Below are 56678 nucleotides of genomic sequence, written 5' to 3' on the forward strand. Positions count from 1 at the left end.
CGGGCGCCTCGCGCCGCAGCTCGGCGAGCATGCGATCGATCCGGTCCTGGGACATCGTGTGAATCTGTTCCGCCAGGCGGTTGGCGAGTTCCGTCGCCTCCGGCGTCAGCCCGGCGGTGTCCACGGTGACCCGCGGATGCGAAAGCGCCGCCAGGCGCGCCAGTTTGTCCGCCTCATCCCGCTGGACCCCGAGCACGCGGCACACCTGCTGGACGAAGCGACGGTTCGGCCGGCCGCGATGGCCGTGCTCCAGCGCCGAGAGATACGCCGGCGAAACGCCGATCTCCGTCGCCATCGCCTTGAGGGTCAGTCCGTGCTGGGCACGAAGGGCTCGCAACCGCCGACCGAAGGGAGTCATGCCAGTCTCCTGAAAAGCCTCGCCAAGTTCACGGTAAACTCTACCTTAACGATCCGAAACAATCTACCGGTCCAAAGGTATGCCCTCCGGCGAAGGCCGTGCGGCACGATCGCACGGTTCCGCGTGGCGGTTTACGCCCGCCGGCGGCGGAGCAGCACGTAAAAGGCCCCGGCGCCGCCGTCGCGCTGCTGGGCGGGCACGCAAGCCAGCACGTGCGGGCGGACCGCCGCGTGGTTGAGCCAGCGCGGCACCTCGTTGCGCAGAACGGACTCGCCCGTGGCGCGCCCCTTGCCCGTGATGACCAGGACGCAGCGCTGGCCGCGGTCGGCGGCGCGGTTGAGGAAACCCAGCAGGGCGTCGCCGGCGGCCTGGCGGGTCATGCCGTGCAGGTCGATGCTCGCTTCGATGGGGATGCGCCCGCGGCGCAGGCGCTCGGCGGTGCGGCGGTCGATGCCGGCGACGCTGCCCACGCGCACGGGCGCGGGCTCCGGCTTGGCCGCGGCCGCCGCCGCCTGCTTGCGCGCCTGTTTGCGCGACGGCGGGCCGGCCGGGCTGGGCGATTGCTGGCGCTCGGCGATGCTGTCGTCCTGCCCCGGCTCGGCCGGCGCGGTCGTTTCACCCACCTGGAGCGTGTCGTCGCGGTGCAGCGGCGTGACGTCGCGCATCATCTCGCGCCAGAGCTCCTGCTCGGCGGACGTGGGGCGCCGGCCGCCCTTGGCGCGGTCGCGCGTGTCAGCCATCGCCATCGGCCACCAGAAGGATGTGCAGCGCGCGCGGGCCGTGCGCGCCCAGTTGCAGGGTTTGTTCGATGTCCGCCGTGCGCGACGGCCCGGTGATCATGTTCACCGTGCGCGGCACCCAGCCCGCGCCGTCGGCGCGCAGGCGCGCCCACGCGTCCTCGTAAACGCCCACGAGGTCGCGCGTCGAGAGCGCGACGATGTGGATTTCCGGCAGGAAGTTGAGCGTCGTCGGTCCGTGCGGGTCGGAGTGCAGGAAGAGCGTCCCGGTTTCGGCGACGCCGGTGTGAGCGCGCGCGATCCCGACGGCCGTGTCGCCGGCCGCCGGGCCCGTGCTCACCGTCAGCGTGGGCGCGTCCGCGGCCCAGTTCAGTCCGGTGAGATCCGGGTGCGGTGCCAGGCGCACCTCGCTCGGCGCGTTGCGGTCGCGCAGGTAGGCGGCGACGGCCGCGGGCACGTCGCTCCAGCCGTCCAGGGGCGCCACCGTGGCCGATGCGCCCTCCGCCATGCGGCGGAACAGCGCTGTGTGGTCCTGATCCGCCCGGCCCGGCACGGGCCCGCGCGGGTGCTCGCGCAGGCGGCGGTCGACAGCCTCGGCGTCCTCGCCGCTGAGCGGTCCACGCCGCAGCGCGCGGCGGATTCCACCCAGGATGCGCTCGCGTCCTTCGGTGTCGCGGCCCTCGGTCATGGATCGTCGTGTCCCTCCGCCGCCCAGCGGTCCACGAAGGTGCGCCCGGCCGGGGCCGGGAAGTCGCGGTGGTTCGTCCAGCCCGAAGCCAGCGGCAACCAACCGAAGCGCCCGCGCTTGCGCCCCAGCCAGCCGAGCGCGCGCAGCGGCCACCGCGCCCCCGTGCGGTAGAGCCTCGGGCGCGTGGCTGCGAACGCCCAGACGCGCAGGCCCGAGCGCACGGGCAGGGGTGTGAGGTGACGTTCGAACTCGCGCTCACGCCAGCGCCGCATCAGCCCCGGCAGCGGGATGCGCACGGGGCAGACTTCCTCGCAGCGCCCACAGAAGGTGGAGGCGTTGGGCAGGTGCCCGGCCTCGTCCACGCCCTGGAGCGCCGGGGTCAGAACCGCGCCCATGGGGCCCACGTAGGTGCTGCCGTAGGCGTGCCCGCCCACGGCGGCGTAGACCGGGCAGTGGTTCATGCAGGCGCCGCACTTGATACAGCGCAGCATCTCCTGGAACTCCGTGCCCAGCATCCCGGTGCGCCCGTTGTCCAGCAGGACGACGTGGAACTCGTCCGGCCCGTCGGGGTCGTCGGCGCGGCGCGGGCCGGCGGAGAAGGTGGTGTAGACCGTGACCTCCTGCCCCGTGGCCGAGCGCGCGAGCACGCGCAGAATGGTGCTCGCGTCCTCCAGGGTCGGCACCACCTTTTCCAGGCTGGCGATGACGATGTGGACGCGCGGCAGGTTCTGCGTCAGGTCGCCGTTGCCCTCGTTGGTGACGATGACGCTCTGCCCGGTTTCCGCCACCAGCAGGTTGGCGCCGGTGATGCCGACGTCGGCCTGCAGGTATTGCTGGCGCAGCACCCCGCGCGCCTCGTCCACCAGCGAACGCGCAGTATCCAGCGCCCGCTGCGGCGGGTAGGTGACGTGGGCGCGGCGGAAGTCGTCGGCGATCTGGTCGCGGTTCAGGTGGATGGCCGGGGCGATGATGTGGCTCGGCGGCTCGTGGCGGAGCTGGAGGATGTACTCGCCAAGGTCCGTCTCCACCGGCGTGATCCCGGCGCCTTCCAGGGCGTCGCCCAGGCCGATCTCCTCGGAGACCATGGACTTGCCCTTGGTGCAGCGCTCGGCGCCGACGCGCTTGCAGATGTCGAGCACGGCCCGGCGCGCGTCCGCGCCCGTCGGGCACCAATGGACGTGGCCGCCCTGCTCGCGAACGCGCGCTTCGTAGCGTTCCAGATAGGCGTCGAGGTGGTTGAGCGTGTGGTTCTTGATGTCGCGGGCGTGGTCGCGCAGGGCCTCGAACTCGGGCAGGTCGGCGGCGGCGCGTGCCCGCTTTTCCACGAAGCCGCGCTTGATGTTGCCGAGCGCCCGCTGAAGCTGGTCGTCCGCCAGGGCGCCGGGCACGTTCTCGGCGAAGGCGCTCGGCCGGTGCTCGCTCACGACAGCTCTCCCGCTTCCCCGATGGGCGGCGCTTCGGGCTCGCCCGCCAGCACCTCGGCGACGTGGCGGACGTGGACGGCGTGGCCGCGGCGCTGCAGCTTGCCCGCGATGTTCATCAGGCAGCCCAGATCTCCGGCCAGCAGGGTGTCCGCGCCCGTGGACACGATCGCCTCGACTTTATCGGAGACCATGTGGTTGGAAATCTCGGGATACTTGACGCAGAAGGTGCCGCCGAAGCCGCAGCACACCTCGCTGTCGGGCAGATCGCGCAACGCCAGCCCCTCGACGCTGTCGAGCAGCGTGCGCGCCTGCCCCTTCACGCCCAGTTCGCGCAAGCCGGCGCAGCTGTGGTGGTAGGTGGCCGTGCCCGCGTAATGCGCCGGCACCTCGGTCATGCCCATGATGTCGACGAGAAAGCTGACCAGCTCGTGCGTGCGCTCGGCCAGATCCGCCGCGCGCGCGGCCAGATCGGGATCGTCGGCGAACAGCCCCGGATAGTGTTTGGCGATCGTGCCGGCGCACGACCCCGAGGGGACGACGACGTAGTCCGCGCCCTCGAACGCTTCGATGACCTGAAGGGCGACGCGCTTGGCGTCCGCGCGGTCGCCGCTGTTGTAGGCGGGCTGGCCGCAGCAGGTCTGCGCCCGGGGCACGTAGACCCGGCAGCCGGCGGCGCGCAGCAGCTTCACCGCCGCGAAGCCGACGCTGGGCCGGAAGAGATCCACCAGGCACGTGGCGAAGAGGGCCACGCGCGGCGCGTCTGCCGCCATCCGCTCGCTCCTTTCATACGCGAACTTCACGATGGGTCGCGAGCCACGCGAAAGCAAGCCGGAAGGGCGTTAACCCGAGCGGGTCAGCCGCTTTGCGCCACGCGCGTTTGCTCGAGCGTCTTGGGAAGCAGCAGCCAGAGACGGCCCTGGCGCTTCATGCGCCCGGCCTTCGCCAGGGCATCGTCGCCCGTGCCGAAATAGATGTCCCCGCGCACGGTGCCCTGAATGGCCTTGCCGGTGTCCTGCGCCACCATCAGGCGCCGCAAGGGCGCATTCGCGGTGGGCTGCTTCGTGGCGACCCAGACGGGCGCGCCGAGCGGCAGACGGTCGGGGTCGACGGCGAGGCTGCGGCCGTCGGTCAGCGGCACGCCCTGGCTGCCGATGGGGCCGGGGCCGTCGAGCGGCTGGAAGAAGATGAAGCGCGCGTTCTCGTTCATCACCCGCTCTGCCTTGGCCGGGTGCGCCTTCAGCCATGTGCGGATGCCCTGCATCGATCCTTGCGAGGGCGGGATCATGTCGTTTTCCAGCAGGTAGCTGCCGATCCCGGTGAAGTCGTGGCCGTTGCTGGCGGCGTAGCCGACGCGCTGGCGCTCACCATTTGGCAGGCGCGCCACGCCCGAGCCCTGGATGTGAAGGAAGAAGACGTCGATGGGATCGTCGGCGTAGAGGAAGGCGAGGTCGCGGCCGGCCAGCGCGCCATTCTTGATGGCCGCGCGGTCGAAGTAGGGGACGAGCGCGCCGTCCTTCACGCGGCCGACGATGCGCTCGCCGTTCAGGTCGGCGCGAAAGCGGCCAAGGCGCGCGGTGATGAGGTCGTCCGGCTCGCGGTAGATGGGATGCTCGTAGGGCCCGCGCTTCTCGCGCGCGGCATCCAGCGTGGCCGAATAGTAGCCTGTGAAGGTGCCTTTGCGCCCCTCGCGCCCGCGCACGGCGTAGGCGGCGAAGTGCTCGCGCAGCACACGGCGCACCCCGGCGTGATCGCCCGCATCCACACCCGCGAGCGCCGCGCACGGCGCGCGCCAAGCCTTCACCGTGCCGGCGATGCCGTCGGGGCCGACGGCCTGAGTGTCGGGCTTGTTCAGCAGGGCGTCGCAGGACCGGCGCAGCGCGGGCAGGGCTTCGGCGACGCCGTCGTCCGTCCAACCGGGAAGCGCATCGACGGGCTTGCGCGCCAGCGCGATGCCGTCCTCGCCGACCGGCGCCTTCTCCGCCTCCTCGCGCTCGGTGCACGCCGCCAGGGCCAGCGTCCCGGCAAGGGCACACAACGCGGCAAGGCGAAGTCCCGGTCGCGGCATGGGGCGTCCGTCAGCTGTCGGCGTCGGGGCTGCGCGTGGCCACCAGCGTCCAGTTGGGATCGCTGCTGCGGGTGTTGCGGGCGAAGGTCCACACGTCGGTGATCTCGGTGACCTCCTCGGGGTCGCCCTCGACCACGTTGCCCTCGGCGTCGCGGACCACGTTGATCTGGTCGGAGACCAACTTCACCGTCACGAAGGCCGTGCGGCCCTCAAGCTCCGCGCCCACGATGTCGGCGTCGCGGATGCTCACCAGCGTGGTTTCCACCTGCTCGCCCGCCTGCTCGTGGCCGGCGATCGCGCGCTCGAAGTCCTGGTAGACGTCGCTGGCCAACAGCTGGCGCAGGGTGTCGCGGTCGCCGCCGGCGTAGGCGTTGACGATCATCTCGAACGCGCCGCGCGCGCCCTTGAGGAAGCCCTCCTCGTCGAAGTCGGGATCGGCCAGCTTGATCTGCGTCAGCCCCGCGGAGAGCGGCGTTTCCGCGCGCTCGGCCGCCTGGCGCAACTCGCTGTCGGTCACGCTGTCGCCGCGCTGGCCGCGCCCGGGCATGGGGATGACCTTGTCGCGGTCCTCGCCGCCGGGGGCGCCCTGCTTGGACTCGCGCTGGGTGGTGCTGAAGGGGTCGTGCTGGGGGCGCTCTCCGTGGCCCGTGCGCTTGCCGAGCACGCTGCGCAGGCGCAGCACGAGGAAGCCCGCGATGGCCGCGAACAGGATGATGTCGAGAAACTGAAAGCCGTCGCTCATGGGAGCTGATCCGTTGCTGTGCGCCGCGGGCGCCAGCCGGCGGTGGACCTGGAGCGGGGTTGTCGCCTATGACGGACGCTCTGGGTCGCCGCCGACCCCGGCTCCGTCGTGGATGGAGCCGCTCCGGTTACAAATAAGCCTTGCGGCTGGGTAGGACAAGCATGGGCCTGGCGCTGCTCCTCGCCTTCATCGGCGTGCCCATTATCGAAATCGCCGTGCTGATCCAGGTCGGTGGCCTCATCGGGCTGTGGCCGACCATCGGCCTGGTGGTGCTCAGCGCCGTCGTCGGCAGCATGGAACTGCGCCGGCAGGGGCTGAACACACTGTTCTCGCTGCGCCAGCAGCTCGACCGCGGCGAATTGCCGACGCAGACGCTGTTCGACGGCGTCTGCCTCCTTTTTGCCGGCGCGCTGCTGCTCACACCGGGCTTCGTCACCGACGTCTTCGGGTTGTCGCTCTTCCTGGCGCCGGTGCGCCGGCTGCTGCGCGTGACCGTGGGACGCCACCTCGCCAAGCGCATGGAAACCCGCGTCTACACCGCCGGCGGACCCGGTCGCGGGCCCGGCGGTCCCGGCGGCGGCGACGGCCCGATCGACGTGGACTACGAGGACGTCACCGAGCGCGACGCGCGCGAGGAGACGGACCGCGACCGGCGCATCGACTGACGGGGGCCTTAGCTTGCTGGGACCGGCCGGGCGTGGTAGCCCCGCGCCAGCCCGAACGGCGCACCTGCGTCCGCGCGGCGGCACGCGATTCCGGCGCGGATTTCAACAGGATGGGGCGTGACGCGCGGGGGCGGCCGGCGGATGCCCGGCGGCTTCCGCCCGCCCCGAACGCACGATCCCGGGGCATGATGAGGGCGGATCGAAATGATCCGGGCTTTGCATCATGCCGGGAACCAAAAGAGATTGAGCGCGATGAGGTTCGCCCGGCGAGCTGCGTCGTCTCATCGCGCTCGAACCCGAGCAACACAAGAGGGTGCCATGGCTGACGAAACGACCGCCGACGGCAGCGGCGACAACCGCAACGCCGTGCAGGACCAGGGAATCAACATCCACACGCAGTACATCAAGGATCTCTCGGTCGAGAACCCGAACAGCCCCGCCATCTTCATGGAGATGGAAGAGGGTCCCGAGGTGACCGTGAACCTCGACGTCGAGGCCGAGCGCCTGCAGGATCGCGTCTACGAGGTCGCCATCAACGCCAACATCGGCGCCAAGGTGAACGACAAGACCGCGTTCCAGGTGGAACTGAAGTACGCCGGCCTGATCTCCCTGGACGATCAGGTGGACGATCAGAAGCGCGACAACCTCGTGCTGATCGAGACGCCGCGCTACCTCTTCCCCTTCGCGCGCGACATCATCTCCAAGGCCTCGCGCGACGCCGGCTATCCGCCGCTGCTGATCAACCCCGTGGACTTCGCCAAGCTCTACGAGCAGCAGAAGGCGCGCCAGACGGCGAGCCAGGAGCAGCAATAACGCCGGTCCCAAAGGGCCGTTGCGTCACGCGCCGCCGCCGGTTCGCCCGGCGGCGGCTTTTTTGGTACGGGAACCTGAACGCCCGCATGCGGATCACTGCGTCCACAGCGGGTTCTTGAGCGTTTCGCACATCGCGGCGTGGGCGGCCCGCTCCGCCTCGCTGGGCGCGTGGGGGCGCGGTTCGCGCCGCGGGCGCTGGGCGATCTCGACGCGATCGCTGCCGCCGCCGGGGGTGTCGGTGAGCACGAGGCCCGGCTGCCGGCCGCCGCGAAGCTCCAGGTACACCTCGGCGAGCAGCTGGCAGTCGAGCAGCGCCCCGTGCCAGTCGCGCTGGGTGTTGTCGACGGCGAAGCGCTTGCACAGCGCGTCCAGGTTGACCTGCGCGCCCGGGAACCGCTGGCGGGCGAGGGCGAGCGTGTCCACGACGTTCTCGGTGGACAGCGCCGCGTGGCGCGCCCGGCGCAGCTCGTGGTTGAGGAAGCGCATGTCGAATTCGGCGTTGTGGATCACGAGGGTGTCGCCGCCGATGAAGGTCAGCAGCTCCGGCGCCACCTCGTGAAAGCGCGGGTACTGCGCCAGGAAGTCCCAGCCCAGGCCGTGGACCTTGTAGGCCTCCTCCGGCACCTCGCGGTCGGGGTTGATGTAGCGGTGGAAGGCGCGCCCCGTGGCGACGTGGTTCCACAGCTCCACGCACGCGACCTCGAGGATGCGGTGGCCCTGCTCCGGATCCAGGCCGGTCGTTTCCGTGTCCAGCACCAGTTCGCGCACGTTATCGCTCCCCTTGGCCGCATCGCCCCGCATGAACGGGGAGACGATGCAGGATGGCGCGAAGCTGCCGCAAGGCCTCGCCGTGGCCCAGGCCCGTCTCGATCACGTGGTCGGCGCGGGCGCGCTTGACGGGGTCGGGCAGCTGCTGGCGGCGGATTTCCTGCATGCGCGCCTGCGTCATCCCGGGCCGGCGCAGCACGCGCCGCGCCTGCACGAAGGGCGGGGCGGAGACGACGATCACCGCGTCGCACAGGCGCTCGCCGCGCGTTTCGAACAGCAGCGGGATATCGAGCACGACCACGGGCGTGCGGCGCAGGCGGTGGCGGCGGATGAAGCGTTCGGCCGCGCGGCGCACGCGCGGATGCAGAATGCGCTCCAGCCGGCGCAACGCCGCGCGGTTGGCGAAGACGCGGTTGCCGAGCGCGCGCCGGTCGATGCCCGTGCCCGTCATCACCTCGGGAAATTCGGCGGCCACCGCCGCCTCGGCCTCGCCGCCGGGCTGGAGCATGGCGTGCACGGCGGCGTCGGCGTCGTGGACCGGGATGCCGAGACGGCGCAGCATCGCGGCGGCCGTGGACTTGCCCATCCCGATCGAGCCGGTGAGCCCGAGGACGATCGGGCGTGTGCCGCCGCGCGCCTCAGCCGCCGAGGACGTGCGCACGCAGCGCCTCCGTCACCGTGGGCTCGACGCCGAACCAGGCGGCGAAGCCGGGCCGCGCCTGGTGCAGCAGCATGCCCAGGCCGTCCACCACGGGATTGCCGCGCGCCCGCGCGTCCGAGAGCAGCTGGGTTTCCAGCGGGCGGTAGACGATGTCGTTGACCACGGCCGAGGGCGGCAGCGCGTCAAGCTCGGCGGGCAGGGGCGGTTCGCCGGTCATGCCCAGGCTGGTGGTGTTGACCAGCAGCGCCGCGCCGTCGAGCGCGTCCGCCCAGCCATCCCAGGCGTGGACCGTGATGGGGCCGCCGAGCGTTTCGGCCAGGGTCTCCGCGCGCTCGCGCGTCCGGTTCATCAAGCGGATCTCCGGCACGCCCGCGTCCATCAGCGCGACGATCACCGCGCGCGCGGCGCCGCCCGCGCCGAGCACGACCGCCGGGCCGTCCGCCGGGGACCACCGCGGCGCGCCCTGGCGCAGGTTGTCCAGAAAGCCGACGCCGTCGGTGTTGCGGCCGTGGATGCCGGCCGCGTCGAAGATCAGGGTGTTCACCGCGCCCAGCCGGCGGGCGTGATCGTCCACGCTGTCGCAGATCTCCAGGGCGCGTTCCTTGTGCGGCACGGTGACGTTGGCGCCGCGGAAATGCAGATCGCGCAGGGCGGGGACGGCGGCGGCGAAGCGCTCCGGCGCGACGGCGAGCGGCACGTAGGCCCCGTCGATGCCGTGCTCTTCCAGCCAGTACCCGTGAACCTGCGGCGACTTGGAATGCGCCACGGGCCAGCCGAGCACGCCCGCGAGCGCGGCCTTGCCAGTGAGCATTAGCGCCTCGTCCTAGATGTTGTGATCATTGGCAGAACCGAAGGCATGGACGACACCCCTCCTTCTTGCGTGCTAGCAGTTTCAACGCCGTTGGCGTTTACCGGCCTGCCGGCCGCTTCACGCACGATCAAGCGGAATCAGCGAGCAGGCTGCGACGCGTGGGCGCAACATACGGAAAAGCTCCCGGCCGCATGGATAAATGCGATCGTCAGGAACCTGCTGGTTCCGCTTGCCGGCGATCCGCTAGCGCTTGACCACCTTGTGATTGCGGAGCTGTTCGAGCAGCGGCAGCAGCGGCAGGCCGAGCACGGTGAAGTAGTCGCCGCGCACCCGCGCGAAGAGCTGCGCGCCCAGGCCCTCCAGCTGGTAGCCGCCCACGGAGCCCAGGGCGGCGTCGCCCACGGCGTCCAGATAGCCGGCGATGAAATCCTCGGACAGCGGACGCACCATCAGCTCGGCGCTGTCCGTCTGGTGCCAGATGCGCGTGCCGTCCTTCACCAGCACGGCCGTGACGATCAGCCGGTGCGTGCGCCCCGAGAGCGCGCGCAGGTGCTCGCCCGCCTGCTCGCGCGAGCTGGGCTTGTCGTACCAGATGCCGTCGCATTCCAGCATCTGGTCGGCGCCCAGCACGAGCGCGCCGGGGTGATAGGGGCTGATGCGCTGGGCCTTCACCTCGGCCAGGGATTCCGCGACCTCCTCGGCGCTCGCGCCCGCGTGCCGCATCGATGCCTTGATCTCGTCCTCGTCCACGCCGGCGGCCTGGATGGTCACGGGCACGCCGGCGCTCACCAGCATGTCGCGGCGCGAGGGGCTCTTGGAGGCGAGGACGAGCGGCGGCGCCTCGGGGTCGGGTGCGCCGATGCGGGTCGCCGGTTCGTGGGCGGTGGAACGCGCGGTCATTGGGCCTCGGTGCGGTGCTGGGCGAAGTGGCTGAGGATGGTGGCGGCCGTTTCCTCGATGGAGCGGCGGGTGACGTCGATCACCGGCCAGTCGTGCTTGGCGAAGAGCTTGCGCGCTTCCGCGACCTCGCGGCGCACGCTGTTGAGGTCGACGTACTCGCTGTCCGCCATGCCGCCGGCTTCGGCGTTGACGCGCTGGCGGCGCACCTGCACGAGCTGCGCCGGGTCCTTCGTCAGCCCCACCACGAGGGCGCGTTTCACGTGGAACAGCTCGGTGGGCAGGGGAATGCCCGGCACGAAGGGCACGTTGGCGGCCTTGATGCCCCGGTTGGCCAGGTAGATGCAGGTCGGCGTCTTCGAGGTGCGCGAGACGCCGACGAGGATGACGTCGGCCTCCTTGAGCTGGCGCGCGGCCTGGCCGTCGTCGTGGCTGAGCGCATAGTTCATGGCGTCGATGCGCTCGAAGTAGTGGGAGTCCATCGCGTGCTGCAAGCCCGGCTGGCCCGTGATGGGCACGCCGAAGTGCGCGGCCAGCGCGTGCATCACCGGGTCCAGCACCGGGATGCAGGGCACGTTCATCTCCTGGCACGCCTCCACCAGCTTCGTGCGCAGGTCGTCGCGCATGACGGTGAAGAGCACCGGCCCCGGCGTGGCGCGGATGCCGTTGAGCACCTTGTCCATCTGCTTCGCCGAGCGGACCAGCGACCAGACGTGCTCGATGGGCTCGATGTCGCGGAACTGCACGAGGCAGGCCCGCGCGCAGGCGTTCACCGTCTCGCCGGTCGAGTCCGAAACCAGGTGAAGATGCACGGGGTCGGTCATCGCGCAGGTGCACAACCGGGGGAGGTGTTGGGGACGAACCCGGGACGGATCGTGCGCCGCGCGCCAGCCCCGCGAAGCGTCCCCGCAGAGGCCAACGCGCCGCACAGCAACGTGCCCAGGCGCCCGCAGCGTCCACGGGCGGTGGAGACAGTGGCAAACGGCTCCATCGGGAACAAGGTTTTCCGCGTTCTTCCACGCGGCCGCGCGACTCCTTGCGGACAAGCCGAGTCGGGGCCGCCGCCGGCGAGGATTCGTCCACAGGTGGGGATTTTGCGGGCCCACCTCGAACGGATCTGGGGACAACTTGGGGACGGCGTGGTGATCCCCATTGTCCACAGGCCCAACCGCCACTACCACCCTCTTTGATCAGAAAATATGGGGGTGTATGGGGGCGGTCCGTCATGTGGAGGAAAACCGTGGCCCAGCACCCGACCGCCAAGCCGTTGCTCGCCGCTTACCGTTTTGAACGACAGGAAACGCCGCCGATTTGGTTCATGCGCCAGGCCGGTCGCTACCTTCCCGAATACCGGGCCCTGCGCCAACGCGTGGGCAGCTTTCTGGAGCTGTGCCTGACCCCCGAACTGGCCAGCACGGTGACGTTGCAGCCCATCGAGCGCTTTCAGCTGGACGGCGCGATCATCTTCGCCGACATCCTGCTGGTGCCCTACGGCCTCGGGCAGGCACTCTGGTTCGAGGAGGGCGTGGGCCCGCAACTGGAGCCGCTGAAGGATCCCGGCGAGGTGGCCACCCGGCTGGACGGGACGCGCTTCCACGAAACGCTGGCGCCCATGTACGCGGCGCTGCGCGAGACGAAGGCGCAATTGCCCGCACAGACGGCGCTGATCGGCTTCGCCGGGGCCCCCTGGACGGTGGCCAGCTACATGATCGAAGGCCGCTCCAGCCGCGATTTTGCGCTTTCCAAGCAGTGGGCTTACGGCGACCCGGCGGGCTTCCAGCGCCTGATCGACCGCGTGGTCGAGACGACGATCGACTACCTCCTGGCCCAGATCGACGCCGGCGCCGAGGCGGTGCAGCTGTTCGATTCCTGGGCGGGGGCGCTGCCGGTCGCCGAGGCCGAGCGCTGGTCACTCGAACCGCTTCAGCGCATCGTCGCCGGCGTGAAGGCGCAGCACCCCGACGTCCCGGTGGTGGTCTTCCCGCGCGGCACGGGCGCCTTCTACGCCCGCATGGCGCGGGAGAGCGGCGCCGACGCCGTCAGCCTCGACACCGGCGTGCCGCTCGACTGGGCGCGCGGCGAGGTGCAGGCGCACGCCTGCGCGCAGGGCAATCTGGACCCGCAGCACGTGGTCGTGGGCGGCGAGTCCATGCGCGCCGCGGCGCGCGAGATTGTTGACGGGCTTGCCGGCGGTCCGTTCGTGTTCAACCTGGGCCACGGCATCGTGCCGCAAACACCGCCCGAGCACGTCGCGGATCTCGTGGCGTGCGTGCGCAGCAGGGGACGACAGGGGGATCCGACGTAATGGGTTGGCTTGGAGGCGCCTATCTGTGGGTGCAGGCGCTGCACGTGATTGCCGTCATCGCATGGATGGCGGGGATGCTCTACCTGCCGCGGCTGTACGTCTATCACGCCGGGGCGACGCCCGGCGGCGAGCTCTCGGAAACGCTGAAGGTGATGGAGCGCCGGCTGCTGCGCGCCATCGTCAATCCGGCGATGATCGCCAGCTGGGTGCTGGGCTTGGCGCTGTTCGTGCATCTGGGCGCCTGGGCCTTCGGCTGGATGCATGCCAAGCTGCTGCTGCTTGTGCTGCTTCAGGTCATGCACGCGGTCTTCGCGCGCTGGCGCAAGGACTTTGCGAACGACGCCAACAAGCACGACGCCAAGGTCTACCGCATCGCCAACGAGGTGCCGACGCTGCTGCTCATCGGCATCGTCATCCTGGTGATTGTGAAGCCGTTCTGACGCGGTCACGACGGGGCAGGGCACACGAAACGGGCCGGCGGAACGCTCCGCCGGCCCGGTCGTTTCGCCGGACGGTTTCACGGGAAACACCCGCGTCACGGCAGCAGGATGGTGGACCCCGTGGTGCGGCGGGCCTCCAGGTCGCGGTGGGCCTGGGCGGCTTCCGACAGGCTGTAGGTCTGGTTGATCTCCACGACCACGTCGCCGCGCTGGACCACCTCGAACAGCGCGTTGGCGCTGTCCAGCAGGTCCTGGCGGTCGGCCGTGTAGTCCATCAGCGTCGGCCGCGTCAGGAAGAGCGAGCCGCGCTTGGCCAGCTCGCCCGGGTTGAATTCCGTCACCGCGCCCGAGGCGTTGCCGAAGCTGACCATCATGCCGCGCCGGCGCAGGCAGGCCAGCGAGCCGTCCCAGGTGGCCGCGCCGACACCGTCGTAGACCACGGGCACGCCCTCGCCGCCGGTGATCTCGCGCACGCGCTCGGTGAAGTCTTCCTCGGTGTAGACGATGGGATGGTGGCAGCCGTGCGCGCGCGCCGTGTCCGCCTTGTCGCGGCTGCCCACCGTGCCGATCACCGTGGCGCCGATGGCGTTGAGCCACTGGCAGGCGATCAGCCCGACGCCCCCGGCGGCGGCGTGGAAGAGCACGGGCATGCCCGGCTGCACCGGGAAGACGCGGCGGATGAGGTATTCCACCGTCATGCCCTGGAGCATCATCGCCGCGGCCTGGCGGTCGCTGATGCCGGTTGGAAGCGGCACGACGCGGTCGGCGGGCATGATGCGCGCGTCGGCGTAGGCGCCCAGCGGCGGCGCGGCGTAGGCGACGCGGTCGCCGGGGCAGACGTCGGTGACGTCGGGGCCGACCGCGGCGACCGTGCCCGCGGCCTCCATGCCGAGCGTGCACGGCAGCCCGGGAACGGGGTAGAGGCCCGTGCGGTGGTAGACGTCGATGTAGTTCAGGCCCACGGCGGTCTGGGCGAGGCGGACCTCGCCGGCGCCGGGATCGGGCACGTCCACGGCCTCGTACGACAGAGCTTCCGGGCCGCCGTGCTGGTGGATGCGGACGGCGTGATGGGTCATGTCAGGTGCTGCCGCAGGAAATCGAGGGTGCGCTTGTTGGCGAGTTCGGCGGCCTGCGGATCGTAGTGCTCACCGCCCTCGCGCGCGAAGGCGTGGTCGTTGCCCTCGTAGACGTAGATCGTGACGAAGGGGTGGTCCTGCAGGTTGTCCAGCATGGTCTGCTGGGCGTCCTTCGGCACGAAGCGGTCCTCGGTGGCCATGTGCATCAACAGCGGCCGGTTGATGTTGCTCGCCTCGCCGACGAGCTGATCGATGCCGACGCCGTAGTAGGCGACGTTGCAGTCGGCATCCGAGCGCGTGGCCATGAGGTAGGCCAGCTTGCCGCCGAGGCAGTAGCCCACGCTCCCGGCCAGCGCGGAGCAGCTCTCCATCCCGCGCAGATGGTGCAGCGTCGTCTTGAGATCCTCGACGCCCTGGTCGACGTCGAAGCGGCCCATGAGGTCGAAGGCCTTCTGCCACTCCGCGTCCGTCTTATCGGTGATCTGAACGTCGGGCTCCAGGCGCCAGAAGAGGTCGGGACAGATGGCCACGTAGCCGCGCGCCGCGAACTGGTCGCAGAGATCGCGCATGACCTGGTTCACGCCGAAGATCTCCTGAATGACCAGCAGCCCGGGCGCGGGCGTGGCCTTGGGCTCGGCGACATACGCGCTGAACTGGCCGTCCGGGCCAGGCACCTTGATATCCGCCATGGATCCCCCGTTTGCGGTCGGTGGTGCGGTTCGCGGTCGGGTTGGTCCCGCGAACGATACCGAGCGGCCGGGGGCCTGTCATCCAGGCGCGAGTCGGTGACCCTTACCGCAACAATTGGCGCAGTGCCTCCGGGTCGCTCACGGGCTGCGAGCAGGTGGCGCCGTGGCAGACGTAGGCCGTGGGTCGGCCGTCCAGCTGCGCCTTGCCGGCGGCGGGGTGGCCGTCGGGCAGGGCGGCGTCCGGCGCCACCACCTGCAGCACGCGGTTGGGCAGGAGCGTCCGCTCCACGACGCGGATCAGGGCCTGGGTGTCGTCCCGCCCGCGGTCGCCGATGATCGCAATCTGCGTGGACGCGTTCAGCAACTCGACATTGGCGAGCAGCGTGCACAGCGGCACGAAGTTGCGCGACAGCTCCCCGGCGAAGGCGCGGGTGAGGGCGTGAGCGCGCTCGCGGTAGGCGGTGTTTCCCGTGAAACAGGCGAGGCGCGCGAGCACGCCGAGCGCCAGGCCGTTGCCCGAGGGCTGGGCGCTGTCGTGCGCGTGCTTGGGCCGCAGGATGACGTCGTCCACGTCGTCGGCTGTGATGAAGTAGCCGCCGTTCTCCGCGTCCCAGAAATGGCGGTCCAGGGTCGCCGCCCAGCGCTCGGCGTCGGCGAGGTAGGTCGGCTTGCCCGTGTGCTCGTGGAGGGTGAGGGCGGCGCGGGCCATGGCGGCGTAGTCGTCCAGCGTGCCGGCGTGCTGGGCCTGCCCGCGGCGCCAGGCGTGCAGCAAGCGGCCGTCGCGGTCCATGTTGTCGCGCACGAAGGAGAAGGCGCGCGCGGCGGCGTGCAGCCACGCGGTCTCGCCGAAGGCGGCGCCGGCCTCGGCGAGCGCGGCGATCGCCAGGCCGTTCCAGTCCGCCAGCACCTTGTCGTCCCACCCCGGGCGCACCCGGCGCTCGCGCACGGCGAAGAGGCGGGCGCGGCACGCCGCCAGCTTGGACTCCGCGCCCTCGCCGAGGCTGTTGGGCGCGTTGAGGCGGTTGAGGATGGTCTTGCCGTTCTCCCAGTTGCCTTCGCCCGAGACGTCGTAGACGCGCTTGAACAGCTCCGCGTCGCCGCCGAGCACGTGGTCGATCTCGGCTTCGGTCCAGACGTAGAACTTGCCTTCCTCGCCCTCGCTGTCGGCGTCGAGCGAGGCGGCGAACGCGCCCGTGGGCTCGCCGTTTGCATCCAGCGCGATCATTTCGCGCAGCAGCCAGCCCACGGTGTCGTGGACGCGGCGGTGGAAGAGGGCGTCCCCCGTTTCCTGCCACGCCCAGGTCAGCGCTTCCAGCAGCTGCGCGTTGTCGTAGAGCATCTTCTCGAAGTGCGGGACCAGCCAGCGCTCGTCCACGGAATAGCGCGCGAAGCCGCCGCCGAGATGGTCGTAGATGCCGCCCTGGCTCATGCGGCGTAGGGTGAGGAGCGCGCCCTCGCGCGCCTGTTCGGTGCCGCTGCGCACCCAGCCGCGGAAGAGCATGGCGAGGATGGCCGGCTGCGGGAACTTGGGCTGCGTGCCGATGCCGCCGTGCGTGGGATCGACGGACTGGGCGAGGCGGTTCGCGGCTTCGTCCAGCATTGCGGGGTCGACGTCGCCGCCGCCCTGTGGCTGCGCCATGCCCTGCAGCGCGTCGCGCAGGCGCGTGACGTTGGTTTGGACCTTGTCCGGCTCCTGGTTCCAGACGTTGGCGATCGTCTCCAGCACGCGGGGCAGGCCGGCCATGCCGTAGCGGTCAAAGCGCGGGAAATAGGTGCCGCCCCAGAAGGGCTCGCCGTCGGGCGTGAGGAACATCGTCAGCGGCCAGCCGCCGTGCTGGCCGAGCAGGGCGATGGCGTTCTGGTAGATGTGGTCGAGGTCCGGGCGCTCCTCGCGGTCCACCTTGATGTTGATGAAGTGGCGGTTCATCACCTCGGCCACCTCGGGGTCCTCGAAGGACTCGTGCGCCATGACGTGGCACCAGTGGCAGGCCGCGTAGCCGACCGACAGCAGGATGGGCTTGTTCTCGCGCTTCGCCGCGTCCAGCGCCTCGCGGCCCCAGGGATGCCAGGCCACGGGATTGTCCTTGTGCTGAAGGAGGTAGGGCGAGGTTTCGCCGGCGAGGCGGTTGGCGCCGTGCTGCTCGGCCATGACGGCTCTCCGAACGGGTGGTGGGGACGGGCTGTTTGGCATATGATGGCTGGCCATGGCCGCACACAACCATAGCCGGGATGGGGGGATCGCCACCGCGCCGGCGGGCGTTTCACGTGAAACCGGGGCCTTCGACGCGGCGGCGTTCCAGCGCGCAACCGGCGTTTCACATGAAACGCTGGCGGCGTTGCAAACCCACCTCGATCTCCTGACGAAGTGGAACCGCGCGATCAACCTCGTCGGCAAGCGCACGCTGGCCGACGCCTGGCGCCGCCACGTGCTCGATTCCGCCCAGCTCGCCGATCTCCTGCCGCCCGCGCCCGAGGATCGGCCGCGCCGCATCGCCGACCTCGGCAGCGGGGCCGGGTTTCCCGGGCTTGTCCTGGCGATCCTGGGCTGCGGTGAGGTGCATCTCGTCGAATCCGACCAGCGCAAGGCCACCTTCCTGCGCGAAGTCATCCGGCGGACGGGCGCGAACGCCGTCGTCCACGCGCGCCGCATCGCGGACGCCGAGGTGCCGCCCGTCGATGTCGTTACCGCGCGGGCGCTGGCGCCGCTTTCCGAGTTGCTCACCCACGCCGCGCCGCTGCTGGCATCGGGCGGGGTTTGCCTCTTCCCGAAGGGCCGCGAGGCCGAGCGGGAATTGACCGAAGCCGCGTCGACGTGGAAGATCGCGGCGCAGCATGCGGCCAGCCGCAGCGATCCCGAGGCGTCCATCCTCCGCATCCAGGTGGGGCAGCCGTGACCGCGCAGAACACGCAGCAAACTGCCGACGGGACCCTGGCGAAGGCGACCACCGGCGACGCCCGCGTGCTCGCCATCGCCAACCAGAAGGGCGGGGTGGGCAAGACCACCACGGCCGTCAACCTGGGCACCGCGCTCGCGGCCTGCGAGTACCGCACGCTCATCGTGGACATGGACCCGCAGGGCAATGCCTCCACGGGCTTCGGGCTGACGCGCGGCGACCGCAAGCGCAACGTCTACGGCCCACTGATGGACGGCGATCCGGTCGCCGACGTGATCGTGCCCACCGACGTGCCGGGGCTGGAGCTGGTGCCCTCCGCGGTCGATCTGGCCGGCGCCGAGGTCGAGCTGGTCGACGCCGAGGCGCGGGAAACGCGCCTGCGCTCGGCGCTGGCCCCCATCCTGGAGCGCTACGACTACATCCTCGTGGATTGCCCGCCGGCATTGGGGCTGCTGACGATCAACGCCTTCGTCGCCGGGCACGCCGCGCTCGTGCCCTTGCAGGCGGAGTTCTACGCGCTGGAGGGGCTGAGCCACCTGATGCGCACGATCGAGCGCGTGCGCAAGGGCTTCAACCCGGACCTGGAGATCGAGGGCGTCGTGCTGACGATGTACGACCGGCGCAACAACCTCTGCGCCATGGTGGCGCAGGATGTGCGCGAGTACCTGAGCAACATCGTCTACGACACCGTGATCCCGCGCAACGTGCGGGTGTCCGAAGCGCCGTCGCACGGGAAACCCGTGATCGTCTACGACATGAAGTCCTCGGGCGCGAAGGCCTACATCAAGCTCGCCGGCGAACTGCTTCGCCGCGAGAAGGGCGGCGCGCCCGCCATGGCGAGCTGAGGGGCACGATGGCGGACGGCAAGCGCAATCTCGGCCGCGGGCTCGCGGCGCTCCTGGGCGACGACGAGGAAGCCGAGGCCGCGGTCTCGCCCGAGCCCGACACGGCGCCGGCGGCGGAACCGGCCGCCGCGCCGGCCGCGTCCGGGCAGGGGCGGCAGCACGTCGCCATCGACCGGCTGGCGCCCAACCCCTATCAGCCGCGCCGCGCGTTCGATGAGGAATCCATTGCCGCGCTGGCGGACTCCATCGCGGCCAACGGCATCTTCCAGCCGCTCTTGGTGCGGCCGGCCGGCGAGGGCGGCGAGGCGCAGTTCGAGATCATCGCCGGCGAGCGGCGCTGGCGCGCGGCACAGCGGGCGCAGCTGCACGAAGTGCCGGTGGTCGTCCGCGAGCTGTCGGATGTTGCCGCGCTGGAGATCGCGATCGTCGAGAACGTCCAGCGCCGCGATCTCACGCCGCTGGAAGAGGCGCAGGGCTACCAGCGCCTGATGGACGAGTTCCAGCACACCCAGGAAGATCTGGCGCGCGCGGTGGGCAAGTCGCGCAGCCACATCGCCAACATGCTGCGCCTGCTCCAGCTACCCGAGCGCGTGAAGGTGCTGGTGCAGACCGGCGACATCTCCGCCGGCCACGCCCGCGCGCTGCTCAACGCCGACGACACCGAGGGCCTGGCGCGTCAGGTCGCCGAGCGCGGGCTGTCCGTGCGCGACACGGAAAAGCTCGCCCAGCAGGTCAAGGCCGCGAGCACGAACGGCGAGGGCGCCGGCGCGCAACGCCGCTCCAACGCGGCCGAGGCCAAGGACGCCGACACGCGCGCGCTGGAAGATGACGTTGCCGCGCAGCTCGGGCTCAAGGTGAAGATCGCGCCGAAGGGCAAGGGCGGCACGGTGACGCTGCACTACACCAGCCTGGATCAGCTGGACGACGTGGTGCACCGCCTGTGCCACGGCCCCGCCAAGACCGATCCGCATTAGAGCAGATCGCGGTAATGCGGAATCAGCTTGTTCGGGGTGTCACGCCCACGCCGCCGTGGCCGTCCCGGCGTGATTCCGCTTGCTCGTGCGTGGACAGCCACCAGGCTCCCGCGCCGCAGGCGCGGAAACTGCTCGCACTGGAAAAATAGGACCATATACCGAAGTTTCCGGATCAGCCCGCAGACACGAATTCACGCACGATGCTCTAATCCGCCACGAGCTGGTCCGCGCGGCCGTGTGTCCCCTGTTTCACGGGAAACACCGACTGATCAAAACTGTGGCGCTCAGGTGCGCCGGGGCTTGGGCGCGCGGCGCGCGATGCTGATGAGCACCCGCGAGGCGACGGATTCCTGCGGATAACCCGTGGATTTCACGCGCACCTCCGCCTCCAGCAAATCGCCCAGGGCGCGGCCCAGCGCGGATGCATCCCAGGCGGTCGCCTGGGCCTTGAAGCGCGTCTTGTGCTTCCAGAACACCGGTGGGCGCAGGCTCTCCACCGCCGCGTCCGCGTCGCCGTGTGCCGCGACGTGATGCAGGCGCTGCACGTGCCGCGCCACGGTGCGCAGGATCTGCACCGGGTTGGCACCCTCCGCCACCGCGCGGCCGAACGCCCGCTCCAATTCCGCCGGCTTGCCCTCGCAGCAGGCGAACGCGATGTCGTCCAGCGACAGCGCCGCGTTGTCGCCCACGCACGCCTGCGCGTCGTCCAGCTCCACCCGGCCGCTGCCCGTGTAGAGCGCGAGTTTTTCCAGCTCCCGCCGCGTCACCATGCGGTCCGCGCCCAGGTGTTCCGCGAGATAGCGCGCGGCCTCGCGGGACACGTCCAGGCCGTGTTCGCGCAGTGTCTCGCTCACCACGGTCTGCAGGCTCGCGGTGTCGTCGCGGTAACAGGGCAGGGCGGCGCCCACGCCCGCGCGCTCGAACGCCTGGCGCAGCTTGGACTTGGGCGTCAGATCGCCCGCGCTCACCACGACGAAGCCGTCGCCCGCCGGCTCGTCCAGAAATGCCTTCAGCGCCTTCACCGTGCTGTCGTCCGCGTTGCGCATCATCACGACGCGCCGGCCGCCGCCGAACGCCAGCGCCGCGGCCTCGTCCGCGATCAGCGCCGGCTCCTTCGCCACCTGCGTCGGCGTTACCTCCACCACGCGGAAGGGATCCGTGGGATCGTCCACGACCGAGCGCACCAGCGCGTCCATGCGCTCGCGCACCAGTCCCGAATCCGGACCGTACACCAGCACCGCCCGGACCCCCGCGTCCGGCCGCCGCGCAAACGTCTCCGCTCTCGCCGCCTTGATCTTCATAAACTGAGGCCAGTTTAATCGCGTCTGTTCGCCATCGACGGGGGCGCGTCGGGCACCAGGCCCTTTCACCGCTGGTGTAGCGGATGGATTGGGGCAAGAACAGGGTCCAGCTTAACCGCTTGTGTTCGCCATCAGTGGGGGCACGCCGGGCACCAGACCCCTTCACCGCCGGTGTAGCGAACGGGTCGGTTCGAGGCTGGCAAGCAGCTAAAACGCGTGCGCTCGAAGATGGCCACCCGGCGTATTCCCTCTTTTCGTCAGTCCACGTAAGCCCAGGGAAACCGCCTCACGTTTCATCGCATCTACTCAGCGGTGGCTGCAGACGGTCCCGGCCGGCATCTTCCCCAAGACAGCCCCGCAACCGCGTTTGGATGGCGTCCGGCAGCCTGACGCACGGGATCAAACTGCCCTCAGTTTGTTATGCCACCACGTTCACGATTTTGTTCGGCACGACGATGATCTTTCGCGGGGCTTTGTCGCCGAGGGCGCGTTGGACGCCGGGTTCGGCGAGCGCGGCTTCCTTGGCCTGATCCTCTTCGGCGTCGCGAGGCAGCTCGACCGTGGCGCGCTTTTTGCCGTTCACCTGGATGGCGACGGTCACGCGCTCGTCCACGGTGAGCGCCGGATCGGCCTGCGGCCACGGCGTGTCGGCGAGCATCGTCGTGTTGCCGAGCATCTCCCACAGCTCCTCGGCGAGATGCGGCATCATCGGCCCGACCATGCGCACGAGCATCGCCGCGGCTTCGGCCTGCGCCCAGCGGTCCGCGGCGTCCTTGGGCTGGAAGCTGCTGAGCTGATTGGTCAGCTCGTACAGCCGCGCCACGCTGCGGTTGAAGTGGAAGTTTTCCACGTCGTGCGTGACGTTGGCGACCGTCTTGTGCGCCGCCCGGCGCAGATCCATCGCCGCGTTGGAGAAGGCGTCGGGCTTGGCCGCGTCGGCGGCCGGCAGGTCCGCGCTCATCTCGCTGACCAGGCGGTAGAGGCGATGGACGTAGCGGTAGGCGCCTTCCACGCCGGCCTCGGTCCACTCCATGTCGCGGTCCGGCGGGCTGTCGGACAGCATGAACCAGCGCGCCGTGTCCGCCCCGTAGGCCTGAATGATCTCGGTGGGATCGATGGTGTTGCGCTTGGACTTGCTCATCTTCTCCACGCGCCCGCGCGTCACGGGGCGGCCGTGGGGGTCGACGAGCGTGCCGTCCTCGCCGGGCTTCACCTCGTCCGGCGAGAGCCAGTTGCCCTCCATGTCCTTGAAGGTCTCGTGGCCGATCATGCCCTGGGTGAAGAGCCCGGCGAAGGGCTCGGCCACGTCGACGTAGCCGAGGTGCTGGAGTGCGCGCGTGAAGAAGCGCGCGTAGAGCAGGTGCAGAACCGCGTGCTCGATGCCGCCGATGTACTGGTCCACCGGCAGCCAGTAGCGCGCGGCCTCGCGGTCGATGCCCACCTCGCTCTGGGGCGAGCAGAAGCGCGCGAAGTACCAGGAGGACTCCATGAAGGTGTCGAAGGTGTCCGTCTCGCGCTCGGCCTCGCCGCCGCACCGCGGGCAGGTCGTGTGCTTCCAGGTGGGGTGGCGGTCCAGCGGGTTGCCGGGGGTGGAGAGGTCCACGTCCTCCGGCAGCGTCACCGGCAGATCCGATTTCGGAACCGGAACGATCCCGCACGCGCCGCAGTGGATCACCGGGATGGGCGCGCCCCAGTAGCGCTGGCGGCTCACGCCCCAGTCGCGCAGGCGGAACTGAACCGTGCCCTCGCCGCTGCCGTCGGCTTCCAGGCGCTCGATGATGCGGCGCTTGGCGCTATCGACATCCAGCCCGTTCAGGAAGTCGGAATTGATGAGCGTGCCGTCGCCCGTGTAGGCCGTGCCGCCCACGGCGAACCCGGCCGCGTCCTCGCCCTCGGGCAGGATGACGGGGGTGACGCGCAGGCCGTAGGCGCGGGCGAAATCCAGGTCGCGCTGGTCGTGGGCGGGGCAGCCGAAGATGGCGCCCGTGCCGTACTCCATGAGGATGAAGTTGGCGACGTAGAGCGGCAGCTGCTCGCCCGTCACCGGGTGCGTGCAGTGCAGCCCGGTGAAGTAGCCCTTCTTCTCCGCGCGCTCGATCGCCTCCTCGCTGGTGCCCAGCTGCTCGCACTCGCGCCGGAAGGCCTCCAGCTGCTCGTCATGCTGGGCCAGCTCCTCGGTCAGCGGGTGGTGGGGCGAGAGCGCGCAGAAGGACGCGCCGTAGAGCGTGTCGGGGCGGGTGGTGAAGACCTCAAGGCTGTCGCCGCGCTCGGCGACGGGGAAATGGATGCGCGCGCCCTCGGAGCGGCCGATCCAGTTGCGCTGCATCGAGCGCACCTTGTCCGGCCAGCGGTCCAGCTCGTCCAGCGCGGACAGCAGCTCCTCGGAAAACGCGGTGATGCGCAGCATCCACTGCGGCAGCTTGCGCTGCTCCACGGGCGCGCCGGAGCGCCAGCCCTTGCCGTTTTCCACCTGCTCGTTGGCCAGCACGGTCTGGTCCACCGGGTCCCAGTTGACCCAGGCTTCCTTGCGGTAGGCCAGCCCGGCGTCCAGCAGATCCAGGAACATGGCCTGTTCGTGCTGGTAGTACTCGGGATCGCAGGTGGCGATCTCGCGCGACCAGTCGATGGACAGGCCCATCGCCTTCAGCTGATCGCGCATCTTGTCGATGTTGCCGTGCGTCCACTGCTTGGGGTGGACGCCGCGGTCGATGGCCGCGTTCTCGGCGGGCAGGCCGAAGGCGTCCCAGCCCATGGGGTGCAGGACGTTGTAGCCCTGCGCGCGCTTGTAGCGCGCCACCACGTCGCCGATCGTGTAGTTGCGCAGGTGGCCCATGTGGATGTTCCCCGAGGGATAGGGGAACATTTCGAGGACGTAATACTTGTCCCGGCCGGGGTCCTGGTGAACCTCGAAACAGCGCGCGCCGTCCCAGGCGCGCTGCCACTTCGCCTCGGTCTCCTTGACGTTGTAGCGGCTCATGCCCCGCGACCGACTCCCGTGTTTGCGTCCTGTCCGGCCGGCGGCGTCGTGCGCGCCGGCTCCGGCGTCGTGTGGCTCAGCTCTGCTTGCGCTTGGTCACGCGCATCTCCCGCGCCCGCGAGAGGATGGCGTTTTCCAGGCGGGTCGCCGTGTCCTCGCTCACCTCGGCATCGACCCACTCGCCGTCCTCGCGCACCTGGCGGAAGACCGAGGCGCGCAGGGCGTTGGCGCGCAGCTCGCGGCTGAGGATGAAGACGTTGACCTTGATGCGCTCGCCCTCGGCGTCGGCGGGCGAATACCAGTCGGTGATGATGACGCCGCCGAAGGGGTCCGCCTGGGCCAGCGGCATGAAGGATACGGTGTCCAGCGAGGCGCGCCACAGGAAGCTGTTCACGGCCACGCCGGAACCGCCGCCTTCGGCGTCATCCTCGTCGTCGGCGAACAGCCCGCTCAGGCCGCCGCCGGTGACGCTACCCGTGTCACGCCCGGAAGGGTTGCTTCCGCCGCGAGTCTTTTCCTGGGGAAGGGGCTCATCCGGGTTCTGCGGCGGACCGCAGCCAGCCGCGACGGCTCCCGCCACGCCCAGGAGCACCAAGCCGGTGATCAAACGCGCCATCATGCAACCTTTGCAGCCGAGAATCCGCACGCGGCTTAGCAAGGCTGCGACGGCACGGCAAGCCGCGAGCGCACCCTCTTACCTCGGCCAGCCGAAGCGATCGAGGATCGCATCCCCGATCACGCGCCGCGCGCGTTCCTGCTGCGCCTGGGTGAGGACCTCGCGCCATTCGTCGGTGCGCCCCTGGCGCAGATGCCCGTCCTCGGAGGCCACATTGGCCGCGTCCGCCCCGGCGTCCGCGCCGTAGAAGGACAGCACGCGCTGCATGTAGGTGTCGGGGTCGGCTTTGAAGTCCTCGAAGGTCGTGAAGAGAACCGAGAGGCCCGAGCTGTCATCCTCGGCAATCTGCTGCCAGCCCTGGATGAAGTCGACGACGAGGGGGATGTAGCTGTCCACGGCCCAGTCCATCAGCGCCTCGAAGGAGCCGTGCAGCACCGGCAGGGGCGGACAGGTGTCGCGCCACAGCGGGCCCGTGGGCATCGTGGCGATGTGATCGCGCACGAAGTGCGCCCAGGACAGCGCCACCTGCCGCGGATCGCGCAGGTGCACGACCAGCCGCTCGACGCCCGACTCCGCAAGCGTTTTCACGTTGAAGGCCGTCGGCGCCAGGTGCTCCTTGCTGGCGATGCCGCCGGCGCCGAGCTCCGCCACGCGCAGCGGCACGGCCATGCAGTTGGGAAACAGCCCGATCGACACCTGGCACTGCGCCATGTCCAGGCTGTCGGCCAGGCGGTTCCAGATGCTCTCGCTGGCGGACTTGGGGATGGTGTTGATGAGCACCGGCGGGTGCCCGGCCTCGTAGGCGGCGCGGCGGCGGCGGTTGAATTCCGTGGCGTCGTGGCGGAAGGGGTTGAGGCCGAGCCGCAACGCGGACGCCTGGTGCTCCGCTTCGTGTACCCGGCCTGCCGCCAGCAGCAGGTTCACATACCCCGTCAGCGGCGGCAGCACCCCCGGGTTCGCTGCCACCGCCTCGCCAAAGCTTTCGATTGCCTTGTCCCGGTAGACGTCCGCGTGAGTCACGTTGCCCTCGAGATATTCCACGGAGGCCAGCATCTGCAACGCGACCGGGTGGCGCGGGATGGCCGTCAGCACGCGTTCGTACAGGCGCCGAGCCTCGCCGCGGTCGCCCTGATCGTGCGCGCGCACGCCCTGGCGAAGGGTTTCCTCGGGGTGCTGATCGCGGGTGACGCTCGCGCGGTGAGCTTTCGACATCGCGTCCATTTTCCTCCGGCTGCGGCGTGGGCGAGAGGCTAGGCGGCGCACGCGCGCTCGGGCAAGCGGCGAGCCAGGCGCCGCCACCAACCGGCGGCCTCCGCGTCAGCGGTGTTGCACAAACGCCACGCATGACGAGGATTTGCCACAGGTCACCGAAGGGCTTCTTGACCAAGCCCCCGGCAATGCTTGATTTCGTCTCATGCCGGTTACGGATCGCATCGGCGCGTCGCGGGGGGCTTCATCGACAACACGACGTCGCGGCGGGCGATCGCACGCGCCGCGAAGGAATGCGAAGCGCTTCCGCGAAGCGATCGTGCGGGGCAACGACACGGAGAGGGAAAAATCCAATGACCATGAAGAAGAGTCTCTACGCGACGACCGCGCTGCTCGGCGTGGCCACGGTCGCGAACGGCGCGCACGCCGAGGGCATCAACCTGGATGTCGGCGGCTTTTTCAACTTCTATCAGTCTGTGGGTGATCCGCACGGCGGATTCGGCGTCGACGATACCCAGACCTTCCAGGACGCTGAGATCAGCTTCTCCGGCTCCTACACCCTGGACAATGGCATCGAGGCCGGTGTCAGCATCACCACCGAGATCGCCAACCCGAACAGCGACTTCCAGCAGGGTGTCGAGGCCGACGGCGTCTACGGCTACATGAAGGGCTCCTTCGGTACCGTGCAGCTCGGCTCGCAGAACTCCGCCGCGTACGCGCAGTCCTGGGGCGCCGGCCCGCTGTGGAGCTACACGCTGGTTCCGATCAACACCGGCTGGCAGAGCTACTTCACCGGCGGCACGAGCGCGAACGCCGGCAACTTCTACAACGTTGGCGGTTCGACGCACCTGGACTTCGCCAACGACGCCCAGCGGATCGCCTACTACACGCCGCGCGTCGCCGGCTTCAAGTTCGGCGCCAGCTGGGCGCCCGAGATTCAGGGCAACAACACGCAGCAGTTCGGTTTCCAGGATTCGGACACCACAGCCAGCGATGGCCTGTCCGCTAGCGTGAGCTGGAGCCAGGACTTCCAGCAGGTCGGTTTGTCGGCCTACGCCGGTGTGAACACCGCCCAGGCGGCTGATGGCAGCGGCAACGAGGACCCCGAGCACTACATGGCCGGTGTCCGCGCGAACTTCGCCGGCTTTGGCGTTGGCTACGCCTTCGCCGAGGCCGACAACCCGGATGCTGTGAGCGCCGCGCAGGGCGACTCGCCTGATGATGGCCGTGCGCACGGCTTCGACGTCGTCTACAGCACCGGGCCCTTCACCTTCCAGGCCGAGGCGCTGATCTCCCGCACCGACGGTAACTCCGCCACGCCGGATGCCGACCAGGAGACCTACAAGGGCGCTGTCGGCTACAACCTCGGCCCCGGGATCAACCTCAGCGGCGGCGTGATCTTCGACAACCAGGAGAACAACGCCGGCGTCGACTCCGACGCGGTTTCGGGCGTCATCGGCACGACGATGTTCTTCTAAACCCTCACCAAACGGTGTTGGTTTGGAGAGGGGGCCGTCCGGCCCCCTCTCTTTTGTTCGGGCCATTCCCCACCTATTTTGCCGCGACAACGGCAACGACAGGGTGGGCCAAACGCGCCATGGCGGGCATTCTCTGGCTGAGTTCGTACCCCAAGTCCGGCAACACCTGGCTGCGCTCCTTCCTGGCGACCTACTTCCGAAACCCCGACGAACCGCTCGACATCAACGAGCTGCACAAGTTCGCCTACGGCGACGGCTTCCTGGTGCTCTACGAAGCCGCGAGCGGGTGTTCGCGCGAGGAGCTGACGTCCGACGACGTTAGCCGCCTGCGCCCCGTCATGCACCGCATGCTCGCCAGCCATCCCCAGGAAACGGTCTTCGTGAAGACCCACAGCGTCGTGGGCTTCGACGACAGCGGGATCCCCTTCATCACGCCGGATGCCACGGCCGGGGCGATCTACGTCGTGCGCAATCCGTTGGATGTCGCGGTGTCCCTGGCGCACCACCTGGATGTCAGCTTCGATCAGGCCGTGACCTTCATGTGCACGAAGGACCAGATCATGGCCGGCGATCCCAGCGTGCAGCTGCCCGGTGTCGTCGGCACCTGGACGCAGCACGTGGAAAGCTGGCTGAAGGCGCCGGGCCTGAAACTTCACGTGATGCGCTACGAGGACATGCAGACCAAGCCGGGCCCGACCTTCCGCGCCCTGGTCAACTTCCTGCAACTGCCGCTTCACACCAAGCGGCTGCGCAAGGCCATCGACTTCACCAGTTTCGACGTGCTCTCGCGCCAGGAAAAGCAGCGCGGCTTCAACGAAGCGCGGCCCGACGGCTCGCAGCAGTTCTTCCGGCGCGGCCAGGTGGGCCAGTGGCGCGAAACCCTGACCGAAGACCAGGTTCAGCGCCTGATCGACACGCACGCCGAAACCATGCGCACGCACGGCTATCTGGACAAACGCGGCAACCCGGTGTTCTGAAGCCAGCCATGAGCGAAACCACCCCCGACATCGCTGCCAACCTCGCGGCCATCCACGACCGCATCGCCGACGCCTGCCGCGCGGTGGGCCGCGATCCGCGGCAGGTCGAGCTCGTTGCGGTGTCGAAAAAACACCCGGCCGAGCGCGTGCAGCAAGCGCTCGCGGCCGGCCACCGCGTGTTCGGGGAAAACCGCGTTCAGGAAGCCCAGGGCAAGTATCCGGCGCTGCGCCAAGCGCATCCCGATCTCAGGCTCCACCTCGTCGGGCCCTTGCAGACCAACAAGGTCGAGGACGCCGTCGCCACCTTCGACGTGATCCAGACCGTGGACCGCGAGCGGCTCGCCCGCGCGCTCGCCAAGGCAGCGGCGAAGACGGGCCACACGCCCACGGTCTACGTCCAGGTCAACACGGGCGAGGAGCCGCAGAAAGCCGGCGTCGCGCCCGGCGACGCGGATGCGCTGGTGGCGCTGTGCCGGGAGCTGGGGCTCCCCGTCGCCGGGCTGATGTGCATCCCCCCATTGGACGAGGAGCCCGCGCCGCACTTCGCGCTCCTGGCCGAAATCGCGGCGCGGCTGGAGCTGCCCGCGCTGTCCATGGGGATGAGCGGCGATTACGAGACGGCCCTTCGCCTGGGTGCGACCTGCGTCCGCGTGGGCACCGCGGTCTTCGGCGAACGACCCGAATAAGGGCAGATCGCTCGCCTACATCATGTCGCCGCCCACGCCGTTGCCCGCGATGTTCTCAGGCTCCGAGAAGAGGTCATAGCCAACGTTGCGGAAAAGCTGGCGCACGCCCGCGGGTTCGGTGGCATCCGCGCCCACTTGGCGGGCGACGACCCAGCGCATCGGGCGCTCGCCACGGCACAACGTGACCGCCACGCGCAGGCCTCGGTCGGACGGTTCGACCCCCGGCTGATCCGGTTTGCTGCACAGCTGTTCGGGGCGCGCGTTGGAGGCGGCGTTGAAAAGGACCACGGCGCGCATGCCGTTGGTCCCGTCCGCGTCATTCGTGGGGAAGGCGACATCGTAGACCGAACGATGGCTCTGTTGAAATGCACGCTCGATGGTGTCGCCGACCTCGGCCGCCCGGGCCGAATCGAACGGGCTGTTGCGCAGATCGAGGCGCACGCCCTTCCCGTCCGCGGCGGCGCGCAGGTAGGATTCCGAGTAGGTTCCGTTGTCCGTCTTGAAATCGACGACGGTGTAGCCGCCGGCGCATCCGGCGACCAGGACACTCATGGCGACGGCTGCGGAAACGCCCGGTTTTGCGCGCATCTGCATTCTCCCCGGCATGACGTTCGTTGTGCTGGGCGGGCAGATGGGTCGCCTGCGCCGGCGGACAAGCGGGTGCGACACGGCGCACCCGGGCCGGCGCATCACGATTGGATCACAATCCGGGAGCCCGGCCGCAACGCGCGGACAACCGCCGCCAGCGCCGCCGGTTCGAGGGCCACGCACCCCTCGGTTGGGGCGCCATCGGGCCGCATGCGATGCAGGAAGATCGCGCTGCCCGCGCCGGGCGTTGGCGGGTCGTCGTTGTGGCCGAGCACGACCACGAGGTCGTAGAGGCCGTCGTCTCGCCACAGCACCTCGTGCCCGCCGTCGAACGGCAGCTTGACGGGCCGGTTGTAGTGCGGGTTCGCCGGGTCGTCGCACCAGCCATCGTCGGGCGCGATCGCCGACAACGGCAGGCTCGTTTCGGGTTCGGAAAGCCGGTCGGGGCGGTAGAGCACCCGCCGGACGGGCCATGCGCCGAGCGGCGTGGCGCCGTCGCCCTCCGCCTTCGTTGCGGTCGTGCCGCTCCGACCGATCACGCACGGCCACACGCGGCCGTCGTCCAGCCGCGCGCGCCACCCGTCCGCCGTGGGAAAAACCGTCAGGTCCATGCGGCGAGGGTATCAGCGCGCGCGGCGGCGATCACTGCGCCTGCTGCATGGCCCGGTACTTGTCCAGGGCGTTCTTCATGCGCTCGGCAAAATTCTCCGGCATGCCCTGGGTTTCGGGCGTGGGCAGGGGTTCGTTCCCGCTGGCGGAGCTGGCCGTCCGGCGCTGCTGCTGACCCGCATCCGGCGCGGACTCGCCCGTTTTGTACGCCGTCGCGGCATCCGCCTCCTGGCCCGGAACGGCCTCGGTGTTGGCCGCCGCTTCCAGCCGCTGTGCGGCATCGCGCGCGTTCTGCTCCGCCGAATGCGTGTAGTGCCGGTCCTTGATCTGGAAGAAGTCGGAATCCGACGGCACGTCGGCGGCGCGCGCCGTCTGGGTCTGCGTCGGCGAGGGCTGCTCACCGCGCGTGGCTGTGTCGCCGGCCTGGGCGCCGCCGGACGCCTGTGCATTTGTGTTCGCCGTGCCGCCCTGACGCAGATCGTTCGCCAGTTGCGACAGCGCCGCGTCCCCGCGCGCCACACCGTTGCCGTTGCCGTCCGTCGAGCCCTGAGCCGCTGTCGCCTGAGCGCTTGCCCCCTGACGTTGCGCCTGATCCGCCTGTCCGCCGCCCTGACGCAGATCTTGCGCCACCTTGGCGAGGGCATTGTCACCGGTGGCCACGCCGTTGGCCTGGGGCGCGCCGTCGGTGGCCGTGGCGGCGGTGCTCGCCTGCCGTCCGGTGGTGCCGGTGCTGGCGGCGGCGATGTGGACGCCTCGATCCTGCGGCTGCTGCCCGTCGGTGCTGGCCGCTGCCTGCTGGGACGGCTGGGACGCGAGCTCGACGGCCTTGGTGGTGGAGCTGGTGCGCGCGATCGTGGCCTCCGAGGCCGGGGGCTGGCCCTGCGGATCGCCCGAACCGGACGCCAGCCGCGTGTCGCCGGCGCTTTCCGGCTCCTTCATGCCCAGCGCCGCCAGGGTGTGCCCGCCCACGTCGTCGCCCGTGGCCTCGTCGATGATGGCGTTCGCCGCGCCGCCGATGAGGCCGATCGGCCCGCCGTAGAGCGTGCTGCCCACGACCTGGGAGGCGCCCTTGATCTCGTCGCCCGTGACCTCCTGGTAGACCGAGGCCACGCCGGGGATGTGCTGCAGCGGGTTCACCACGTCGACCAGGTCGGCGAAGCTGTACTCCGGCGTACCTTCCGGCGGCGGCGTGAAGTGCGCCCCGTCCGCCTTGCCGGGCGGCCGGTCGCTGGGCGCGGGGCGGTTCGGGTCGGTGTTGGCGGCCGGGGCGCCCCGCCCGGCTTCCGCCGCGCGGTCGGTGCGCGACGCCGAGCGCAGCGCGGCTTCCTGGGCGCGGACGCGCTGGGCCTGATCCGATTGCGGTTCCGTCGGGGCCTGGCTCACCGGCATCGTCGCCTCCGTGCTCGCGACCACGTCGCCGGCAACGATTACGCAAACAGCGTGCCACAATCCGGGCCGTCTTCGGCTGGAGTCGCGGTCGCCCCGATGCACCGCCGCCGCCATTCCGGGCGGCAAGCTTTGCCGTGACGCCAGCTTGAACGCCATCCTGGCGGCTGCTATTGCGGATAGCGGTCCCAAGGGGGATCCGCATACCAACGCGCCGACGATGGGGAGGCCATGGCGTCCGTTCAGGGCAAGAAAATCCTGCTGGTGGACGACGACGAAACCCTGCGCGAGTCCCTGGCCGAGCAGCTGGGACTGCACGAGGAATTCGCCACCCTCGGCGCCGGCACGGGCAGCGACGCGATCGAGATCGCGAAGTCGCAACACGTGGACGCGATCCTGCTGGACGTGGGGTTGCCGGACATGGACGGGCGCGAGGTGTGCCGCGTCCTGCGCCGCAACAACGTGTCGTGCCCCATCGTGATGCTGACGGCGGCGGAATCCGATGCCGACACCATCCTCGGCCTGGATGCCGGTGCCAACGACTACGTCACCAAGCCCTTCCGCCTGGGCGTGCTGCTGGCCCGCCTGCGCGCGCAGCTGCGCCAGCACGAGCAGAGCGAGGACGCCGTCTTCACCATCGGCCCCTACACCTTCCGCCCGAGCGCGAAGCTGCTGGTGGCCGACGACAGCGGCAAGAAGATCCGCCTGACCGAGAAGGAAACGGCGATCCTCAAGTACCTCTACCGCAGCGGCGACACCGTGGTCAGCCGCGAAACCCTGCTGGGCGAGGTATGGGGCTACAACGCGGGCGTCACCACGCACACCCTGGAAACGCACGTCTACCGGCTGCGCCAGAAGGTGGAGGAAGACCCCGCCAACGCGGAGCTGCTGATCACCGAGCCCGGCGGCTACCGGCTGGTTCCCTGACCGCGCGCCCTCGGCGCACGCCCGGTCCCCGGGGTCACGCCCGCGTCACCACATCCTGATCGCCGGGATCGGCGGCGTTCATGGCACACTGGCCGGCATGTCGGATCGCAGCCTGCCCTCGATCCTCCTGAGCCTGCCGGCGCGGCTGCGCTCCAGCCCGCGCAAGCAGCTGCCCGCGCGTGTGCTGGCCCAGGTGCGCGAGCAGCAGGACGCCACGGAACGGCTCATCGGCGCCGTCCAGCTCGCCGTCGTGGTGATCTTCGCCGTTCTCTACACGCTCGCGCCCAAGACCTTTGGCGAGGACGCCAGCTTCGCGCCGGTGCCCTTCGCACTGGCCGCCTATTTCGGCTTCACGCTCTTCCGCCTGGGGCTGGCGTTCCGCGTGCGCCTGCCCGACTGGTTCCTCTACCTGTCGATCGTCATCGACATGGCCCTGCTGTTCGGGCTGATCTGGTCGTTCCATCTGCAATACGAGCAGCCGGCGGGCTTCTACCTCAAGGCGCCGACGCTGCTCTACGTCTTCATCTTCATCGCCCTGCGCGCGCTGCGCTTCGAGGCGCGCTTCGTCGTGGTCGCGGGGCTGACGGCGGCGGCGGGATGGCTGGTGCTGGTCGGCTACGTCCTGCTGCCCGCGGGCATGACGATGGTGACGCGCGATTACGTCACCTACATCACCTCCAACAAGATCCTGCTGGGCGCGGAGTTCGACAAGGTGATCTCCATCCTGGTGGTCACCGCGATCCTGGCGACGGCGATCGTGCGTGCCCGCGCCCTGCTCGTCAGCGCGGTGGCGGAGCGCACGGCGGCGCGCGAGTTGGCGCGCTTCTTCTCCCCGGCCGTGGCCCAGCGCATCGTGGAAGCGGAAAGCCTCGAGGTCGGGGTGGGTGAATGGCGCCACGCCGCGATCGTCACCTTCGACCTGCGCGGCTTCACCGGGATCGCCGAACGTTGTCCGCCGGACGCCGTGATGCGGCTGCTCGCCGACTATCAGGCCACCCTGGTGCCCATCGTTCGCAGCCACGGCGGCAGCATCGACAAGTTCCTGGGCGACGGCATCCTGGCGACCTTCGACGACGTGCACGCCCCCGGCAGCTACGCCGCCGACGCGCTGCGCTGCGTGGACGCGGCGATCGAAGGGGCGGCGGCGTGGCAGCGCAACCGGGCCGAGCGCGGCGTGCCGGCGCCGACGGTGAACGCCGCCGCGGCCAGCGGACGCGTCGTCTTCGGGGCGGTGGGCGAGCGCGACCGCCTCGAATACACTGTGATCGGGGACGCGGTGAACGTCGCCAGCAAGGTGGAAAAGCACAATGCCGTGGCGGGCACGCGCGCGCTCGCGGCGCAGGAAACCTACCACCTCGCGCAGCAGCAGGGCTACGCCGGGACCGGGACGCAGCGCCCCGGAACCCCGGTGGCGGGGATCAACCATCCGGTCGATCTGGTGGCGCTCGCGTGATGCGTCGTTTCGCCCACGGAATGGTGGCTCACGCGAGGTCCACCACCACGGGCACGTGGTCGGAGGGCTTCTGCCAGCCGCGCGTCTGCGACCACACGGCGTGGCGGTCCAGGTGCGCGCTGAGCGGCGGCGTCACCCAGACGTGGTCCAGGCGCCAGCCGTAGTTCTTCTGGAAGGACTGCGGGTGGCGGTAGCCCCACCAGGTGTAGAGGTGCTGGTCCGGCGGCACGAAATGGCGCCCCACGTCCGTGAAACCGCCGGCCTCGCGCAGGCCCGCCATGCGCTCGCACTCCCGCGGGGTGTGGCCGACCTGGCGCTTGATGCGCTGGTGGTTCCACACGTCCGTCTCCAGCGGCGCCACGTTCAGGTCGCCCAGGATCATGACGCTGCGGTCGGCGAGGCGGTCGTCGCGCGCCCAGGCCGTCATCTCGTCGATGAAGCCGAGCTTGTGGGCGAACTTGGGGTTGGCGTCCACGTCCGCCTCCGGGCCGCCCGAGGGCACGTAGAAGCAGTGCAGCTCCAGCCGCGGCTCGGCGTCCGGCACCACGGCCAGGTGGCGCGCGTCCGGCTGACCCCACCAGTCCCACTGCCAGTGTGTGGCGAAGGGGCGGTCGGCCAGGATGGCGACGCCGTTGCGGCCCTTCTCGCCACGCACGGCGCGGTGGGGAAAGCCCAGCTCGTCCATCGCCGCCGCCGGAAACTGCGGGTCGGCGACCTTGGTTTCCTGCAGGCAGACAACGTTCGGCCGCGCCGCGGCGACGAAGGCGGCGAAATGCTCCAGCCGGGCGCGGATGGAGTTCACGTTCCAGGTGGCGATGCGCATGGGCGGGGGAGCTACAAAACGCGGCCGGTCAACGCAACGTTCGGCTTATCCGCGGCCCTTTCCAGGGCGCACAAAAAAGAGGAACGCCCGGTCGGGGGGAGGCCGGGCGTTCCGAATCTCCGCGGAGACGCGGCAGGGTGGCAGGGGACGACACCCAACCGCTGAGTCCGGTCCATTGCAGACCAGCACTTACCCGCGATGTGGGACGCTTCGGCCTTCAATCAATACCACCAACCCGGAACATTTCATGCACCGACGGCATACCCCGCATGAACATCGTCCCGAACGCCCGGGATCAAACCGACTCCCGGACGAGACCGGCGCGATACTGGCGCGCGGCCTCGCCGAAGGCGCCGAGAATGGCGCGCGAGGTGGGGTTGGCCGCCGCCTCGTATTCCGGGTGCCACTGCACGCCCAGCACGAAGCCCCGCGCATCCGGCAGGCTCATCGCCTCGATCGTGCCGTCCTCGGCCGTGGCCTCGACCGCCAGCGTGCGCGCGGGCTCGGCGACGCCCTGCCAATGAAGCGAATTCACCCACAGCTCCTCGCCGCCCACGAGGCGGGCGAGCACACCGCCGGGCGTCAGCGCGATGCGGTGCTTGGGGCCGTAGCGCGTGTCCAGATCGCCCTCGGGCTTGCGGTGGTCGTGGCGGCCCGGCACCTCGTGGACGCGCGCATACAGCGTGCCGCCGAAGGCGACGTTCAGCTCCTGCATGCCGCGGCAGATCGCCAGCAGCGGCACGCCGCGCGCCACGGCGGCGCGGATCAGCGGCAGCGTCGTGGCGTCGCGGGCGACATCGTAGGGCTCGGCCTTTTCGTGCGCCGCTGCGCCGTAGGCCTCGGGATGGACGTTGGAGGGGCTGCCGGTGAGCACGATGCCGTCGACGCGCGCCAGGATCTCGGTGGGGTCAACGGCATCGGCCAGCGAGGGCAGCATCACGGGCAGCGCGTCCGCGGCCTCCGCCACGGCGCGCACGTACTTGTCCCCGATGGTGTGGAAGGTCAGCCCGTCCGCCGTCATGCGGCAGGCGGGCAGGGCGATCAGCGGCTTCGCGGTCATGGCCGTAAGGTGGCGTGCCGGTTGGCGCGCTCCAAGAGGTGCGTCCGCTGTGGGGCCTACTTCTGTCGCCCCTGCTTCGGCAGGTCCAGGGCGTTGAAGTCGAACTTCTCGGCGGCGATGGCGACGCCGCGCTGCACGCCCGCCAGATCGACCACGGTGACCGTGCCCTGCTGGTCCACCAGCCGCCAGCGGGTCAGCGCCAGCGGGTCGTCGGTGAAGTACAGCTCCAGCGAGCCCGGCTCGCCCGGTTTGGCGCCGCCGCGCACCACGGTCACGCGGATGCGGTCGTTGGCGCGGGTGACCCTGGCCACGGCGAAGTCCTGCTTGCCCAGGATGTCGACGTCCGCCTTCAGCAAGGGCCACAGCGGCGTCTCGCTCACGGGCACGTAGCTGGTCTGCTCCAGCCGGCGGTTGAAGTAGAGCAGCCACGAGCCGTCGGCGATCATGACGATGTCGGTGGGCGGATCGTATTCGAATCGCACCTTGCCGGGGCGGTCGATCCACACCGTGCCCGTGGCTTCCGTGCCGTTCGAGGAGCGCTGGCGGAATTCGGCCCGCAGGGTGTCGATGCCCTCGATGTAGGTCTGGATGCGCTCGACCGTGGCGCGGTCGCGCTCGGACAGCGCCGTGCCGTTGCTCTCGGCGGCGGCATACGGCGCGGTCCCGGCGAGCAGCAGGCCGGCGGTCAGCAGGGCGGCGCTCAACAAGGCGGCGGGGCCGCGCCGTAGCGGGCGGTCGGGGCGCATGGTCGGCGTCTCCGTGTGGTTCGTCGCGCAGGCTGCGCGCGGGACGTGGCGTGGATGTGGCGCGGGCGTGGGCGATCGGCGGCGGCGCACGCGGGCAATCACCGCTCCGCCTGGGATTCGATCAGGATCTCGCGCTTGCCGACATGGTTCGCCGGGCTGACCACGCCTTCGCCCTCCATCTTCTCGATCAGCCGGGCGGCGCGGTTGTAGCCGATCTGGAGCTGGCGCTGCACGAAGGAGGTCGAGGCCTTACGGTGCTGGAGCACCACGGCCACGGCCTTCTCGTAGAGGTCCCCCTCGCCGCCGTCGCCGCCGTTGCCGCCGCCGGGCACGAGGTCCTGGGCGCCGCCGCCCTCGCCGTCCTCCTCGGTGACGGCTTGGTCGTACTCCGGCGCGCCCTGCGCCTTGAGGTGGGCGACCACGCCCTCGACCTCGTCGTCCGAGACCAGCGGCCCGTGCACGCGCGTCACGCGGCCGCCGTGGGCCATGTAGAGCATGTCGCCCTTGCCGAGCAGCTGCTCCGCGCCCGTCTCCCCCAGGATGGTGCGGCTGTCCACCTTCGAGGTGACGTGGAAGGAGATGCGCGTGGGGAAGTTGGCCTTGAGCGTGCCGGTGATGACGTCCACCGAGGGGCGCTGCGTGGCCATGATCAGGTGGATGCCCGCCGCCCGCGCCATCTGCGCCAGGCGCTGGGCGGCCATCTCGATGTCCTTGCCGGCCACCTGCATGAGGTCGGCCATCTCGTCGACCACTACCACGATGTAGGGCAGCGGCCGCATGTCGACGTCCTGCTCCTCGTAGACCGGCGCGCCGCTGTCCGGGTCGAAGCCGGTCTGCACGCGGCGGGTGAGGATCTCGCCGTTGGCGTTGGCCTCGTGGATGCGGGCGTTGTAGCCGTCGATGTTGCGCACGCCCAGGCGCGCCATCTTGCGGTAGCGGTCCTCCATCTCCCGCACGGTCCACTTGAGCGCCGTGACCGCCTTCTTGGGGTCGGTGACGACCGGCGCCATGAGGTGCGGGATGTCCTCGTAGACCGACAGCTCCAGCATCTTGGGGTCGATCAGGATCATCCGGCACTGCTCGGGCGGCAGGCGGTACATCAACGAGAGCAGCATGGCGTTGATGGCCACGGACTTCCCCGAGCCCGTGGTGCCGGCCACCAGCAGGTGCGGCATCTTCGCCAGATCGACCACCGTGGGCGAGCCGGAGATGTCCTTGCCCAGGGTGAGCGGGAGGCTGCCGCCCTTCTCCACATACTCGCGCGAGGCCAGCAGCTCGCGCAGGAAGACGATCTCGCGCTCGGCGTTGGGCAGCTCGATGCCGATGACGCTCGTGCCCGGCACCACGGCGACGCGGACCGACACCGCGGCCATGGCGCGGGCGATGTCGCCAGCCAGGCCGATGACGCGGCTGTTCTTCGTGCCCGGGGCGGGCTCCAGGTCGTAGCGCGTCACCACGGGGCCGGGGCGGACCTTCACGATCTCGCCCTTCACGCCGAAGTCGCCCAGCACCTTTTCCAGCTGGCGCGCGGTGTCCTGCAGCTCGTCCTCGTCGGCGCCGCCCTTGCCCGATTGCTCCGGCTCTGTGAGCAGCTTGAGCGGCGGCATCTCGAAGTCCTCGGCCTGCGAGACCGAGCCGCCGCCGGTTCTGGCCGGGGGTTCGGGCGCCGCGCGCGGCTCCACCGCCGCGGTGCGTTCCGCTTCCGTGTCGCTCTCCGGTTCGGGCTCGGCTTTCGTGGCGGCCTTCTTCGCCTTCTTGGCCGGTTCCGGCTCGGGGTCCGCGGCGGGCGCTGGCGCCGCCTCCGCCTCGGTCTCGGGCTCGCCACCCCCCACCAACACGGGTTCGCGGCGCTGTTTGCCACGGGCCTCGCGGTCCTGCTTGCGGGTGTCGCGCTTGGCCTGCCGCATGGCCTTGCGCTCGGCGCGGCGTTCGGCGCGCTCGGCCCTGCGGGCCTCGCGGTTGGCCTTGCGTTCGGCCTTGGTTTCCGCGTCGGCCGGCTGGACCGTCCCCAAGCCGCGCGCGCTCACCCAGGCGGCGGCGCGGCCGACGGCGGCCCATTCCGCGCGCGACCAGCCGAGCGCGTAGCCCGCGAGCGCCACGCCGGAGATGCCGGAGATCAGCGCCGTCAGCCAGCCCGGCCAGGGCAGCGCGGCGGCGGTGTTGGCGAAGGTCAGGTGCCCGGCGGCGCCGCCCAGGCCGTCGCTCATGGGCCAGGAGGTCGGGTTGGGCAGGGCGGCCAGCCCCGTCGCCAGCAACAGCAGGGCCGGCGGCAGCACGGCCGCGCGCAGCCACGACCGCGACGGCAGCCCGGCGCGCACGAGGCGCCACGACCACCCGGCCAGGACCGGCACCAACACGAAGGCGGCCATCCCCAGCGCGCGCAGCAGCACGTCGGCGACGATGGCGCCCGGCTGACCCAGCAGGTTGCTCACCGGGGCGTCGCTGGCGACGTTCAGGCTCGGGTCGGCGGGGTTGTAGGTGATCAGCGCCACCGCCAGGGCTGCCGCGATGCCCCCGGGCGCCGCGATGCCGACGCGGCGCAGGAGGCGGCGCGCCAGTCCGGCGAGGCTGGCCGTCAGGCCCTGCAGGCTGAGGCTGTCGGCTCGCTCGCTCATGCGTGCGCGGCCCCCGTGCCGTCGCCCCACAGCACCGCGCCCAGGCGCGCCAGCACCGGCTCCAGGAAGGCCGGCTCGTGCACCAGCGCCACGCGGATGTGGGCGGCCCCGGGGTTGGCGCCGTCATCGTCGGGCACGCTCATGTAGGCCCCGGGCAGCACGCGGATGCCGGCCTCGCGCCACAGGCGCACGGCCGCGGCCTCGCTGTCGCCCACGTCCAGCCACAGGAAGAAGCCGGCCGCCGGGCGCGCCACGCGTTCGCCCAGCGCGCGCTCGGCGGCGGCGAAGGCGGCGTCGTAGCGCTCGCGGTTGCGCGCCGCGTGGTCGTCGTCGCCCCACAGCGCCGTTCCCGCGTTCAGGATGGGCAGCGGCACCCCGGCCCCGCCCACGCGCAGCGTGGCGTCCAGCGCGTCCAGCCACGCCCGGTCGCCGGCGACGAAGCCGCAGCGCAGCCCCGGCGCGCTGGAGCGCTTGGACAGCGAGTGGAAGACGAGCACGTTCGCCAGCTCCGCGCCCAGCTCTGCCGCGGCGTCCAGCCCGCCCGGCGGCGTGGTGCCCGCGTGGATGTCGGCGTAGCACTCGTCCAGCGCCAGGACGAAATCGTGCCGGCGGGCCAGGGCGATCATATCGCGAAGCCGTTCCGCATCCGCAACGGATCCCTGCGGATTGGACGGTGAGTTCAGATAGGCCAGGGCGGCGCGGTTCAGCGTCGCCGCGTCCAGCGCCTCGTAGGCCGGCTGGAAGCCCGTGGCCTCGGTGGCCGGCACGAACACCGGCGTCATCTCGGCCGCCACGGCGGCGCCCGCGTAGACGTGATAGAAGGGGTTGGGCAGCAGCACGACGTCGCGACCCGGCCTGCGCGCGGCCAGCGCGGCGAAGAACAGCCCCTCGCGCGTGCCCGGCACCGGCAGGATCTGCGTTTCCGGGTCCACCAGCTGCGCGCCCCGGGGATAGCGCCGCGCCAGCCAGCCGTGGCAGGCGGCGCGGTAGGCCTCGGTCCCGCGCGGCGGCGGGTAGCGGTTCCAACCGCCGTGGCCGGCCACGCGGTCGTCGATCCAGGCGGGCGGATCGTTTTGCGGCTCGCCGATCTGCAACGCCACGGGCGCGCCGTCCGGCGCCGGGGACGGGCCCGGCGGAACCTCGGCCAGGAGCGCGTTGAGCTTGCTGAAGGGGTGGTAGGCGCGCACCTCGCGCGCCGTGCCGGCAACGGCCTTAACCATGTGCGTGGTCCGTTCGTGTCCGCGTCCTGCGCGCGCCGCTGTGCGAATGGCCCCCATCCGGATGACAGGGACGCGCCGCGATCGCGCGCAAGGGTAGGGAGGCCGGGGCCGGTCCCGCAAGGCGCGTCGCTGTGACCGCCGTGCGACCACCCGCCGGTTAAGGCAGGCCGTCGCCGCCAAAAACGAAAAGGCCCGGACGGCGGGGCCGTCCGGGCAAAGGCTCGCCGAGCGAGCCGAACGGGGAGGGGTCAGGTGGCGGGCATTACACCACCTGGGAGCCGCGGCCGAACTCCGGGTACGCTTCCAGCCCCAGCTCCGCCTGATCGAGGCCGTTGGCCTCGGTCTCCTCGTCGGGCCGCAGCCCGATGGTGTACTTCAGCGCCAGCCAGACGACGGCGCTGGTGACGATCATGAAGGCGCCCACGGCGACCACGCCGATCAGCTGGACGACGAAGCTGACGCCGGGGTTGAAGATGCCCACGGCCAGCGTGCCCCACACGCCGGCGACCAGGTGGGCCGGGATGGCGCCCACGACGTCGTCGATGCGCAGCTTGTCCAGCACCGGCACGCTCACGACCATGAGCACGCCGCCGATGGCGCCGATCAGGATCGCCAGCAGGTGGTTCTGCACGTCCGGGCCGGCCGTGATCGAAACCAGGCCCGCGATGGCGCCGTTCAGAACCACGGTCAGGTCCAGCTTGCCGTAGTACAGCTGCGTCGCCGCCATCGCCGCGACCACGCCGGCCGCCGCCGCAAGGTTGGTGTTCACGTAGACGATCGCCATCGCCGAAGCATCCAGGGCCGAGCCCAGGGCGAGCTGCGAGCCGCCGTTGAAGCCGAACCAGCCGAACCACAGGATGAAGGTGCCGAGCGTGGCCAGCGGCAGGTTGGCGCCGGGCATCGGGTTCACGCGGCCATCCTTGCCGTACTTGCCGCGCCGCGGGCCGATGATGAACGCCCCCGTGAGCGCGGCGAAGCCGCCCACGGCGTGCACGATCGTGGAGCCGGCGAAGTCGGCGAAGCCCATCGCGGTGAGCCAGCCGCCGCCCCAGGTCCATGCGGCCTGAACCGGATAGAGAACGCCGGTCAGCACCACCACGAAGATCATGAAGGGCCAGACCTTCACGCGCTCCGCCACGGTGCCCGAGACGATCGAGGCCGCCGTCGCCACGAAGACCATCTGGAAGAACCAGTCGGACATCGAGGCGTAGCCGCTGTCGCTGACCGTCTTGACCTGCTCCGCCGTCGCCTCGGCGGCGTTGATCAGCGCCAGCTCGGCGTCGGCCGGGTTGTAGAGCAGGCTGAGCGAGCCGATGAACGAGCCCACGTCGACGTACATCAGGTTGTAGCCGATCAGGTAGTACATCAGCCCCGCCACGGAGTAGAGGGCGATGTTCTTCGTGCAGATCATCGCGGTGTTCTTGGACCGCACCAGCCCGGATTCCAGCATGGCGAACCCGGCGGCCATGAACATGACCAGCACGCCGTGGATCAGAAACGAAAACGAGTTGAAGACGTAAGTGGCTTCGTTGCTGACCGCCGCCTGCGCCGGCGCGGCGGCGACCCATGCCGCCGACGCCGCGATCGCGCAGAGGGGCAGCTTGCGGATGGCACCCCGCATGACCCGGACCTCCTCTTGGCTGAACCCACGCACGGCCCAGCGGCCGTTTGCCGCGCTGCACACCTCAAGAAGCGTGCCATTTCGATCATTCGGCATTTTCAATGGGTTACATGATCGCCCGACTCGGGTATGCCCAAAGCGTGAGCAGCAGCTGACGGCTGCCTAGCCAACGGGCAGAGGGCGCGTCGCGCTCGCCACGGCGGCGCCGGGGGTGCGGCGCGATGCCCGCCGGCCGCCGGTGCCACTGGACAGGCGCGCGTGCGCGCCCGATCCTCCGCGCGAGGCAGCGATGCGGGGGCCTTCCATGACGGATGCGGGCGGCGAAACCCTGGACGTCGAGGTGCTGATCGTCGGCGGCGGCCTTGTCGGCGCGACGCTCGCGGCCGCGCTGGCGGTCAACGGCGTGACGGTGGCGCTGATCGACCGCGAGGATCCGAAGACGGTGCTGGACGCCGGCTTCGACGGCCGCGCCTCCGCCGTCGCCGCGGGCGCGCGCCACATGCTGCAGGCCATCGGCATGTGGGCGGAGATCGACCCCCACGCCCAGCCCATCCGGTGGATCACCGTCAGCGACGGCAAGGTCGACCGCGGCGCCGGCCCCTGCAAGCTGCACTACGACAGCCGCGACGTCGGCGAGCCCTTCGGCCACATCGTGGAAAACCGCGAACTGCGCCGTGCCCAGCAGCGCTTCCTCGCCGGGTTGGACGCCAACCTCGTCCACCTCGCCCCCATGGGCGTCGAGCGCGTCGTCCGCCGCCCGCACGAGGTTGTCGCCGACCTCGCCGACGGCCGCCACGTCCGCGCCCGCCTCGTCGCCGCCTGCGACGGCCGCAACTCCCGCCTGCGCCGCGAGGCGGAGATCGAGGTGCGCAGCTGGGGCTACGAGCAGGCCGCCATCGTGGGCACGCTCACCCACGAGCGCGCGCACCGCGGGGTCGCCTACGAGCACTTCCTGCCCGCCGGCCCCTTCGCCATGCTGCCCATGGTCGACGGCCCCGACGGCGAGCACCGCTCCTCGATCGTGTGGACGGAAAACCGCGACCTCGCGGACCGCGCCGTCGAGCTGTCGCCCGAGGCCTTCGCCGAGCAGATCCACCGCCGCTTCGGCGACACCCACGGCGCCGTCACGCCCGTCGGCCCGCGCTTCCGCTACCCGCTCTCGGCGCTGCACGCCACGCGCTACACCGCGCAGCGGCTGGCGCTGGTGGGCGATTCCGCCCACGCCATCCACCCCATCGCCGGCCAGGGGCTCAACATGGGCTTCCGCGACGTCGCGGCCTTCGCCCAATGCATCGTGGAGCAGCGCCGCCTGGGCCTCGACGTCGGCAGCCCCGAGGTGTTGCAGCGCTACGAGCGCTGGCGCCGGCTGGACAACACCACGCTCGTCGCCGCCACCGACGGCCTCAACCGCCTCTTCGCCACCGACCTGCCGCCCGTCCGCCTCGCCCGCGACCTGGGGCTGAGCGCCGTGGACCGCATGGACCCGCTGAAAAAGGTCTTCATGCGCCACGCCATGGGCATGGTCGGCGAGCTGCCCCGGCTGCTGCGCGCACAACCGTTGTGACGACCTTCCCCGCCGCTACCTTTCCTTAACGGATGCCGGGGTATCCTCCACCATCGCCAGCGGCGGCGATCCGAGGGGGTGTGCGATGGACGACGCGCTTCAGCAGCAGCTCAGGACCGAGTTTCTGGAAGACGCCGGCGAGCGGCTCGACAGCATCCAAGCCGCCATCGACGGCATCGTCGACGGCAGCCGCGCGCCCGCCGAAGCCCTGACGGCCGTGCGCCGCGAAACCCACGCCATCAAGGGTCAGGCCGGCAACTTCGGCTTCCCGCTCGTTTCCACGATCGCGCACCGCCTGGAGGACTTCGTCGACGGCGAGGAAACCCTCACGGCCGAGCTCGCGCGCAACGTCCAGGTCTTCGCCGACACCGTGCGCGAGATCGTGGAAACCGGCCGCGAGCCCGGCCAGAAGGAAGGCGACGAGCTGCTACGCGGCCTGCCCGCCAAGCAGGCGGCGCAAGACCTGGAAATCACGGTGCTCGACGTCGAGGTGCTGCTCGGCACGCCCTCGCGCACCTCCGCCCGCATGGTCCGCGACGTGCTCCAGAACTGCGGCTACCGGGTCGTGCGCGCGGAAACCGGCATCGACTGCTTCACTCTCGCCATGCGCTCCAGGCCCGACGCCATGCTCCTCGCCTTCACCCTCGAAGAAGTCTCCGGCGGCGAACTCGTGCGCGCCTTCAACGCCATGCCCTCCATGGCCCAGATCCCAATGGCCATCCTCACAAGCTTCGAGCCCGGCCACCCCCAGCTCGCCCAGCTCCCCGGCGGCGTCTCCGTCGTGCGCACCAAGAAAGCCCACTTCGACGACGACATGGGCGCCTTCCTCGCCCGCATCCAAGCCGAAGCCCTTTAATAAACGCGAGGGCGTTTAATCCCATCAATCATTCGACATCGGCGTCGCGCGGCGGTGAATGGGTCTCTCACGACCAAGGATGATCCTTGGAACCATCAATCACCCGACACCGGCGTAAACGCTGGGGCGTTTAATCCCGTCAATCACTCGACACCGGCGTCGCGCGGCGATGAATGGGTCTCTCACGACCGGCTGCGGAAACGGCAGCGCGTTTCATCCCAGAATGAAAGGGCCTCTCGATCCAAAGCCGTGGCTGCGAACGCCACCTTCGACGTCCTGCACGCACAAGCCGGGAGGGAAACGTGAGCGACACCAACAGCCTCGGACAGCCCGTGGGCGATCCCCTGCCGGACTGGACGCCCCGGCGAGTGCCCGAGCCAGCGCCGCTGTACGGCCGCTGGTGCCGGCTGGAGCCGTTGTCGGCAGCGCGGCACGCGGATGCGCTCTTCGATGCCAACGCGGCCGACCGCGACGGCGCCATGTGGACCTACATGCCGTACGGCCCCTTCCCCGACCGCGAACGGTACCGCGCCTGGGCAGCCGATGCGGCGGCGGGGGATGATCCGCTCTTCGTCACGGTGATCCCGGCTGCGGTCGGAACGCCGGCCGGTGTTGCGGCCTTCATGCGCATCACGCCCGCCCACGGCGTTCTGGAAATCGGCAACATCGCGTTCGCCCCGCTTCTCCAGGGTAGCGCCGCCGCCACGGAAGCCATGTCCCTGATGCTGGGACATGCGTTCGATGCGCTCGGCTATCGCCGTGTGGAATGGAAGTGCGACGCGCTCAACGCCGCATCGCGCCGCGCCGCCTTGCGCCTCGGCTTCAGCTTCGAAGGCGTCTTCCGCCGGCACATGGTCGTGAAAGGCCGCAACCGGGACACGGCGTGGTACGCCATAACGGACACGGACTGGCCCGGACTGCGCGATGCCCATACCCGCTGGCTCGACCCGGCCAATTTCGACGCGGCCGGTCACCAGCGCACGCGGCTGAGCGATTTGACGGCGTCCGCCTGAATGCGCCCCGGTTCGTGCCCCGACGCACCGCCCATGCTTGTTGCCGCCCGCCCGCACGCGTAGGACATGGATAAGGGCATCACACGGGAGGCGTAGCGTGCGACGTCGCTTGGGCATTCTGGCAACGGCCGCGCTGCTGGGCGCGGCGCAGCTTCAAACCGGATGCGTCGCGGGGGTCGCCGCGGGCGGTGCCGCGACGGCGGGCGTGCTCGGCGCGCAGGAGCGCAGCTTCGCCCAGGCCGCCAGCGACGCCAAGATCCGCGCTCAGATCAACGACGCTTGGTTGCGCGCGGACGAGCGCATGTACCGCCTGACATCGTTGCAGGTGTGGAACGGCCGCGTCCTCGTTTCGGGCGTCGTCCCCAACGAGGACATGCGCGTCCTGGCCATCGAGAAGGCCTGGACCGCCGAGGGCGTCAAAGAGGTCATCAACGAGATCCGCGTTGGCGAAACCGGCGGCGCGGGCGCCTTTACGGGCGACGCCTGGATCACCGCCAAGCTCAAGACCAAGCTGACCTTCGACAAGGAGGTCAACGCCGCCAACTACTCCATCGACACGGTGCACGACGTCATCTATCTGCTCGGCACCGCGCACGGCCGCGACGAGCTCCAGCGCGTGATCGACCACGCGCGCAACGTCTCGGGTGTCGAGCGCGTCGTCAGCCACGTGCGCGTGCGCGACAGCGGCGATCAAAAGCCGGCGCGGCCGGCGGTGCCGGCCGACGGCGCGCAGACGGGCACCTGAAACCCCCGGCGCGACACGAAGGGAACGCGGACGATGAGCCTGGCCGTCGCCTTCCAGATGGACCCGCTGGAGAGCATCGACGTCACCGCGGACAGCAGCTACGCGCTCGCCCTGGAAGCCCAGCGCCGCGGGCACGCCCTGTACCACTACCTGCCCCACGCGCTGACGCTGCGCGACGGCCGTGTCCAGGCGCACGCGCGCCCCGTCACCTTCAGCCGCCACCCCGAGCAGCCCTTCGCCTACGGCGGATGGACGCACCTGGACCTGGCGGGCCTCGACGTCGTGATGATGCGCCAGGATCCGCCCTTCGACATGGCCTACATCACGGCCACGCACCTGCTGGAAAAGGTGCACCCCGAGACCCTGGTGGTGAACGACCCCGTCTCGGTGCGCAACGCGCCGGAAAAGCTCTTCGTCACGCGCTTTCCGGACCTCATGCCGCCCACGCTGATCACCTCCGACAAGGCGGAGATCGCCGCCTTCCGCGCGGAGCACGAGGACATCATCCTCAAGCCGCTGTTCGGCAACGGCGGCGCCGACATCTTTCGCGTGCAGCCGAACGACGAGAACCTGAACGCCCTTGTGGAGATGTTCACCCGCGTCTACCGCGAGCCCATCATGGTGCAGGCGTATCTCCCGGAGATCCGCGAGGGCGACAAGCGCATCATCCTCGTCGAGGGCGAGCCCGTGGGCGCGGTCAACCGCGTGCCGCCGCAGGGCGATGCGCGCGCCAACTTCCACGCCGGCGGCTACGCCGAGCGCGCGCCGCTGACCGAGCACGACCGCCGCGTGTGCGAGGCTGTGGGCCCCGCCCTGGTCGAGCGCGGCCTGCTCTTCGCCGGCATCGACCTCATCGGCGGCTACCTGACCGAGATCAACGTCACCTCGCCGACGGGGTTGCAGGAGGTCGACCGCCTCGACGGCGTGCACCTGGAAGCCACGATCTGGGACGCCATCGAGCGCCGTGTGGCCACCCGGCACCCCGAACCCGACGCGTGACGCCCGCCCAACGGCGGTCTACCCCAAAAGATTGTGTATCGAAACTGTGGACACGCAGCACGCGATGGTGTGACCGTGCTCTCGGTTGACGCTGGCGCGCACGGCGGGCTACGACCCTTGGTGGTCGCGCGCCACGCCCCGCCTGCGACCGTGGACGCCAAGACGACGCCGACCGGCCCAGCGCGTTGGAGGGCTTGTGGTGGCTGAGCTGAGCGGGCGCGACCCTGCGGCCGAGGTCCAGGCTTTCGTCGACTTCGTCGGCAAGACCACGCGCGGCGGCCGGCCCGGCGTGTCCGTCATCACCGTGTCGGTGCGCGAGCTGGAGCCCGCCACCGACATGGCCGCCGCTCGCGCCGAACTCGTGCGGCGCCTGAACGAAACCGCGGACACCATCGGGGCGCGGCTGTTCAACCTCAACGATCGCTTTCTGGTCCTGGTGCCGCCGCAGGACGAGCTGAACTTCGTGAACCACGTCTATCAGGTGCGCATGCGCGTGATCGAGGTGGTTGGCCGCCAGGCCTCCGAGCTGGGCCTGAACCCGGCGGAGTTCACGGACGTCCTGCACACCAAGCGCGACGCGCAGAAGCTGGCGACGCTCGCCCAGGCGGCCGCGGGCGAGCCCACCGCCGCCTCGTCGACTCCTGCGGGGCCGTTGTCGCAGGAACACATCGAATCGGTGGTCGAGCACGCGCGCGCCTGCGGTCCGCGCGACTTCGTCCAGACCTACGGCCGCTACCAGGCCCTCGCCCGCTTCGAGCGCGACGGCCGCGTCAGATGCGTCGCGCGCGAGCTGCACATCGCCATGGCGGAGCTGCGCGCCCGGCTCCTGCCCGGCGTGGACCTGATGGCCAACCCGAACCTATTCCGCGAGCTGACGCGCAAGCTGGACGAGATCGTGCTGGCCTCCCTGGCCGAGTCGCGCATGCTCCAGGGCCACATCTCGGTGAACCTCAACATCGCCAGCATGGAAGAGGACACCTTCGAGCGCATCGCCGAGCGCGTGCGCGAGCGCGACAACACCTCGCTGTGGGTGGAAATGGACGTTTCCGACGTCCTGGCGAATCTGGCGCGCTACCGGCGCATCCGCCGGATCATGGACCGCAACCGCATTCACGCCATCGCCGACGGCGTCAACGCGGAGTTGGTTGCGGCGGCGGAGAACGCCGAGCTGGGCATGACGGGCTACAAGTTCATTGCGCCCCGCGATCTGAACGACATCGGCAACCTGCGTATCGCGGCGGAACAGGCCGTGCACGCGGGCAAGACGGCGATCCTGTCGCGAGTCGAGGACGCCAGCACGATCGAGATCGGTCAGCGCATGGGGATCGGGGTTTTCCAGGGCTTTTACATCGACGACCTCTTGCGCGCCCACGCTTCGGCCGGGTAAGCGACTCGGACGGCTGAAGGGGCGTCGCGCGGCGATCATGCATGCGGCGCAGTTGACGCGCCGGGCCGCGAAGCCATTTCATATCGAGAGAAAACCGGGATCGATATGACGGCGCAACGATCGCTGGAAGCGCCGGGCCGCGTAAGGCGTTTTGAAAAACGCGGCAGAGATTTTGAAAACGACGCCGCCGTTAAACGCAAGGGCTAGGATACCAACGATCGCTTTCAAAACGTGTGGACCACGGCCGATTCATTAAGTTATCGTTCATTGTACGGCAGTAAAACGGTGGGTGGCGTCCAACGCCCGTCCGGCACTGCCGGCGTAACCGCGCTGGAGGTTGAGACATGAGCGCGTCCGACGTTTTCGAAAATTTCCGTAGCCGATACAGTGATCGGCAAAATTACGAGATGAGTATCGAAGAATACTTAAACGCATGTTCCTCCGACCCGATGGCGTACGCCGGGGCGGCTGAGCGCATGTTGGCGGCGATCGGCGAGCCGGAGGTCATCGACACCTCGCGGCACGAGCGCCTGGGCCGTATTTTTCAAAATCGCACGATCAAACGCTATCCCGCTTTCGCGGATTTTTACGGCATGGAAGAGACGATCGAGCGCATCGTCAGTTTCTTCCAGCACGCGGCGCAGGGCCTGGAGGAGCGCAAGCAGATCCTCTACCTGCTCGGCCCCGTCGGCGGCGGCAAGTCCTCGCTGGCCGAGCGTCTGAAGGAGTTGATGGAGGAATACCCCATCTACGTCCTCAAGGCCGGGGATGAGGTGAGCCCCATCTACGAGAGCCCGCTGGGGCTGTTCGACGCCGAGCGCGACGGCGCCGTGCTGGAGCGCAATTACGGCATCCCGCAGCGCCGCCTGCCCGGGATGTGCTCGGCGTGGGCGGTCAAGCGCCTGGACGAGTTCGGCGGCGACCTTTCCAAGTTCTCCGTCGTGCGCATCCACCCGTCCAAGCTGCGCCAGATCGCCATCGCCAAGACCGAGCCCGGCGACGAGAACAACCAGGACATCTCCTCCCTGGTCGGCAAGCCGGACATCCGCAAGCTGGAGTTCTACAGCCAGGAAGACCCGGACGCCTACGCCTACTCCGGCGGGCTGAACCTGACGACCCAGGGCATCCTGGAGTTCGTCGAGATGTTCAAGGCGCCGCTGAAGATGCTGCACCCGCTGCTCACGGCGACGCAGGAGAAGAACTACGTGGGCTCGGAAAACCTGGGCGCGCTACCGCACCAGGGCATCATCCTGGCCCACTCCAACGAGGCCGAGTGGCGCAACTTCAAGGCCAACCGCAACAACGAGGCCTTCCTCGACCGCATCAGCGTCATCCGCGTGCCCTACTGCCTGCGCGTGACCGAGGAGACGAAGATCTACGACAAGCTCCTCCAGCAGTCCGAGCTGGGCGCGGCCACCTGCGCTCCGGGCACGCTGGACATGATGGCGAAGTTCTCCGTGCTCACGCGCCTGAAGCCGCACGAGAACTCCTCGCTCTACGCCAAGATGCGGGTCTACGACGGCGAAAGCCTGCGCGGCAGCGACCCGCACGCCAAAACGGTGCAGGAGTACCGCGACGCCGCCGGTGTGGACGAGGGCATGGACGGCATGTCCACGCGCTTCGCCTACAAGGTGCTCTCCGAGACCTTCAACTTCGACACCGAGGAGGTCGCCGCCGACCCGGTCCACCTGATGTACGTGCTGGAACAGGCGATCCGGCGCGAGCAGTACGACGAGGAAACCGAGCGCAAGTACCTCGCCTTCATCAAGGAGGAGCTGGCCCCCCGCTACGCCGAGTACATCGGCAAGGAGATCCAGAAGGCCTATCTGGAATCCTACGACGACTACGGCCAGAACCTCTTCGACCGCTACATCGCCTACGCGGACGCCTGGGTGGAGAACCAGGACTACAAGGACCCGGACACGGGCCAGATCATGGACCGGCAGGCGCTCGACCGCGAACTGGCCAAGACCGAAAAGCCCGCGGGCATCGCCAACCCCAAGGACTTCCGCAACGAGGTGGTCAAGTTCGCCCTGCGCCAGCGGGCCCAGCACCAGGGCCACAACCCGCGCTGGACGTCCTACGAGAAGATCCGCGAAGTCATCGAGCAGCGCATGTTCGCGCAGATCGAGGAACTGCTGCCGGTGATCTCCTTCGGCACCAAGAAGGACAGCGACAGCGAAGAGAAGCACCAGGCGTTCCTGGAGCGCATGGTGGAGCACGGCTACACCGAGCGGCAGGTCCGCCGGCTGGTCGAGTGGTACATGCGCGTGCGCGAGTCCGGGTGAGCCGTTCAGGCGGCTCACCCGCCGTCGTGTGACGTGGTCAAGGAAGGTTCATGCGTATCGTCGATCGCCGCCTCAATCCCCAGGGCAAGAACCTCGGCAACCGCCAGCGGTTCATCAAACGCGCCCGCTCCCAGGTCCGCGAGGCCGTCAAGCGCAACATCCGCGACCGCAGCGTCACCGACAACGAATCCGGCGAAACCGTCTCCATCCCCGCCGACGGCATCCACGAGCCCCAGTTCGAGCCGGACACCCAAATCGGCCGGCGGGACCGCGTCTTCACCGGCAATCGCGAGTTCCGCGAGGGCGACCGCATTCCCCGCCCGGAGGGCGGTGGCGGTGGTGGCGGCGGCCAGGCCAGCGAGGACGGCGAGGGCGAGGACTCCTTCGTCTTCACCCTCACCCGCGACGAATTCCTCGACATGCTGTTCGAGGACCTGGAGCTGCCGGACATGATCAAGCAGCAGCTCACGGCCGAGGACAGCCCCAAGCTTCAGCGGGCGGGCTACGCCACCACGGGCCCGCCCAACCGCCTGAACATGGTCAACACGCTGCGCCGCTCCCTGGTCCGCCGAAAGGCGCTGGGACGGCCCAACCAGGCCGCCATCGAGCAGATGGAGCGCGAGCTGGAGCGGCTGAAGAGCGGGGAGATCACGCCCGCCGACGGCCAGCCGGCCGAAAAGCGCATCGAAGAGCTGGAGGAAACCATCCGCCGGGCGCGCGAAAAGCGCGGGCGCGTGCCCTACATCGACCCCATGGACCTGCGCTTCAACCGCTACGAGCGCGTCCCCCAGCCCATCGCCCAGGCCGTGATGTTCTGCCTGATGGACGTCTCGGCCTCGATGGACGAAACCAAGAAGGACCTCGCCAAGCGCTTCTTCATGCTGCTCCACCTCTTCCTGGAGCGGCGCTACGACAAGGTGGACGTCGTCTTCATCCGCCACACCAACCAGGCCTGCGAGGTGGACGAGGAAACCTTCTTCCACGGCCGCCAGACGGGCGGAACCATCGTCTCTTCCGCGCTGCGCGAGATGCTGCGCGTGGTGGACGAGCGCTACCCGCTGGACGCCTGGAACGTCTACGTCGCCCAGGCCTCCGACGGCGACGACGTCCCCGCCGACGTGCCCGTGTGCTCGCAGCTGCTCGCCGAGCGCGTGCTGCCGATGACGCAGTACATGGCCTACATCGAGGTGGGCGCGAGTCCCGACGACCGCCCCGGCTTCCACGCCGGCCCCAGCGATCTGTGGAAGGGCTACGCCCAGGTCGCGGAGATCGACGCGCGCCTGCAGATGCGCCGCGTCGAGGATGCGCGCGACATCTACCCCGTCTTCCGCGGCCTGTTCAGCACCGAGGAGACCGCGTCGTGACGACCGATCCCCGCACCGACGACACCGCGGCCGCGACGGCGCCCGAACCGGCGGCGCCGGCCAGCGGTCTGCTCTACGAGGGCCCGGAGTGGGACTTCCCCACGGTCCGGCGCGCCTTCGACGCCATCGAAAAGATCGGCCACGAGGAGTTGGGTCTCAGCCTCTACCCCACGCGGCTGGAGGTCATCAACGCCGAGCAGATGCTGGACGCCTACGCCAGCGTGGGCATGCCCACGATGTACCGCCACTGGGCCTTCGGGAAGCGCTTCGTCCAGCACGAAACCATGTACCGCCGCGGCTTCTCCGGGCTGGCGCTGGAAATCGTCATCAATTCCAACCCCAGCCTGTGCTACATCATGGAAGAAAACACCATGACGATGCAGGCCACCGTCATGGCGCACGCGGCCGTCGGCCACAACCACTTCTTCAAGAACAACCGCCTGTTTCAGGAATGGACCGACCCCGAGGCCATTCTGGACTACCTCAGCTTCGCCAAGAGCTACATCGCCGCCTGCGAGGAAAAGTACGGCGTCGACGCCGTCGAGCGCACCCTTGATGCTGCTCACGCCCTTCAGGGCCAGGGCGTCGACCGCTCCACGGGCCGCGGCCGGCGCATGAACGCGCTCGCCGAGCAGGAGCGCGTCTCCGAGATGAACCGCCGCAACCGCGAGGGCGAGCAGGACCTCTGGCTGCGCACCGTTCCCGTCAGGCGCGACCTCGTCGCCGGCGATGCCGAGGACCTGGAGCGCGCCGCCGAAGCCCGCTCGATGGGCCTGCCCGAGGAAAACCTGCTCTACTTCCTGGAAAAGCACGCCCCGCGCCTGCGCGAATGGCAGCGCGAATTGCTGCGCATCGTGCGCAACATCGCCACCTACTTCGAGCCCCAAAAGCAGACCAAGATGATGAACGAGGGCTGCGCGTGCTGGTGCCACTACACCATCATGAACATGCTGCACGACCGCGGCCTGATCGATGACGCCTCCTTCATGGAGTTCCTGCACCTCCACGCCAACGTCATCACGCAGCCCGACTACGACGACCGCCGCTACTCCGGCATCAACCCCTACGCGCTCGGCTTCGCCATGACCCGCGACATCGAGCGCATCTGCACCGAGCCCACGGACGAGGACCGCGAGTGGTTCCCGCAGATCGCCGGCAACCAGAAGCCCGTGGAAACGCTGTGCGAGGCCTGGGCGGGCTACCGCGACGAAAGCTTCATCCGCCAGTACCTCTCGCCCAAGCTCATCCGCGACTTCCGCTTCTTCCGCCTGGACGACGACAGCGAGGAACCGGAAATCGTCGTCGATTCCATCCACGACGAGCGCGGCTACCGCCGCATCCGCCAGGGCCTCGCCAACCTCTACGACCCGGCCTGCACCGAACCCCGCATCGAGGTCGTCGGCGCCGACATTCACGGCGACCGCACGCTCACGCTCCAGCACACCGTGCGCGAAGGCCGCCTGCTCGATGCCCTGGAAACCCGGCGCACCCTCCGCCACCTGACCTGGCTGTGGGGCTACCACGTGCGCCTGACCGAAGTGGACGCCGAAACCGGCCACGTCTACGCGGAACACGAAAACCTCTAGCGAGGTTTATCGCACCTGTCACTCGACACCGGCGTAAACGGTAGGCCGTTTAATCCCTCGTGTCATTCGACACCGGCGTCGCGGCGAAATGATTGGGTCACTCACGACCAAAGATGATCTTTGGAAACATCAGTCACGCAACACCGGCGTTAAACGGTAGGCCGTTTAATCCCATCCATCATTCGACACCGGCGCTGCGTCGAAATGATTGGGTCTCTCACGACCGATCGTGAACACGAGGGCGTTAAACCCCATCCGACACGCCACGCGCCGTTTGCGCGCCCGGTACATACCTAGGTTAGTGCGAGCCTCCCGCGGCTGCGCGACGATCGGGGCGATCTGAACCACCGAGCGCGACGCGGGCGCACCGGACGTGCGTGCGCTCGCTGGCGGGATGTCCCCCGCGCGGCGCCCGAAAGGATGCCCATCGCCATGACCGCCGAGACGGCCGACGCCGACCCCATTACCGACACGGCGGCCCTGCGCCGGGCCGTCGCCGAGCACCAGGGCCCCATCCTGCGCCACAGCCTGAGCCAGATCGCCTCCTCCTTCGGCGGCTTCGCGGGGGTGTGCGCGGCGATGTACCTGCTGCTGGACGTGTCGGTCTGGCTCGCGCTGCCGCTGGCGCCGCTGGCCGCGGGCTTTCTCGTGCGCATCTTCATCATCCAGCACGATTGCGGCCACGGCGCCTTCTTCCGCTCGCGGCGCGCCAACGACCACCTGGGCCGCATCTGCAGCCTGCTCACGCTGACGCCCTATTCCAGCTGGCGCCGCCAGCACGCCGGCCACCACGGCATCTGGAACGACCTGGACCGCCGGGACACGGGCGCGGACATCTATTCCGACTGTTTAACGGTTGCGGAGTACCGCGCCCTCACCCCGCGCCAGCGCTTCTGGCACCGTGCGGTCCGGCATCCGCTGGTGGCGCATATCCTGATCCCGCCGCTGGTGTTCCTCGTCCTCTACCGCGTGCCCTTCGACACGCCGAAGGCCCGCAAGCGCGAGCGCCGGGGCGTCTACCTCACCGATCTGGCGCTGCTCGTCGGCTACGGCGGCCTCGGCGCGCTGGTCGGCTTCGGGCCGATGGCGGCGGTGCAGGGGCCGGTGATGGCCGTTGGCGCGATCGTCGGCGTGTGGCTGTTCTCCGTCCAGCACCGCTTCGAGGAGACGTGGTGGGCGCGCAACGACGACTGGAGCTTCGGCAAGGCCGCACTGCACGGCTCCTCCTTCCTGCGGCTGCCGCGCGTCTTGCAGTGGTTCACGGGCAACATCGGCTACCACCACGTCCACCACCTGAACCCGCGCGTGCCCAACTACCGCCTGGAAGCGGCCCACAACCGCATCGCGGCCGATTGCACCGTGCCCGAGCTGACCCTGCGCGACGGCCTGCTCGCCCCGCGCCACGTGCTGTGGGACGAGGAGAACGACCGCATGGTCCCCTTCCGCGCCGCGTCCACCGCCTGACGCCCGAAGCGGGTTTTGACAGCCAGCCTCGGTGCAGCCGACCATTCGCATGCACCTCACGCATGGCCGGGAGCCGCGCGCATGACCCGCTTCACCCCAAGCCGCCGCCGTGTGCTTCAGGGCGCGGGCGCCATGGCGCTCGCCGCCGCCGTGCCGGGTGGCCGCCGCGCCGTCGCGGCCGCCGGCGGCATGACCACGCGCGCCATCCCCGCCAGCGGCGAAGAGGTGCCGGTCATCGGCCTGGGCACGGCGCGCACCTTCAACGTCTCCCCGGCCGGCGACCTCGCGCCGCAGCGCGGCGTGCTGGAAGCCTTCCACGCCGAGGGCGGCCGGCTGGTGGACACCTCGCCCATGTACGGCCGCGCCGAGGACGTCGTCGGCAAGCTGGCGGCGGACCTCGGCATCACCGGCGACCTCTTCATGGCCACCAAGGTCTGGACCAACGGCGAGCAGGCCGGGATCGAGCAGATGCAGCGCTCGGAAGAGCGCCTGGGCGTCGAGCGCCTGGACCTCAACCAGGTCCACAACCTGCGCGACCTGCGCACGCACCTGAACACCCTCAAGCGCTGGCGCGAGGACGGCCGCGTGCGCTACATCGGCGTCACGCACTACACGGACTCCGCCCACGACGACCTGGCCCGCGTGGTGCGCGAGGAGCCCATCGACTTCGTGCAGTTCAACTACAACATCGCCGCCCGCAACGCCGAGGCCGAGCTGCTCCCCGCCGTGGCGGACAAGGGCGTCGCCACCCTCATCAACGAGCCGTTCGAGAGCGGGCGCCTCTTTTCCCGCGTCGGCAACCGGTCCGTGCCCGAATGGATGCGCGACGAGCTGGGGATCGAAAGCTGGGCGCAGGTCTTCCTCACGTTCATCGCCGGGCACCCGGCCGTCACCTGCGCCATCCCCGCCACCAGCGACCCCGAGCACGCGCGCGACAACACCCGCGCCGGCCACGGCCCCATGCCCGACGCCAAACAGCGCCAGCGCATGGCCAAGGCGTTCGAGGCGCCAAACTGATAGGCAGTTTGACCCCATCAGTCAGTCAACCGGACGCCTTCCAAACGCGATGTTTGCGTCAATCTTGGGGAAGGGTGCGGCCCCACCGTCGCGTCGAGACGTAGGGCGGATTCGCCGCGTAAGCGGCAATCCGCCAAACTGATAGGCAGTTTGACCCCATCAGTCAGTCGACCGGACGCTTTCCAAACACGATGTTTGCGTCAATCTTGGGGAAAGTGCCGGCCCCGCAGGGCGGATGATACCGCCGAGTT

At 69.8% G+C, this 56678-nt stretch carries 51 protein-coding genes (1 of these 51 cut by a window edge); 23 read left to right on the top strand and 28 right to left on the bottom strand.

What is annotated here, in order from left to right; genetic code table 11:
• The 7 genes from BLQ43_RS10035 to BLQ43_RS10065 all read right to left on the bottom strand — a co-directional run.
• Positions 1–358, bottom strand: partial view of a helix-turn-helix domain-containing protein gene (locus BLQ43_RS10035; RefSeq protein ID WP_090020390.1) — the 5' portion only. The gene continues 23 nt to the left of window position 1, outside the view; 358 of the gene's 381 nt are visible here — the first part of the coding sequence; it begins with the start codon at positions 356–358; its stop codon lies beyond the left edge, outside the window.
• 131 nt (positions 359–489) lie between these two features.
• Positions 490–1098 carry a Smr/MutS family protein gene (locus BLQ43_RS10040; RefSeq protein ID WP_176758627.1) on the bottom strand — a complete coding sequence of 203 codons (609 nt, stop codon included), beginning with the start codon at positions 1096–1098 and terminating at the stop codon, positions 490–492.
• The gene (locus tag BLQ43_RS10045; RefSeq protein WP_090020394.1) at positions 1091–1783 is read right to left on the bottom strand and encodes a LutC/YkgG family protein; all 693 of its coding nucleotides are present in this window, start codon (positions 1781–1783) and stop codon (positions 1091–1093) included. Before BLQ43_RS10045 ends, BLQ43_RS10040 begins: the two co-directional genes overlap by 8 nt.
• Positions 1780–3207, bottom strand: a complete 1428-nt coding sequence (locus BLQ43_RS10050) for a lactate utilization protein B (RefSeq protein ID WP_090020397.1) — start codon at positions 3205–3207, stop codon at positions 1780–1782. The genes BLQ43_RS10045 and BLQ43_RS10050 overlap by 4 nt, the downstream gene beginning before the upstream one ends.
• A complete protein-coding gene (locus tag BLQ43_RS10055) occupies positions 3204–3977 on the bottom strand; it encodes a (Fe-S)-binding protein (RefSeq protein ID WP_090020399.1) in 774 nt (257 codons plus the stop codon). Before BLQ43_RS10055 ends, BLQ43_RS10050 begins: the two co-directional genes overlap by 4 nt.
• An 83-nt stretch (positions 3978–4060) precedes the next feature.
• Positions 4061–5272: a murein transglycosylase A gene (mltA, locus tag BLQ43_RS10060; RefSeq protein WP_090020401.1), complete on the bottom strand. Its 1212-nt coding sequence runs from the start codon at positions 5270–5272 to the stop codon at positions 4061–4063.
• Positions 5273–5282: 10 nt separating this feature from the next.
• Positions 5283–6014, bottom strand: a complete 732-nt coding sequence (locus BLQ43_RS10065) for a Tim44/TimA family putative adaptor protein (RefSeq protein ID WP_090020404.1) — start codon at positions 6012–6014, stop codon at positions 5283–5285.
• Positions 6015–6175: 161 nt separating this feature from the next.
• Here BLQ43_RS10065 and BLQ43_RS10070 point away from each other — a divergent pair, with 161 nt between their 5' ends.
• Positions 6176–6679: an FxsA family protein gene (locus BLQ43_RS10070; RefSeq protein WP_090020406.1), complete on the top strand. Its 504-nt coding sequence runs from the start codon at positions 6176–6178 to the stop codon at positions 6677–6679.
• 318 nt (positions 6680–6997) lie between these two features.
• Entirely contained in the window at positions 6998–7492 is a 495-nt protein-coding gene (gene secB / locus BLQ43_RS10075) for a protein-export chaperone SecB (RefSeq protein ID WP_176758628.1), read from the top strand.
• Between the two features lie 93 nt (positions 7493–7585).
• On the opposite strand, the gene dnaQ is transcribed toward secB, so the two are convergent.
• The 5 genes from dnaQ to BLQ43_RS10100 all read right to left on the bottom strand — a co-directional run bounded on the left by dnaQ (position 7586) and on the right by BLQ43_RS10100 (position 11453).
• Positions 7586–8260, bottom strand: coding sequence for a DNA polymerase III subunit epsilon (dnaQ, locus tag BLQ43_RS10080; RefSeq protein ID WP_090020575.1), 675 nt, complete (start codon positions 8258–8260; stop codon positions 7586–7588).
• A 1-nt stretch (position 8261) separates the two neighbouring features.
• A complete protein-coding gene (coaE, locus tag BLQ43_RS10085; protein WP_245659545.1) occupies positions 8262–8921 on the bottom strand; it encodes a dephospho-CoA kinase in 660 nt (219 codons plus the stop codon).
• Complete coding sequence (locus tag BLQ43_RS10090) at positions 8899–9732, bottom strand: shikimate dehydrogenase (RefSeq protein WP_090020411.1); 834 nt, start codon at positions 9730–9732, stop codon at positions 8899–8901. The genes coaE and BLQ43_RS10090 overlap by 23 nt, the downstream gene beginning before the upstream one ends.
• A 243-nt stretch (positions 9733–9975) precedes the next feature.
• Positions 9976–10632 carry a Maf family protein gene (locus BLQ43_RS10095; RefSeq protein WP_090020413.1) on the bottom strand — a complete coding sequence of 219 codons (657 nt, stop codon included), beginning with the start codon at positions 10630–10632 and terminating at the stop codon, positions 9976–9978.
• Positions 10629–11453 (bottom strand): pyruvate, water dikinase regulatory protein, encoded by an 825-nt coding sequence (locus BLQ43_RS10100; RefSeq protein ID WP_090020415.1) that lies wholly within the window; start codon positions 11451–11453, stop codon positions 10629–10631. The genes BLQ43_RS10095 and BLQ43_RS10100 overlap by 4 nt, the downstream gene beginning before the upstream one ends.
• 401 nt (positions 11454–11854) lie before the next feature.
• On the opposite strand from BLQ43_RS10100, the gene hemE reads away from it, so the two are divergent.
• Together hemE and hemJ are read left to right on the top strand one after the other, a co-directional pair.
• Positions 11855–12934, top strand: a complete 1080-nt coding sequence (gene hemE, locus BLQ43_RS10105; protein WP_090020416.1) for a uroporphyrinogen decarboxylase — start codon at positions 11855–11857, stop codon at positions 12932–12934.
• Positions 12934–13374, top strand: coding sequence for a protoporphyrinogen oxidase HemJ (hemJ, locus tag BLQ43_RS10110; RefSeq protein ID WP_090020418.1), 441 nt, complete (start codon positions 12934–12936; stop codon positions 13372–13374). The genes hemE and hemJ overlap by 1 nt, the downstream gene beginning before the upstream one ends.
• 95 nt (positions 13375–13469) lie before the next feature.
• Here hemJ and BLQ43_RS10115 read toward each other — a convergent pair whose 3' ends face one another.
• The 3 genes from BLQ43_RS10115 to BLQ43_RS10125 form a co-directional block, all read right to left on the bottom strand.
• Positions 13470–14450 (bottom strand): quinone oxidoreductase family protein, encoded by a 981-nt coding sequence (locus BLQ43_RS10115; protein ID WP_090020420.1) that lies wholly within the window; start codon positions 14448–14450, stop codon positions 13470–13472.
• A complete protein-coding gene (locus BLQ43_RS10120) occupies positions 14447–15139 on the bottom strand; it encodes a dienelactone hydrolase family protein (protein WP_090020422.1) in 693 nt (230 codons plus the stop codon). The genes BLQ43_RS10115 and BLQ43_RS10120 overlap by 4 nt, the downstream gene beginning before the upstream one ends.
• A gap of 103 nt (positions 15140–15242) precedes the next feature.
• Positions 15243–17288, bottom strand: coding sequence for a thioredoxin domain-containing protein (locus tag BLQ43_RS10125; RefSeq protein WP_090020424.1), 2046 nt, complete (start codon positions 17286–17288; stop codon positions 15243–15245).
• A 55-nt stretch (positions 17289–17343) separates the two neighbouring features.
• Between BLQ43_RS10125 and rsmG the strand changes: the two genes are divergently transcribed.
• Genes rsmG through BLQ43_RS10140 form a run of 3 tightly spaced genes read left to right on the top strand, consistent with a single transcriptional unit; the run spans position 17344 to position 19852 of the window.
• Positions 17344–18033: a 16S rRNA (guanine(527)-N(7))-methyltransferase RsmG gene (gene rsmG / locus BLQ43_RS10130; protein WP_090020426.1), complete on the top strand. Its 690-nt coding sequence runs from the start codon at positions 17344–17346 to the stop codon at positions 18031–18033.
• A gap of 35 nt (positions 18034–18068) precedes the next feature.
• Positions 18069–18878: a ParA family protein gene (locus BLQ43_RS10135; protein WP_090020579.1), complete on the top strand. Its 810-nt coding sequence runs from the start codon at positions 18069–18071 to the stop codon at positions 18876–18878.
• 8 nt (positions 18879–18886) lie between these two features.
• Positions 18887–19852 carry a ParB/RepB/Spo0J family partition protein gene (locus BLQ43_RS10140; RefSeq protein WP_090020428.1) on the top strand — a complete coding sequence of 322 codons (966 nt, stop codon included), beginning with the start codon at positions 18887–18889 and terminating at the stop codon, positions 19850–19852.
• 284 nt (positions 19853–20136) lie between these two features.
• On the opposite strand, the gene holA is transcribed toward BLQ43_RS10140, so the two are convergent.
• From holA to BLQ43_RS10160, 4 genes are all read right to left on the bottom strand, one after another.
• Positions 20137–21084, bottom strand: a complete 948-nt coding sequence (gene holA / locus BLQ43_RS10145; protein ID WP_218119176.1) for a DNA polymerase III subunit delta — start codon at positions 21082–21084, stop codon at positions 20137–20139.
• A gap of 487 nt (positions 21085–21571) precedes the next feature.
• A complete protein-coding gene (gene leuS / locus BLQ43_RS10150; protein ID WP_090020432.1) occupies positions 21572–24130 on the bottom strand; it encodes a leucine--tRNA ligase in 2559 nt (852 codons plus the stop codon).
• A 76-nt stretch (positions 24131–24206) separates the two neighbouring features.
• The gene (locus BLQ43_RS10155; RefSeq protein WP_245659548.1) at positions 24207–24746 is read right to left on the bottom strand and encodes a DUF3576 domain-containing protein; all 540 of its coding nucleotides are present in this window, start codon (positions 24744–24746) and stop codon (positions 24207–24209) included.
• A gap of 78 nt (positions 24747–24824) precedes the next feature.
• Positions 24825–25958 carry a sulfotransferase domain-containing protein gene (locus BLQ43_RS10160; protein WP_176758629.1) on the bottom strand — a complete coding sequence of 378 codons (1134 nt, stop codon included), beginning with the start codon at positions 25956–25958 and terminating at the stop codon, positions 24825–24827.
• A 350-nt stretch (positions 25959–26308) separates the two neighbouring features.
• Between BLQ43_RS10160 and BLQ43_RS10165 the strand changes: the two genes are divergently transcribed.
• The 3 genes from BLQ43_RS10165 to BLQ43_RS10175 all read left to right on the top strand — a co-directional run bounded on the left by BLQ43_RS10165 (position 26309) and on the right by BLQ43_RS10175 (position 29096).
• Positions 26309–27433: a porin gene (locus tag BLQ43_RS10165; RefSeq protein ID WP_176758630.1), complete on the top strand. Its 1125-nt coding sequence runs from the start codon at positions 26309–26311 to the stop codon at positions 27431–27433.
• A gap of 119 nt (positions 27434–27552) precedes the next feature.
• On the top strand, positions 27553–28410 hold the full coding sequence (locus tag BLQ43_RS10170; protein ID WP_090020440.1) for a sulfotransferase domain-containing protein: 858 nt from the start codon (positions 27553–27555) through the stop codon (positions 28408–28410).
• Between the two features lie 8 nt (positions 28411–28418).
• Complete coding sequence (locus tag BLQ43_RS10175) at positions 28419–29096, top strand: YggS family pyridoxal phosphate-dependent enzyme (RefSeq protein WP_090020442.1); 678 nt, start codon at positions 28419–28421, stop codon at positions 29094–29096.
• Positions 29097–29111: 15 nt separating this feature from the next.
• Here the strand turns inward: BLQ43_RS10175 and BLQ43_RS10180 are convergent, their stop codons facing one another.
• The 3 genes from BLQ43_RS10180 to BLQ43_RS10190 are packed head-to-tail and all read right to left on the bottom strand — an operon-like array spanning position 29112 to position 31682.
• Positions 29112–29789 carry a hypothetical protein gene (locus BLQ43_RS10180; RefSeq protein WP_143006246.1) on the bottom strand — a complete coding sequence of 226 codons (678 nt, stop codon included), beginning with the start codon at positions 29787–29789 and terminating at the stop codon, positions 29112–29114.
• Positions 29786–30295 (bottom strand): L,D-transpeptidase family protein, encoded by a 510-nt coding sequence (locus BLQ43_RS10185; protein WP_090020446.1) that lies wholly within the window; start codon positions 30293–30295, stop codon positions 29786–29788. Before BLQ43_RS10185 ends, BLQ43_RS10180 begins: the two co-directional genes overlap by 4 nt.
• Before the next feature lie 31 nt (positions 30296–30326).
• A complete protein-coding gene (locus tag BLQ43_RS10190; protein WP_143006247.1) occupies positions 30327–31682 on the bottom strand; it encodes a hypothetical protein in 1356 nt (451 codons plus the stop codon).
• A 228-nt stretch (positions 31683–31910) separates the two neighbouring features.
• Between BLQ43_RS10190 and BLQ43_RS10195 the strand changes: the two genes are divergently transcribed.
• Together BLQ43_RS10195 and BLQ43_RS10200 are read left to right on the top strand one after the other, a co-directional pair.
• Entirely contained in the window at positions 31911–32606 is a 696-nt protein-coding gene (locus BLQ43_RS10195) for a response regulator transcription factor (protein ID WP_090020450.1), read from the top strand.
• Positions 32607–32703: 97 nt separating this feature from the next.
• Positions 32704–34059, top strand: coding sequence for an adenylate/guanylate cyclase domain-containing protein (locus tag BLQ43_RS10200; RefSeq protein WP_090020452.1), 1356 nt, complete (start codon positions 32704–32706; stop codon positions 34057–34059).
• A 28-nt stretch (positions 34060–34087) separates the two neighbouring features.
• On the opposite strand, the gene xth is transcribed toward BLQ43_RS10200, so the two are convergent.
• The 6 genes from xth to amt all read right to left on the bottom strand — a co-directional run bounded on the left by xth (position 34088) and on the right by amt (position 42144).
• Positions 34088–34882, bottom strand: coding sequence for an exodeoxyribonuclease III (xth, locus tag BLQ43_RS10205; protein WP_090020454.1), 795 nt, complete (start codon positions 34880–34882; stop codon positions 34088–34090).
• A gap of 295 nt (positions 34883–35177) precedes the next feature.
• Positions 35178–35942, bottom strand: a complete 765-nt coding sequence (locus tag BLQ43_RS10210; protein WP_090020457.1) for a gamma-glutamyl-gamma-aminobutyrate hydrolase family protein — start codon at positions 35940–35942, stop codon at positions 35178–35180.
• Positions 35943–35998: 56 nt separating this feature from the next.
• The gene (locus BLQ43_RS10215) at positions 35999–36688 is read right to left on the bottom strand and encodes a LolA family protein (protein ID WP_090020459.1); all 690 of its coding nucleotides are present in this window, start codon (positions 36686–36688) and stop codon (positions 35999–36001) included.
• 98 nt (positions 36689–36786) lie between these two features.
• On the bottom strand, positions 36787–39303 hold the full coding sequence (locus BLQ43_RS10220; RefSeq protein ID WP_090020460.1) for an FtsK/SpoIIIE family DNA translocase: 2517 nt from the start codon (positions 39301–39303) through the stop codon (positions 36787–36789).
• The gene (locus tag BLQ43_RS10225; protein ID WP_090020463.1) at positions 39300–40523 is read right to left on the bottom strand and encodes an aminotransferase class I/II-fold pyridoxal phosphate-dependent enzyme; all 1224 of its coding nucleotides are present in this window, start codon (positions 40521–40523) and stop codon (positions 39300–39302) included. Before BLQ43_RS10225 ends, BLQ43_RS10220 begins: the two co-directional genes overlap by 4 nt.
• 262 nt (positions 40524–40785) lie before the next feature.
• The gene (gene amt / locus BLQ43_RS10230) at positions 40786–42144 is read right to left on the bottom strand and encodes an ammonium transporter (RefSeq protein ID WP_090020466.1); all 1359 of its coding nucleotides are present in this window, start codon (positions 42142–42144) and stop codon (positions 40786–40788) included.
• Positions 42145–42448: 304 nt separating this feature from the next.
• Here amt and BLQ43_RS10235 point away from each other — a divergent pair, with 304 nt between their 5' ends.
• The 11 genes from BLQ43_RS10235 to BLQ43_RS10285 all read left to right on the top strand — a co-directional run bounded on the left by BLQ43_RS10235 (position 42449) and on the right by BLQ43_RS10285 (position 56427).
• The gene (locus BLQ43_RS10235) at positions 42449–43708 is read left to right on the top strand and encodes a UbiH/UbiF/VisC/COQ6 family ubiquinone biosynthesis hydroxylase (protein ID WP_090020467.1); all 1260 of its coding nucleotides are present in this window, start codon (positions 42449–42451) and stop codon (positions 43706–43708) included.
• Between the two features lie 85 nt (positions 43709–43793).
• A complete protein-coding gene (locus BLQ43_RS10240) occupies positions 43794–44564 on the top strand; it encodes an Hpt domain-containing protein (RefSeq protein ID WP_090020469.1) in 771 nt (256 codons plus the stop codon).
• A 302-nt stretch (positions 44565–44866) separates the two neighbouring features.
• On the top strand, positions 44867–45577 hold the full coding sequence (locus BLQ43_RS10245; RefSeq protein ID WP_090020471.1) for a GNAT family N-acetyltransferase: 711 nt from the start codon (positions 44867–44869) through the stop codon (positions 45575–45577).
• A gap of 97 nt (positions 45578–45674) precedes the next feature.
• On the top strand, positions 45675–46322 hold the full coding sequence (locus BLQ43_RS10250) for a BON domain-containing protein (RefSeq protein ID WP_090020473.1): 648 nt from the start codon (positions 45675–45677) through the stop codon (positions 46320–46322).
• Between the two features lie 33 nt (positions 46323–46355).
• Positions 46356–47321 (top strand): glutathione synthase, encoded by a 966-nt coding sequence (gene gshB, locus BLQ43_RS10255; RefSeq protein ID WP_090020475.1) that lies wholly within the window; start codon positions 46356–46358, stop codon positions 47319–47321.
• A 199-nt stretch (positions 47322–47520) separates the two neighbouring features.
• Positions 47521–48708, top strand: coding sequence for an EAL domain-containing protein (locus BLQ43_RS10260; RefSeq protein WP_143006248.1), 1188 nt, complete (start codon positions 47521–47523; stop codon positions 48706–48708).
• Positions 48709–49052: 344 nt separating this feature from the next.
• Complete coding sequence (locus tag BLQ43_RS10265) at positions 49053–50996, top strand: PrkA family serine protein kinase (RefSeq protein ID WP_090020479.1); 1944 nt, start codon at positions 49053–49055, stop codon at positions 50994–50996.
• A 50-nt stretch (positions 50997–51046) separates the two neighbouring features.
• Complete coding sequence (locus tag BLQ43_RS10270; protein WP_090020481.1) at positions 51047–52360, top strand: YeaH/YhbH family protein; 1314 nt, start codon at positions 51047–51049, stop codon at positions 52358–52360.
• Positions 52357–53946, top strand: coding sequence for a SpoVR family protein (locus tag BLQ43_RS10275; RefSeq protein WP_218119177.1), 1590 nt, complete (start codon positions 52357–52359; stop codon positions 53944–53946). The genes BLQ43_RS10270 and BLQ43_RS10275 overlap by 4 nt, the downstream gene beginning before the upstream one ends.
• Positions 53947–54378: 432 nt before the next feature.
• Positions 54379–55410 carry a fatty acid desaturase family protein gene (locus BLQ43_RS10280; protein ID WP_090020583.1) on the top strand — a complete coding sequence of 344 codons (1032 nt, stop codon included), beginning with the start codon at positions 54379–54381 and terminating at the stop codon, positions 55408–55410.
• 81 nt (positions 55411–55491) lie between these two features.
• The gene (locus BLQ43_RS10285) at positions 55492–56427 is read left to right on the top strand and encodes an aldo/keto reductase (RefSeq protein ID WP_090020483.1); all 936 of its coding nucleotides are present in this window, start codon (positions 55492–55494) and stop codon (positions 56425–56427) included.
• The last annotated feature ends 251 nt before the right edge of the window (positions 56428–56678 follow it).

Origin of the sequence: Limimonas halophila, from assembly GCF_900100655.1 — a bacterium.
GTDB lineage: Bacteria > Pseudomonadota > Alphaproteobacteria > Kiloniellales > Rhodovibrionaceae > Limimonas > Limimonas halophila.

Excerpts from the sequence above, each read along its gene's own strand:
- BLQ43_RS10240 (WP_090020469.1), top strand. The coding sequence starts at position 43,794 with ATGGACGACGCGCTTCAGCAGCAGCTCAGGACCGAGTTTCTGGAAGAC.
- rsmG (WP_090020426.1), top strand. The coding sequence starts at position 17,344 with ATGGCCGCACACAACCATAGCCGGGATGGGGGGATCGCCACCGCGCCG.
- mltA (WP_090020401.1), bottom strand. The coding sequence starts at position 5,272 with ATGCCGCGACCGGGACTTCGCCTTGCCGCGTTGTGTGCCCTTGCCGGG.
- BLQ43_RS10165 (WP_176758630.1), top strand. The coding sequence starts at position 26,309 with ATGACCATGAAGAAGAGTCTCTACGCGACGACCGCGCTGCTCGGCGTG.
- BLQ43_RS10210 (WP_090020457.1), bottom strand. The coding sequence starts at position 35,942 with ATGACCGCGAAGCCGCTGATCGCCCTGCCCGCCTGCCGCATGACGGCG.
- BLQ43_RS10065 (WP_090020404.1), bottom strand. The coding sequence starts at position 6,014 with ATGAGCGACGGCTTTCAGTTTCTCGACATCATCCTGTTCGCGGCCATC.
- BLQ43_RS10040 (WP_176758627.1), bottom strand. The coding sequence starts at position 1,098 with ATGGCTGACACGCGCGACCGCGCCAAGGGCGGCCGGCGCCCCACGTCC.
- BLQ43_RS10220 (WP_090020460.1), bottom strand. The coding sequence starts at position 39,303 with ATGAGCGAGCGAGCCGACAGCCTCAGCCTGCAGGGCCTGACGGCCAGC.
- gshB (WP_090020475.1), top strand. The coding sequence starts at position 46,356 with ATGAGCCTGGCCGTCGCCTTCCAGATGGACCCGCTGGAGAGCATCGAC.
- BLQ43_RS10235 (WP_090020467.1), top strand. The coding sequence starts at position 42,449 with ATGACGGATGCGGGCGGCGAAACCCTGGACGTCGAGGTGCTGATCGTC.
- hemE (WP_090020416.1), top strand. The coding sequence starts at position 11,855 with ATGTGGAGGAAAACCGTGGCCCAGCACCCGACCGCCAAGCCGTTGCTC.
- BLQ43_RS10155 (WP_245659548.1), bottom strand. The coding sequence starts at position 24,746 with ATGGCGCGTTTGATCACCGGCTTGGTGCTCCTGGGCGTGGCGGGAGCC.
- BLQ43_RS10285 (WP_090020483.1), top strand. The coding sequence starts at position 55,492 with ATGACCCGCTTCACCCCAAGCCGCCGCCGTGTGCTTCAGGGCGCGGGC.
- BLQ43_RS10115 (WP_090020420.1), bottom strand. The coding sequence starts at position 14,450 with ATGACCCATCACGCCGTCCGCATCCACCAGCACGGCGGCCCGGAAGCT.
- BLQ43_RS10190 (WP_143006247.1), bottom strand. The coding sequence starts at position 31,682 with ATGCCGGTGAGCCAGGCCCCGACGGAACCGCAATCGGATCAGGCCCAG.
- BLQ43_RS10175 (WP_090020442.1), top strand. The coding sequence starts at position 28,419 with ATGAGCGAAACCACCCCCGACATCGCTGCCAACCTCGCGGCCATCCAC.
- BLQ43_RS10140 (WP_090020428.1), top strand. The coding sequence starts at position 18,887 with ATGGCGGACGGCAAGCGCAATCTCGGCCGCGGGCTCGCGGCGCTCCTG.
- BLQ43_RS10185 (WP_090020446.1), bottom strand. The coding sequence starts at position 30,295 with ATGGACCTGACGGTTTTTCCCACGGCGGACGGGTGGCGCGCGCGGCTG.
- BLQ43_RS10200 (WP_090020452.1), top strand. The coding sequence starts at position 32,704 with ATGTCGGATCGCAGCCTGCCCTCGATCCTCCTGAGCCTGCCGGCGCGG.
- BLQ43_RS10195 (WP_090020450.1), top strand. The coding sequence starts at position 31,911 with ATGGCGTCCGTTCAGGGCAAGAAAATCCTGCTGGTGGACGACGACGAA.
- BLQ43_RS10120 (WP_090020422.1), bottom strand. The coding sequence starts at position 15,139 with ATGGCGGATATCAAGGTGCCTGGCCCGGACGGCCAGTTCAGCGCGTAT.
- BLQ43_RS10055 (WP_090020399.1), bottom strand. The coding sequence starts at position 3,977 with ATGGCGGCAGACGCGCCGCGCGTGGCCCTCTTCGCCACGTGCCTGGTG.
- amt (WP_090020466.1), bottom strand. The coding sequence starts at position 42,144 with ATGCGGGGTGCCATCCGCAAGCTGCCCCTCTGCGCGATCGCGGCGTCG.
- BLQ43_RS10265 (WP_090020479.1), top strand. The coding sequence starts at position 49,053 with ATGAGCGCGTCCGACGTTTTCGAAAATTTCCGTAGCCGATACAGTGAT.
- BLQ43_RS10125 (WP_090020424.1), bottom strand. The coding sequence starts at position 17,288 with ATGGCCGAGCAGCACGGCGCCAACCGCCTCGCCGGCGAAACCTCGCCC.
- BLQ43_RS10270 (WP_090020481.1), top strand. The coding sequence starts at position 51,047 with ATGCGTATCGTCGATCGCCGCCTCAATCCCCAGGGCAAGAACCTCGGC.
- BLQ43_RS10070 (WP_090020406.1), top strand. The coding sequence starts at position 6,176 with ATGGGCCTGGCGCTGCTCCTCGCCTTCATCGGCGTGCCCATTATCGAA.
- leuS (WP_090020432.1), bottom strand. The coding sequence starts at position 24,130 with ATGAGCCGCTACAACGTCAAGGAGACCGAGGCGAAGTGGCAGCGCGCC.
- hemJ (WP_090020418.1), top strand. The coding sequence starts at position 12,934 with ATGGGTTGGCTTGGAGGCGCCTATCTGTGGGTGCAGGCGCTGCACGTG.
- BLQ43_RS10160 (WP_176758629.1), bottom strand. The coding sequence starts at position 25,958 with ATGTCGAAAGCTCACCGCGCGAGCGTCACCCGCGATCAGCACCCCGAG.
- BLQ43_RS10225 (WP_090020463.1), bottom strand. The coding sequence starts at position 40,523 with ATGGTTAAGGCCGTTGCCGGCACGGCGCGCGAGGTGCGCGCCTACCAC.
- secB (WP_176758628.1), top strand. The coding sequence starts at position 6,998 with ATGGCTGACGAAACGACCGCCGACGGCAGCGGCGACAACCGCAACGCC.
- BLQ43_RS10215 (WP_090020459.1), bottom strand. The coding sequence starts at position 36,688 with ATGCGCCCCGACCGCCCGCTACGGCGCGGCCCCGCCGCCTTGTTGAGC.
- xth (WP_090020454.1), bottom strand. The coding sequence starts at position 34,882 with ATGCGCATCGCCACCTGGAACGTGAACTCCATCCGCGCCCGGCTGGAG.
- BLQ43_RS10095 (WP_090020413.1), bottom strand. The coding sequence starts at position 10,632 with ATGACCGCGCGTTCCACCGCCCACGAACCGGCGACCCGCATCGGCGCA.
- BLQ43_RS10170 (WP_090020440.1), top strand. The coding sequence starts at position 27,553 with ATGGCGGGCATTCTCTGGCTGAGTTCGTACCCCAAGTCCGGCAACACC.
- BLQ43_RS10280 (WP_090020583.1), top strand. The coding sequence starts at position 54,379 with ATGACCGCCGAGACGGCCGACGCCGACCCCATTACCGACACGGCGGCC.
- BLQ43_RS10090 (WP_090020411.1), bottom strand. The coding sequence starts at position 9,732 with ATGCTCACTGGCAAGGCCGCGCTCGCGGGCGTGCTCGGCTGGCCCGTG.
- BLQ43_RS10045 (WP_090020394.1), bottom strand. The coding sequence starts at position 1,783 with ATGACCGAGGGCCGCGACACCGAAGGACGCGAGCGCATCCTGGGTGGA.
- BLQ43_RS10100 (WP_090020415.1), bottom strand. The coding sequence starts at position 11,453 with ATGACCGACCCCGTGCATCTTCACCTGGTTTCGGACTCGACCGGCGAG.